Raw genomic sequence first — 56,743 nt, 5'->3', positions numbered from 1 at the left:
ATCTGCTGGGTGAGTTCCAGCACGAAGTTGGCGGTTTTCGGGTCCAGTGCGGCAGTGTGCTCATCCAGCAGCAGTATGCTGGAGGGCGTCAGGCTGGCCATCAGCAGGCTGACGGCCTGGCGCTGGCCGCCCGAAAGCAGGCCCATTTTGTCACCCAGGCGGTTTTCCAGGCCCAGTTTCAGCGTGGCAAGGCTTTCCCGGAACTGCCCGAGATACTGCTTTTTCACCGCACTGGTCAGACCTCGGCTTTGGCCACGTTTGATGGCCAGTGCCAGGTTTTCTTCAATGGACAGGTTTTCGCAGGTGCCGGCCAGGGGGTCCTGGAACACCCGGGCAACCCGCGCCGCCCGTTTATGGGTGGGCAGCCGGGTAACGTCCAGGTTGTCGACGATAATCTGGCCGCTGTCCACCATGACTTCGCCGGCGAGGGCGTTCAGGAAGGTGGATTTTCCGGCGCCGTTGCTGCCGATGACCGTCACGAATTCGCCCTGGTTTACCGTCAGGCTCATGCCCCGAAGGGCCGGGTTTTCCAGCGGGGTGCCTTTGCCAAAGGTAAGCCGCAGATCGGTTGCGCTGATCATAGTGCCTCCTCAGGCCTTTTTGCTGGTGAAACGACTGGCGATCTTGGTGCGAACGCCAGGCAGTACGATGGCCAGGGTAACCAGAACCGCGGTAATCAGATTCAGATCCTGTGCCTGCAGGCCGAGGACATCGGCATTCAGGGCAAAGGCAATGGCCAGTCGGTAGATGATGGCGCCCACCACACACGCCAACAGGGCGCGTACCACGGTGGAGGGGGTGATAACGGCTTCACCGCCAATCAGTGAGGCGAGGCCGATCACGATTACGCCTACACCCATGGTGACGTCTGCTGCGCCCTGGCTCTGGGCAAACAGAGCACCGGCCAGACCCACCAGACCGTTGGACAGAGCAACCCCCAGTATGATCATGCCGCCGGTCGCAATGCCCTGGGCGCGAGCCATGCGGGCGTTGGCGCCAGTGGCGCGCATGGCCAGGCCAGTCTCGGATTTCATGAAACGCCACAACAGAATCAGGGACACAATAGCGACCAGGGTAAACAGCAACACCGGCACCTGATGGAAAGCCAGGCCCAGGTCGTACCAGGGAGTCAGTACCGTTTCTTCTGTGAGCAAGGCCACGTTCGGCCGGCCCATGATGCGCAGGTTCACGGAGTAGAGCGCGATCATGGTAAGGATGGAGGCCAGCAGGTTCAGAATGTTGAGTTTGACATTCAGGATGGCGGTTACGGCACCGGCGGCCATGCCGGCCAGTACCGCACAGCCAGTTGCCAGCCAGGGATTCCAGCCTTCAATAATCAACATGGCGGCAACGGCGGCGCCCAGGGGGAAGCTGCCATCCACCGTCAGGTCGGGGAAGTCGAGAACACGGAAAGAGAGATAGATACCAAAGGCAACCAGGCCGTAGATCAGGCCGGTTTCGAGAGCACCGTAGAATGCGATTTCACTGAGCATGGGTAGTTTTTCACCGTGAAAGAAAACGGGCGGGCCCTTTTGGGGTCCGCCCGTGTTGGTCAGGCGTTACTTGTCGTTTTTGACGACTTTGACGGCTTCCTGGATGAGGTCTTCGGGCAGAGTGACGCCCATGCGTTCGGCGGCCTCGGGGTTCACGTACAGATCCAGTTCTTCCATGGTTTCAACCGGCATGTCGGCTGTGCCGGCACCTTCCAGTACGCGTGCGACCATGGCGCCGGTCTGGCGGCCGTGGTTGTAATAGTTGAAGCCCAAAGCGGCTACCGCGCCACGCTCAACGGTGGCGGTGTCGGCAGCAAAAACCGGGATCTTGGCCCGTTCGCCAACGGAAATAACCGCTTCGGCGGCACTGATCACGGTGTTATCGGTGGTCAGGTAGATGGCGTCGGCCTTGCCTACCAGGGAGCGGGCTGCGCCCAGCACTTCCGAAGTCTTGGTGGCCGCACCTTTAACCAGCTCCAGACCGCGGGCCTGCAGGCGTTCTTCCAGCAGTTCAATCAGCGCGGCGGCGTTGGCTTCGCCAGGGTTGTAAACGGTGCCGATGCGCTTGGCGTCGGGCATTGCACGCTGCAGCATGTCCAGGTGCTTCTCGATGGGCAGCATATCGCTTACCCCGGTGATGTTGGCACCAGGGGCTTCCCAGCTTTGTACCAGTTTGGCGGCAACCGGATCAGTCACGGCAGAGAAGACCACGGGCACGTTACGGGCTGCAGCGGCAACGGTTTGTGCGGACGGTGTGGCAATGGCCACGATTACATCCGGGTTTTCACCCACAAACTTGCGGGCAATCTGAGAGGCAATGGCTGAGTTGCCCTGGGCACTTTCGTGCATCAGGCGCAGGTTTTCGCCTTCGCGATAGCCGCGCTCGGCCAGTTCGTCCTTAACGCCCTCATGTACGGCATCCAGTGCCGGGTGTTCAACAATCTGTGTGATGGCAACAACACGGGGGTCGTCCGCTTGAACCAGGCTTGCTGCGGCAAGCAGCGAGGCGCCGATCAGCGTGCGCAGGGATTTCTTGGCCATATGCCCATCTCCGAGTCAGTTACTGTTTTTTCCCGTGAAACCGGGGGCAAAAATTCAAGGTGCGCAAGTTTAACACAGCCATGCGGCAATCGGTGTAGGGGAAGGCGCAGTTTGTTGCGACGAGCGTTTGAGTGGTTGCAGATGCAAATTATTTTGCACGGATCACGTTTTGACGGGCTCTGGTGTGTTGAAATAGGCTACTAAAGTCTAATAATACGAGAACGCGAAAAAGCGAATCCGAAACTATAACGACAAATCAGGAAGGTCCATGGACACAACGAAAAAGCTCCCCCTGGATATGGTCTACCACTGGGAGGCCACCAGCCCTAATTCCCTTTATATGACGCAGCCCATTGGCGACGGTAAGGTGGTTGAGTACACCTGGGGCCGTGCCGTGGATGAGGCACGCCGGATGGCGGCGTACCTGAAATCCCTGAACCTGCCGGAGAAAAGCCGGATTGGTCTGATTTCCAAGAACTGCGCCCAGTGGGTGATGACAGACTGGGCCATCTGGATGGCCGGGCACATTTCCGTGCCGCTGTATCCCACCCTGAACGCCGATACCGTGAACTACATCCTCAACCACGCCGAGTGCGACGTGTTGTTCGTGGGTAAACTGGATGACTGGGACAGTATGAAATCCGGTGTGCCGGAATCGGTTCGCTGCATTTCCTATCCGCTGAGCCCGCCCAACGATTTCGAGACCTGGGACGACATTGTTGCCAAGTACCCGCCACTGGAAGGCAAAACCAGGCGTGATCCGGAAGAGTTGGCCACCATCGTGTACACCTCTGGCAGTACCGGTCGCCCGAAAGGCGTTATGCTCAGCTTCAATAACATGGCGTTCGCCGCTGCTGGCGGTATCGAGACTCTGGGCGTAGGGCCAGGTGAGCGCATGTTGTCCTACCTGCCGCTGGCTCATGTATTTGAGCGCACCTTTGTGGAGCTGGGCTCTTTGTATTCCGGCTTCCAGCTTTATTTTGCAGAGTCTCTGGACACCTTCGTTCAGGATCTTCAGCGGGCACGGCCAACGCTCTTCCTCTCGGTTCCGCGCCTGTGGGTGAAGTTCCAGCATGGTGTTTTGCAGAAAGTGCCCAAGCCGAAGCTGGATCGCCTGCTGAAGATTCCGGTAGTGAGCAAGCTGATCAAGAAGAAGGTGCTGAAAGGCCTGGGCCTGGACAAGGTGAAGCTGGCCGGTTCCGGTTCCGCACCGTTGTCCAACGATGTATTGGACTGGTACCGCAATCTCGGCCTGGAACTGCTGGAAGGTTATGGCATGTCCGAGAACTTTGCATACTCTCACATGAACAAACCGGGCCGTACCCGCACCGGTTATGTCGGCGAAGCCCTGCCGGGCGTTGAAGTGAAGATCAGCGAGCAGGGCGAGGTGCTGGTGAAGAGCCCCGCCACCATGATGGGTTATTACAAGGACGAGGAGAAAACCGCTGAAGCCTTCACCGAGGACGGCTTCCTGCGTACCGGTGACAAGGGCGAGATTGACGAGATGGGCCGTCTCAAGCTGACCGGCCGCATCAAGGAGATCTTCAAGACCAGCAAGGGCAAGTACATTGCGCCGGCGCCGATCGAGAACCGTCTGATGTCTCACGATGCCATCGAAATGGTGTGTGTGTCGGGTGCCAACCAGACCCAGCCCCACGCGTTGGTGGTTCTGGGTGAGGAGATTCGCCCGAAAGCTGCTGACGAGAGCTTCCGCAAGGAGTTGGAAGAAAGCTTCAAGCAGCTGATTCAGGACGTAAACAAAACTGTAGATCCCCACGAACAGTTGGCTTTCATTACGGTGGTCAGCGATGAGTGGTCCATCGAGAACAGCTTCCTGACGCCGACGCTCAAGCTTAAGCGTAACGTGGTGGAAGACGCCTATCAGGCGAAAGTGGACAGCTGGTACGCCAAGAAGCAGCCGGTTATCTGGCAGTAAAGGCGACGGCTTACACGGTAAGGACAAGAAGGCCCGGCAAACTGCCGGGCCTTCTTGTTTCTGGCGTTCCGATATTTCTGGCCGTCAGGCCATGGTTCTGGAATTGGAGATGGACCGGTTCATCAGAATGATGGGGATGATACCGGCGACCACAATGATCAGGGCGGGAAGGGCGCTGTGATAGAGCTGTTCGTCTGAGGCAAACTGGTACACGTAGGTGGCCAGGGTCTCGTAATTAAAGGGCCGAAGAATCAGGGTGGCCGGCAGTTCCTTCATGCAGTCGACAAACACTACCAGGGCGGCGGTGACCAGGGTTCCACGCAGCATCGGCAGGTGTACGTTGATCAGGGTTTTGCCCGGAGTGTGGCCCAGGGAGCGGGAGGCCATGTCCATGCTGGGGGTGATTTTCTGGAGGGCGCTCTCCACACTGCCGGCAGACACCGCCAGAAAACGCACGGTGTAGGCAAAAATCAGGGCAAAGGCCGTTCCACTCAGCAGCAGGCCGGTGCTCACGCCAAGATAATCCCGCATCAGGGAATCCAGCCAGTTATCGAAGCCGGCCAGTGGCACGATGACGCCCACGGCCAGCACTGCGCCGGGCATGGCGTAACCGAGACTGGATAGGCGCATCAGGATCTGCATGCCACGGGTGTTGTGCAGACGGCGGCTATAGGCCAGCGTAACGCCGATGATCAGGGTGGTGAGCGCTGCCGCGCTGGACAGGAACAGGCTGTTAAAAGTGTTCTGAATAAAATCCGGGTTCCAGCTGACATCAAAGTATTCCCAGGCGTAATAGCCCAGGGTGGCTCCGGGGATTATGAAGCCAAATATCAGTGGCACGGCGCAGACGACGACACAGATCATCTGGCGCGGGAAAGACATGGTGAAGCGATGAATCGGGTCACGGTTGTCGCGGGCCGCGTATTGTTGCTGGCGGCGCCGTGAATAACGTTCCAGGGTTACCAGGATCACCACGAAAATGAGCATGGTGGTCGCGATCTGGGCCGCGCCGCCCAGATTACCCAGGTTCATCCAGGTATCGAACAGGCCGCGGGTGAGGGTTTGCACGGCAAAGAAATCGACGGTGCCGAAATCGTTCAGGGTTTCCATCAGCACCAGGGACAGGCCCACGGCAATGGCTGGCCGGGCAATGGGCAGAACCACCCGAAAGAAAGTGCTCAGTGCGGAATGACCCAGGCTGCGGCTGACGGCAAACAGTGAGGGTGATTGTTCAAGAAAGGCAGCTCGCCCCAGCAGGTACACATAGGGGTAGAGTACCAGGCCGATCATCAGGATGGCGCCTTCCAGGCTGCGGATTTCCGGAAACCAGTAATCGCTGGCGTTCTGCCAGCCAAACCACTCACGCAGGCCTCGCTGCACGGGACCGGCGTAATCCAGCAGGCTGGTGTAGACATAGGCAATCACGTAGGCCGGTACGGCAAAAGGCAGCAGCAGAGCCCATTCAAAGAATTTCCGGCCCGGGAACTCGCACATGGTCACGGCCCAGGCGGTGGCCAGTCCGATCAACAGGGTTAGTGCGCCCACACCGATCATCAACTTGATGGTGGTGGTCAGGTAGCGGGGCAGGGTGGTTTCAATCAGATGAGGCCAGATGTTCTCGTCCGGGAACAGGGCCAGGAAGATCACCGACAGTACTGGAAGCGCGACAATAGCGGTGGTAAGGACGGCGCTGATCAGCCACCGTTTTGAGGTGCGTTTTGCCAGTAGCGGTTGCGAGAGCCCCGGGTTTGCACTGGAAACGACCTCGGTCATGGTGATCCTGTTAGCGTAGTGGTGATGAGAAGTGTTGCGATTTTAGATAGTGCGTTGCTTCCCTGCAATGACTGCGGTCATGTTTGTGGCCAACAAAAAAGGGTGCCCTGGACAGGACACCCTTCGGTTTACCGGTTGGTGTGAGGCTGATCAGCCGTCATAGTCAACGCGGTCAACCAGCTTCACAGCCGCTTCGCGGTTGTTGGCGATTTCCTGCAGTGACAGATCGTCCGGGTTGATCTCACCCCACTCGGCTACCAGGCCAGAAGGCTTCACTTCCGGGTTCGCCGGGTACTCGGTGTTGGCTTCCGCGTAGATGCGCTGGGCTTCCGGTGAGGACAGGAATTCCATCAGCTTGATGGCATTGTCCTTGTTCGGCGCGCTCTTGGTGAGGGAAATGCCACTGATGTTTACGTGAGTGCCACGACCTTCGGCATTCGGGAATACCAGGTTAACCTGTTCGGCGATCGGGCGCTGGTTTTCGTCCATCAGCATGTTGCCGTAGTAGTAGCTGTTGCCAATGGAAATGTCGCAGACGCCTTCAGCGATGGCTTTGATCTGGTCGCGATCGCCACCCTGGGGTTTGCGTGCCAGGTTTTCTTTGACGCCTTGCAGCCACTCTTCGGTCTTCTCTTCACCGTGGTGGGCGATCATGGAGGAGATCAGGGCGATGTTGTACGGGTGCTTGCCGCTGCGGGTACAGATGCGGCCTTCCCACTTGTCATCAGCCAGTTGCTCGTATGTGGTGATCTCACCCTCTTCAACGCGATCTTTGGATGCGAAGATCAGGCGGCCACGAGTGGTCAGGGCGTACCACTTACCTTCCGGGTGGCGCAGGTTCTCCGGAATGTTCTCCTGCAGCGTGTCGGTCTCAACGCCGGCAACGAGGTCTTTCTCAACCAGTTCGTTGATGCGTGAAATGTCGACCGTCATCACCACGTCTGCCGGGCTGTTGCGGCCTTCACGCTCAAGGCGCTCGGCCAGACCCTGCTTGGCAAAGACAACGTTCGCTTCAATGCCGGTTTCTTCGGTGAAGGCGTTGAGCAGCGGTTCCAGCAGGTAAGCCTGACGGTAGGAGTAGATGTTGACCTCGCCGTCGGCAGAGGCAGACAGCGGCATGGCGGCCAGAGCGATGGCGGCAGTTGCGGCAAGTTTCATTCGCATAGTGGTGATCCTTTCTGTCGCGTTGCTAAAAGGTGAACGTTCGCCTGTAATCGAATGTGACAGGCAGTTAAAAACGACAACTATTCTCATTGCTAACCGCGAATGAGTCAATAACCCTTCGGGGATATTTTTCAGAAAATAGTGTTATGCTTCAGAACACTATAAGAAGGCAGCAAATGGCAGGGTTTCCGAGCATGGTCGGTAGTGATCGCAGAGAGCATAGCCGCACGGCAATGAGTGCAAAAGTGAAGTTGGTCCATGAACAGTTGGGAGAATTCGTCTTCTCTACCCGTGACATCTCAGACGGCGGCGTTTTCATCGTTGTGGGTGAACAGGTCTTCGAGCCCTCCTTGGGCGATTGCGTAAGCGTTCAGGTGCAGGGGCTTCCTGCGCCGGCCCCCATTCTGGATATGGTGGTGGTGCGTCGCACGGTTGACGGGTTCGGGTTGCAGTTTGCCGATACTGCCGAATAGTTGGCGGAAGAGAATTTCATGATGGAGATAATGGGCTCAGTTAAAAGGAAAGGTTTTGCCTGATGAGTTCACCTGCGTATTTCAGATTGATGGTCTCGGTGTTTGTTGTGCCGATGGCAATGCTATCAGGATGCGCCAGCTACTATACCCACTATGCCATGTTCCCCGCGGAGAATTCCGCGGGTGAAACCCGGCAGGTGCGGGTGAACTGGCAAAGCGCGGAGTATCCAGAGTGGTGGCCGGGCCGTAATCAGGCCACCACCATGAAACTGGAAACCCAGTGTAGTGAACGGGTCTGGCGTATTGCCGACAGCAGTCATGACAGTGCTGGTGATTGTGGTGATGGCATTCGTGCTTGTGGAGACCCCTCGCTGGATGTCTTGGCGGCAACAGGTTCGCCAGCCACAGGGCAGTCTTCCTGTCTCACGGTAAAAACGCCGCAGGGAGGAGGCCGGGTGGCCGATGTCGGCAGCCGCTTTGAGCTTCTGGTTTCCTGCCACCCTGCGAGGGCAACCCTGATGAAGGGTGGCGAAGAGGTGAATGTTGATTACATTCGTCCGTCTGCAGTCGCCTATACGGTTTATGCCAGGAAGGTGCCCCGGGGCTCTTTGAATGCGCGTCTGCCGGATTTTGACGAGACTCAGTGCCTGGAAGATTGAAGTCTGTCTGCTTTTTCCTGTGAGCTTGGTCACAGTGATACATTTCGTTGCCGAGTGAAAATCTGAGTTACGACTTGTTGCGCTTTGGTGACGGTTCGCTACCAAATAGTAATGGTGTCTTGCCGTTAACGTGGCAAACTGGGAACTGTCAAAGAATCCCTGTTCCTGAGGTGTCTAGTGGGCGTTCGTCAGAAAAAAATTGCGGCACATGATCTTGAGATCGGCATGTTCGTGTCTGATCTTGATCGCCCCTGGCATCAAACACCGTTTCCCATCCAGGGCTTTTACCTCCGTTCCGAAAACGATCTGAAAGCCGTTGTCTCCCACTGTAAGTGGGTGATGGTCGATGTGGCGGAAACCCGCGAGGAAATCACCCTCGGGCCAGACAAGGTTCGCCCTTTTGCCCGACGTTCCAACGCCCGGTCCGGTGGTCGTGAGCAATTGCAGCTGGCGCCACTTAGTATTCGCGAACCGGTTGCCTACAAGAACGAAGTGCCTCTCCGAAAAGAGCTCAAAGTATCCCGCAAACTTCTCAGTGATGCGGAACTGGCGCTAAGCCGGATGTTCGAGACCATCCAGGATGACCAGATGCCGGATTTGCGCCCGGCTGCGGAGGTCACCCGCCGCATGGTAGAGAGCGTCGTTCGCCAGCCGAACGCGCTTTTGTGGTTGAGCCGCACCCGCCAGTATGATGATTTTGTGTATCGGCATGCCCTGAATACCGCAGTATGGGCCCTGGTGTGTGGCCGGCAGCTAGGATTGAACGAAGGGCTCCTGAACCATCTGGGAGTGGGGTGTCTTTTGTCGCAGGTGGGTAAGACCGCATTGCCTAAAGAGATGCTGGCCCGAGAGCACCGTCTATCCACTGAAGAATACGCGGCTTATCGCACCTATGTCGAACGTGGTTGTCAGATGCTGGAAGGCGCGGGTCTCTCCAGAGCCGTTATGAGCGTGGTTCAGGGGCACCGCGAGCGGCACAATGGTTCCGGCTTTCCACAGGGAATTCGTGGCGACCGTATCCCGCTGCTGGCAAAAGTTGCAGGTATTGCAGAATTCTTCGAGTCTTTGATTGCGCCCAGGGATGATCAGGATCCCATGACACCGGCAAAAGCGGTATCGCTGTTGTACGATATGCGCAACATCGAATTTCAGGAAGATCTTGTTGAGGCTTTTATCCAGGGTGTGGGCGTGTATCCGACCGGTACTCTGGTGGAGCTTTCTGATGGCCAGCGTGGCATTGTGGTATCCCATTCACCGGGAAGGAGGCTGTGGCCCAGCGTGATGGTCATGCAGGACGCCGAGCATCGGCCGCTGAAATCCGCAAAGATTGTTGATCTGGCCCGGCACAATGAGTCCCGAGGCGCCTCGGAGTTACTGACCGTGCGCGAGTGTTTGCCCCATGGCACCGAGGGCCTGGACCCGGCTGGCTACGATGTAACAGGTGCCGAGTCCCGTTGGTCCCTGGGTAAACTGATTAATCGATAAGTATGCGTATCTGCTTGCGCACCCAGCGATAGGTGCCCTCCGGCCGGAAGTTCACCAGAATTTCTGATTCACCGCCTGTGGGGCCGTCGACCACGTACTCCACTTCTGCCTCTTGCCAGCTTTCGGCGTTAACATAAACGTCGGTTGGGCGTGTGCTTTGGGCTTGCAGCTGGGCCAGTTGAGCGTCCCCCCTGATCTTTTTGACTTTCACGGACTTGATGCTGGTGTCGCCGGCGGCGTGTGTGGCGTCTTCCGGTGACAGGTAGTACTGCCTTGATAACTTCCGGGTTATAGCGGCGAGCTCTCTGCGAAGGTAATTGCGGGCCTGTTCGTTGTCGAATTCATCCATGTTGCGCACGGACTGGAGAATTCGTTCCCGGAGCGCCTCCAGATCTTCCTTGTAGTCGATATCAGGATCCAGCTCACCATCTACAGGGCGGTCATCGGCGTTGTCGATTTCCTCCTGGGTTGGCGGCTCACCGCACAGTGGGTCGTCTTTCGGGTGGAAGCAGATCTCCGCCAGGATCTGGTTGGCCGGCGAATTCTCGGCGGTAAACTCGCCGATGCTGACATTGAAATCTATGGTGTTCGGCAGGTTAGGATCATCAAGCGCCTGGTTGAGCTGGTTGATGACTCGCTCGCGGATGTCGATGCCCTCGTCGTCGTCTACGTTCTCGGTCCAGTTCAGGGCCAGAAGGAAGCGGGACAGGTTCATCAGTGTGTTGTTCTCAAACAATAGCTGTTCACGGACCTGGTGGCTGTTCAGTCCTTCATCGTCAACGGCCGGGGTTTGCAGGGCCGCGCGGGTGTCTTCCTGAAATTCCAGGAAGGTCACGTATTCCCTTGCCGGAATCCCCTCTGCGATAGGGAGATTGCCTACTTTGACCGAGATTGTCTCGCCGGGGTAATAGCGGAACTCGCCACGGGTGTTGGTCTTTCCGGACTGACTGGCAGTCTGGTAGGTCAGCCCACCAACGCCCTGGAAATGAATTTGCCCGGTGCGGGTATCGTCGGATCCGGAGCTGCTGCCACTATCGAAGCAGCCGGTCAGGGCGATGGCTGCAGAGAGTGGCAGAATAAAGCGGGTGAGGTGAACGAGTTTCATGGCGTTTCGTACAATCCCTTCGCGTTGACCTGGAGCATCCGGTGGCCGGTGTCCGATTTGTAAGTTGTTGTAACTGCATTATAGGGATGGCACTTCGGCTATATCGGGAATCCTGTCGCAGTTTGAGGGTTTGGGACACCTGGCTTTAATTGGCTTCGTCCCTTGAATTTTCGGGCGTTGACTCAATCAAATAGCTCTCTATCTTTTTAGCTCCTCTGGAGCCAGGTTTCTGAACAACGGTGGGGTATATGACCTACGCACTGGACATTGAAGGGCTGACCAAGAACTACAGCGATGGTTTTCAGGCCCTCAAAGGCATTGATCTGCACGTTCGGGAAGGCGATTTTTTCGCCTTGCTGGGCCCAAACGGGGCCGGCAAGTCGACCACTCTTGGGATTGTTTCCTCTCTGGTAAACAAGTCGGGCGGCAAGGTCAGGGTGTTCGGCCATGATATCGATACAGACCTCTCAAGCGCCAAACTCTCCTTGGGTGTGGTTCCACAGGAATTCAATTTTAACCAGTTCGAGAAGGTGGAAGATATCGTCACCACGCAGGCTGGTTATTACGGCATACCCCTGAAAACCGCACGGGTGTCTGCGGAAAAGTATCTGAAGAAGCTCGGGCTCTGGGACAAGCGCAACACACCGGCCAGGATGTTGTCCGGTGGTATGAAACGCCGCCTGATGATCGCCCGGGCACTGGTACATGAGCCCAGATTGCTGATTCTTGATGAGCCGACGGCCGGTGTGGATATCGAATTGCGTCGCTCCATGTGGCAATTCCTGGAGGAGATGAATCGTCAGGGGACTACCATCATTCTGACCACCCACTATCTGGAGGAGGCGGAAGCCCTGTGCCGCAATATTGCCATTATTGATCATGGGGAAATCATCCGGCACACCAGCAAGCGGGAACTGCTGCAACAGCTCAGTGTAGAAACCTTTGTACTGGATACCGAGCAGCCGTTAGAGAAAGCCCCTGAACTGACTGCATTCAAAGCCAGCCTGGATGACGATGGTGCGCTTGAAGTGGAAGTTGCCAAGGGACAGGGTTTGAACGCTCTGTTTATCGAACTGGAGAACCTGGGTATTCGTGTGCTGAGCATGCGAACCAAGGCCAACCGGCTGGAAGAGCTGTTCGTTCGCATGGTTGAGGAGAACGCCCGGGAGGCAGAGAAAGCCAGCGAGGTGACAGCATGACACCGCAAGCACTGTGGACAGCCTTTACAACCATCGTTACCCGCGAGGTTCGGCGCTTTACCCGGATCTGGCCGCAGACGCTGTTGCCGCCGGCCGTCACGATGACGCTGTATTTTATTATTTTTGGCAACCTGATTGGTTCCCGCATCGGTGAAATGGGCGGCTACGACTATATGCAGTTCATTGTGCCGGGCCTGATCATGATGGCGGTGATCACCAATTCCTACTCCAATGTGGTGTCGTCGTTTTTCTCTATGAAGTTCCAGCGCAGTATTGAGGAATTGCTCGTGTCGCCGGTGCCGAACTGGACCATCCTGGCGGGCTATGTGGCTGGTGGTATGGCCCGGGGTCTGAGTATCGGCCTGATCGTCACCTTGCTGTCGCTGGCATTCACTCAGTTAAGTATCCATAACCTGCTGATGGTGGTTATCACGGTGATTCTCACATCGGCATTGTTCTCTCTGGGTGGCTTCATCAACGCCATGCTGGCGACCAAGTTTGATGACATTTCCATTGTCCCGACCTTTGTGCTTACTCCGCTAACGTACCTTGGGGGTGTGTTCTACAGCATCGACATGCTGCCGTCGTTCTGGCAGGGCGTGTCCATGGCGAATCCGATCCTGTATATGGTTAACGGTTTTCGCTTCGGCATACTGGGTGTTTCGGACGTTAATCCGTTCGTGTCTCTTGGTATGATTCTGGTTTTCATCGTCTTGCTGGCGGCGGTAGCCTTGCGCATGCTTGCCCGTGGCAAGGGCATTCGACACTGATTCTATTCCGGAACTGATATGGCTCTTGATAACGCGCCACTGGGCAAGTCCAGTGAATACCCTGATCAGTATGATCCGTCTCTGCTGTTCCCGGTGGCCCGGGAAGAAAACCGCCGGCGAATCGGCCTGGACGATGGTCGCTGGCCCTGGTTTGGCGAGGACATGTGGCAGGCGTGGGAAATCTCCTGGCTGAAGCCCGGCGGTGTACCGGCCGTGGCCTGGGGAGAAATCCGGTTTCCTGCGGCATCGCCTGCCATTATTGAGAGCAAATCCCTGAAGTTGTATCTGAACTCTCTGAATCAGGCGGTGTTCTCGTCTCCGGATCAAGTGGCCGAGACCATTACCCAGGATCTTTCGAGTGCCTGTGGTGCGGCGGTGGATGTGACGCTTCTGAGTGTGGATGACTCAGCGCCTGCAATCGGCCGGCCCGAAGGATACGAGTTGATCGATGATGAAACGCTAGAGCAGGTGGCCTACGACTATGCGCCTGAGTCGCTGACAACCAGCGAGCCGGTGGTCAGTGAAGGCTTGTGTTCACATCTTCTGAAAAGCAACTGTCCAGTGACCGGCCAACCCGACTGGGCCACGGTACTGATTCGCTATTCCGGGAGGAAGATTGATCGGGCAGGGTTGCTGCGCTATATCGTGAGCTTCCGTCAGAAACAGGATTTTCACGAACATTGTGTTGAAACCATCTTTACTGACTTGATGGCGAGGTGTCAGCCGGAATCCTTGATGGTGTGCGCCCGTTACACCCGGCGTGGTGGCCTGGATATCAACCCCTGGCGCAGCACATGTGCTGAAGATGGTCCGGGGCCGCGGCTGGTTAGGCAGTAGCAGGCTCGGCTATTCGGTATCGTCTTCCTGACGCAGTCGGTCGGCTGCGTCTTCGAGGGCGCTGAGTATGGCTTTGCGCTCCCGTTCGGTGACCTTATCGGAATCCAGGTACATGGCAAAGCCGCTGTGTTCGTGTTCCAGGAAGCTACGGTGAGGCCCCATGTCGCGCCGGAAATCCACCACCTCGTAGATGGGCACCGGCTTGCCAAAGCCTTTTACGGTAATCTCGCCCTTGTCCCGGCACATAATGCGGTCTTTGATCAGCGAGAAGGTCTCATACGACACCAGAATCTCGCCTGGTTCCGCCAGGGACTCCAGTCGGCTGGCGAGGTTCACTTCCTTGCCGATAATGGTGTAATCCATCCGGTTTTCGGCGCCGAAGTTACCAACCGTGGTGTAGCCGGTACTGATGCCCATGCGGATTTCCAGGGGCGTCTTGATGCCCTGGCTGCGCCATTTCTGGCGCATGATCTTCATGTGTTTGCGCATCTCGATGGCCATGGACACACACGAGAACGCATCTTCTTTCTGGCCGCGACTGGTCGGATCGCCAAAGAACACCATGATGGAATCGCCGACAAACTTGTCGATGGTGCCGCCGTATTTCAGGGCGACCTCTGACATTTCGTTGAAGTAGTGATTCAGAAGCTCGGTAAGGGCTTCCGGCTCCATCTCCTCCGACAGTTCAGTAAAGCCTTTTATGTCTGAGAAAAACACTGCCAGTTTCTTGCGCTGGGTTTCAAGCCGAACATCCCGTTCCCCGGTAAAGATGGACTGCCAGACCTGAGGCGACAGGTATTTCGAGAGCTTGTGGGACAGGGCGATGGACTGTTCCCGCTGGTTCTGAATCTGGGTCTTTGCCAGCAGCAGGGCCCGGGCCTGCTGGTGTGAGTAATAGGCGGTAACGCAGATGTACGTGCCTGTGGCCAAAATGGCGACGATGCTGGTGAGCAGCGGGGCTTCCAGATCGGCGGCGGTGCCGGTTGCCGCCACTGTGGCGGCCATGGCGGCAGACATGAGCGCTGTGCCGAACAACCATTGCCTGACGCCGCCCACGATCAGACAGCTGAACATCAGCATCAGGACAACCGATACCGATGGAATGGCGATCAATCCGATCAAGCCAATAAAGCTGCCTCCGATTATGCAGTCGAGGAACAGCATTTTTTGCCGAATCCGGGCTGAACGTCGCAGGAAGGTTCGCCGTGTAAGCACGTGCGCGAGATGTGGCCAGATCAGAGCGCCAGCCACCATCCAGAGAAGCAATTGGGGAAACACATCCTGAAGGACACCCGTGACAATAATGGCGGCAGTGGCGGTGTAGGCCAGTATCCGACCGTTGTAATCGGGCATCGGTGGAATCGCCACCGTGTGGTCGTAGATGTCGCCTTGCCCCAGCTTGCCGGTATTGCCGGTTACGCTGCGTAATTCAGCGGGTGCGCTCATCATTTTCAGAACCGGATCCTTCCGATAAGTATGTCGCTCATTGTATGCTGCCGATTCTTTATAATTGTTGGTTTGAACTACGACTAAAGATTAACAGCATTACGTAGAACTCACAATTCATCGGGGCCGCTTCCGGCCCAACCGAAAATCATGCAACCAATCAACAGCGAGACTGTATGAGTTCGATAACCCGTTTTATTCTGGATCGTGCTTCGGAGCCCCGTTTGCAGGCACCGGCACCACCGGTGTCAGTGGTTGATCAGGCCTTCCGGTGCGCGGCCCGGGCCCCGGATCATGCGTTGTTGAGGCCCTGGCGTTATCTCGTGGTAGAGGGGGAAGGCCTGGCAGCTCTGGGCGACCTGTTTGCTGAATGCTGCCCGCCGGAGGCTTCTGACAAAGAGCGTGAGAAAGCCCGGAATGCTCCTGGTCGTGCACCCATGATTATTGTCGGTATTGCGTCGCCCCGTCATCATCCGAAGGTGCCGGAGGTGGAGCAGGTAATGTCGGCAGCGGCCGGTATGAGTTTTATCTCCCTGGCGCTGAATGATGCCGGCTACGGCGCCATGTGGCGAACCGGGCCTGTGGCTTATCATCCGTCGCTGCATGACGGTCTTGGGCTGCTGCCGGGCGAGTCCATTGTCGGTTTCCTCTATACCGGTACCGTTGCCAGTGAGAAACCATCGGTGCCCCGGCCCGATACCAAAGAGTATGTCTCAAGGTGGGCCGCGCCAGGGCGCACTTCCCCCTGGCAAGTCTGAGCCTCGATCAGCGGCAAGTCCGCCTGGGGAAACCCGTTGCCGCCCTCGTTGCGTTTAACCGGAATTTGCCGCTCATTTATTAGACAGCCCTCTTCGAAGCCCGCATTACAGCGGGCTTTTTCAATTCTGGCACTCTGCTTGCTTTAATCACTTCAGAACGCAAAACCGGCAAGTTCACAGGTTCAGCCTGGTCGGTGCAAAGATCTGGAGGCAGTAATGGCTATTACATTCGACAAAGCGCTTGGTATTCATGAGCACGCGCTGCAGGCGCGGGTCAAGCGGGCCGAAGTGCTGGCGAACAACCTGGCAAATGCCGACACCCCGGGCTACAAGGCCCGCGATGTGGATTTCCAGGCGATGATGCAGAAGGCGCAGGATTCCATGGCGGGCTTTGGTATGACCACGACCCACAGTGGCCATATGGACACCTCCAGCCCTGGCGCTGACGGCGAGCTGCTGTACCGTACCCCGCACCAGCCATCAATTGATGGCAATACCGTGGATGCGCAGGCCGAGCAGACCCGTTTCATGCGCAACGCCATGGATTACCAGGCCAGCTTCCAGTTCCTGAGTAGTCGGTTTTCCGGCCTGACCAAGGCGCTGAAGGGCGAATAAGCCGCAGTCCGTACGAGATTGAAGGAGATTGTCATGTCACTGGGTAACATTTTCGACATCGCCGGTTCCGGCATGACCGCACAGTCACTGCGGCTCAACACCACCGCCTCTAACATTGCCAACGCAGAAACCGCCAGTTCGAGCACGGATACAACGTACCGTGCCCGCAAACCGGTGTTTGCCGCTATTCAGCAGGCCATGCTGAACCCTGATCAGCAGGGATTTGGTATGGGTTCCGAAGAGGGGCCCGGGGCAGGTGTTCGCGTTGAGGGGATTGTCGAGAGCGATGCAGAACTGCAGATGCGCTATGAGCCGAATCACCCCGCCGCGAACGAGGAAGGGTACGTGTATTACCCCAACGTGAACGTGGTTGAGGAAATGGCGGACATGATGTCGTCGTCCCGCAGTTTTCAGATGAATGTGGATGTCATGAACACCGCCAAATCCATGATGCAGCGAATTCTGACACTGGGTCAGCAGTAACAAGTGAGGATTAAGCCATGAGTGCAGTGAATTCCGCAGCCGCCTCAGACGTGCTGAGCCAGTACCAGCTGAACCAGGAGGGCAAGACCCCTGGTGGCAACGAGCTGGGTAAAGACGCGTTTATGGAGCTGATGCTGGCGCAACTCAAGAATCAGAACCCGCTGGAGCCGCAGGACAACGGCGATTTTATCGCCCAGCTGGCCCAGTTCAGTTCTCTGGAAGAAATGCAGAATCTGTCTGGCAGTGTCGATGATGTGGTTGGTCAGTTCCGCTCCAGCCAGGCCTTGCAGGCCTCAGCGATGGTGGGCAAAACCGTGCTGGCACCCTCCAGTGTGGGCATTCTGGGTAGCGAAGGCGAGATAACTGGCACCATTCAGGTGCCGGCTTCCACGGGTGGGCTGCGACTGTCGGTCATGAATCAAAGCGGTGAGTTAGTTCGCCAGATTGATATGGGTAGCAGCCAGGCTGGTGTGGTGTCGTTCCAGTGGGATGGGCAGGACGGCAACGGCAATCCTTTGCCGCCCGGACCCTACTCGATTGTGGCGCAGGGCTCCTATCCCTCTGGATCGGAGCAACTGGCGACCATGGTGAGCGCCAATGTCGACAGTGTGTCGCTGGGGCAGGGTGGGTCCATTACTCTGAATCTGGCCGGAATGGGTTCCATTCCGCTGTCTGAAGTTAAACAAATCAACTGATCCGGTGTCAGACCAGGAGGTATAAGTCATGGCATTTAACACAGGTTTGAGCGGTCTGCGCGCCGCTTCGGTGGATCTGGATGTCACCGGTAACAACATCGCCAACGCCAGTACCGTCGGCTTCAAAAGCAGCAAGGTACAGTTCGGTGATTTGTACGCCAGTGGTTTCCTGAGTGCCGGTACCAATCCGATTGGCGACGGCGTGCGGGTGCAGGACGTAAAGCAGTCATTCGGTCAGGGCAATATCAGCTTCACCGATAACGGCCTGGATATGGCTATCAGTGGTGATGGCTTCTTTATTCTGAATAATGGCGGTGAAATCCGTTATTCCCGGGCTGGCCAGTTCGGGATTGATAAAGAAGGCTATGTTGTCAATAACCAGAATATGAGGGTGCAGGGTTATACCGCTGATGATGATGGCAACCTGTCTGGCATCCGTGGTGACCTTCAGATTGAAACCGACAACCTGGCGCCTCGTCGCACAACGAATCTCCAGACCGATCTGAATCTGGATTCCCGAGAGACTGTGCTTGAGCGTCGCATCCGGGATTTTGATCCGATCGCGCTTGCAGATCTTCAAGGTTCCGGCTTTACCTTCGGCTACTCCGACGGCACCAGTGATTACACGGTACCGCAGATTGATGCCACGGCTTCTGCCAGTGATGCCGCCATTGCCATTAATGCTGCGCCGGGAGTAACGGCCACTGCCAGAACCGCAGCTTCCCTGACCGGTTTGACCGATAGCGATGTGAGCGGCGCCACCAATTTCCGGCTTGAAATCCGGATAGACGGATCTGCACCGATCCCGCTGAATCTGGAAAATGTATCGTCCCTGGAAGATGTGGCGAAAGCCATTAACGACACCAGCGACAATGCGATCTCGGCCTCGGTTGTCGATGATGACGAAGACCCTTCAACCCCCGATGTTTTGCGAATCATCCACAGCGGTGGACAGCCGCTGGAGGTAGCCTACGGCGATGCTCCCACAGGTACTCCGCTCACCAACAACCAGCAATATGACGGTGAGGTGTTCGTTACCACCGATCGCAATGTTGAGCAGGTGACCACTGATTCAGGTAGCAACGCGTTTGAAGTCGCCTTCAATGCGACACCGTTTACCGTAACCAACGAATTCAATCCCATCGACCAGCGTACATACAACCACGCAACGTCGACCACCATTTTTGACAGCCTGGGTAATTCCCACGAATTGACACAGTTCTATGTAAAAGAGCCATCTCCGGGTAACGGGGTGGGTCAGAGCCAGTGGTCTATCTATCTCCAGATTGACGGTGAACTGGTGGGTGGTACCGACCAGACGCCATACACTGCCTTGTTTGATCAGGATGGCCAGCTGGAATCCATCAACGGTGATCCGAACGGTGAGTTGATTATTACTGACTGGGTGCCAAAGGATCCAAGCGGTGACCCGAACGGTGCTGACGGTCCACCGGCAAATCCCGGTGATGTGGTCAGCCCGATTCCTGAGCCGGCCACCAGTTCTGCGTTCGTTGTCAATCTGGCCAATACCACCCAATATGGTGCGGCATTTGGTGTTAACGATCAGCAGCAGAACGGCTACACCACCGGCCGTCTGTCAGGCCTCGATGTGTCCGATCAGGGCGTGATCTTCGCCCGCTATACCAATGGTCAGTCCAAGTCTCTGGGTCAGGTGGCGCTGGCTGCCTTCAATAACACCGACGGCCTTTCTCCGGTGGGTGACACCACATGGGTGGAAACCTTTGAATCCGGCCAGCCGGTGATTGGTGCTCCGGATACCGGCACGCTTGGTTCCATCAAGGCCAGCTCCGTAGAGGACTCCAATGTGGATCTTTCGGCAGAGCTGGTGAACCTGATCATTGCCCAGCGCAACTACCAGGCCAACGCCAAAACCATTGAAACCTCCGATGCGGTCACCCAGACCATCATCAACCTCCGATAATTTCGCGCCCTAGCGAACATGGCATGACTCCTGCAGGAAGACTGGAAACAGTCAAAATTCCGGCAGGAGTTTGCCCATGGACAAAGCCCTCTATATTGGAATGTCTGGCGCCAAGCAGAACATGCTGGCCCAGCGTGCCCATGCCAACAACCTGGCTAACGTCAATACCACCGGGTTCAAGAAGGATTTTGCCCAGGCGCGCAGTATGCCTGTGTTCGGTGAGCACCATCCCACCCGCGCCTACGCCATGACCGAGCGGCCCGGCACTGATCTCTCGCCCGGCGCTTTAATGGAGACCGGCCGCAAGCTGGATGTGGCGGTAGACGGCGGTGGCTGGCTCGCCGTTCAAAACAATCTGGGCGAAGAGGTATTCACCCGTACCGGTAGCTTACAGGTCGACGTGAACGGGCTTGTGCGGCTGGCGAGTGGTGAGCTGGTTCTGGGTAACGGTGGGCCGGTGGCTCTTCCTCCTTTTGACAATCTTCAGGTTGGCTCGGACGGCACCATCTCCATTGTGCCGGTAGGTGGGCCGCCGGATCAGTTGGTGGAAGTTGACCGACTGAAGCTTGTTAACCCACCGGCAGATGCACTTGAGAAAGGTCTGGATGGGTTCATTCGACGCAAGCCGGATCAGGCTCTGGATGGTCCAGAGCCACCGGATGCAGCCATGCGTGTCGCCACTGGTTTTCTCGAAAGTTCAAACGTGAATGCGGTGGAGGAAATGATCTCCAACCTGCAGTTGTCTCGCCAATACGAGATGCAGGTAAAGGTGATGTCGACCGCCAATGAAAATTCCGAGGCTACGGCACGACTGTTGCAGAACCTCTGATAACGATGATCAAACGCCATCGGTTGGCGGAGAGCGGCAAAAGATCGCCGCATCGGCCACCGGCAGGCAAGGAGCAAAACAATGCATCCAGCACTTTGGGTCAGTAAAACCGGGTTGAGCGCGCAGGACACTAACATGTCCACCATTTCCAACAACCTGGCCAATGTGAATACCACCGGCTTCAAGCGGGATAGGGCGGTGTTCCAGGATCTGCTGTATCAGATAAACCGTCAGCCCGGCGGGCAGAGCACTGAGAACACGCAGTTGCCCTCTGGCCTGCAGCTGGGGACCGGGGTCCGGATTGTTGGCACTGCCAAGCAATTCAGCCAGGGCAACCTGCAGATAACTGAACAGCCTCTGGATATGGCGGTGAATGGTCGGGGATTCTTTCAGATTCAGATGCCGGACGGACAGATCGCCTATACCCGGGATGGCCAGTTTCAACTGAACTCTGATGGCGATGTGGTCACACCGGATGGTTTTCCGCTTCAGCCGAATATCAATGTGCCGGAGAACGCCACCAATATCACCATTGGCAAAGATGGGACGGTCACCGCTATTACCGATGACCAGGCTGCGCCCGTCAATCTCGGGCAGATCACCCTGGTGGACTTCATCAACCCGCAGGGCTTGCAGGCCATCGGGAACAATCTGTTCAAGCAGACCAATGCCAGTGGTGATCCGGCTGAAGGTGAAGCCGGACTTGCAGGTCTCGGGTCCATTGAACAGGGCACCATTGAATCCTCCAACGTAGAGGTGGTGGAAGAACTGGTGAACATGATTACGACCCAGCGTGCCTATGAAATGAACTCCAAGGTGGTTTCGACCACAGACCAGATGCTTCAGTTCATCACCAACAATATCGGTTAAGCCATGAAACGCATTCAACGCAGTTTACACACTGAACGGCTGGCCACCCTGGCACTGGTGGGTGTGCTGATTGTGCTGCAGGGATGCACCGCCATGTCTCGCCCCCGGGCTATGCCGGACGATCCGGCCTACGCTCCAGTTCGTGCTCAATCAATGATGCAGCGCGACCCGGATTCCGGGGCAATTTACCAGGTGTCCAGGAATTACAATCTGTACGGCGATACCAAGGCACTAAACGTGGGTGACGTGCTCACGGTATTGCTGCAGGAATCCACCAGCGCCAGCAAGAACGCTGAAACCTCCATTACCAAGGATCAGGAACTGAGCATTCCTGAACCGAGCATCTTTGGAAAGACAAATATCGGCCTGAACGCTTCTGCCAATTTTGAGCGGGACTTTGAAGGCTCCGCCGAAGCAGACCAGAGCAACAGCCTGGCTGGCAGTATTACCGTAACAGTCACCGAGGTTCTGCCTAATGGTGTGCTTCGTGTCCGCGGCGAGAAGTGGTTGTCTCTCACCAATGGGGATGAATACATCCGGTTGACCGGTCTGGTTCGGCCACAGGATATCCAGCCGGATAATACCGTCGCCTCCAATCGTGTTGCAGATGCCCGGTTTGCCTACGGCGGTACCGGTGATTTTGACCAGGCCAACCAGATGGGCTGGCTGGCTCGCTTCTTTAACAGTGAGTGGTGGCCGCTATGATCCGCAAACTGATTGCTGTTTTTGCCCTTACGGCCCTGTGTGTGGCGCCGGTGATGGCTGACCGCCTGAAAGACCTGGCCAAGGTGAAAGGTGTGCGCAATAACCAGTTGATTGGTTATGGCCTGGTGGTCGGTCTTGACGGTACCGGCGACAAAGCGCCGTTTACCAACCAGACCTTCCGCAACATGATGAACCAGTTCGGAATAACCTTGCCGGATGGTGTGAACCCGAAACTGGCCAATGTGGCGGCCGTAACCGTAAGCGCGACTTTGCCGGCCTTTGCCAAGGCCGGGCAGGAGCTGGACATCACGGTTTCATCCATCGGAAATGCCGATAGCCTGCGTGGTGGAACCTTGTTGATGACACCGTTGAAAGGCGCAGACGGTCAGGTTTATGCCATGGCGCAGGGCAGCCTGGTGGTGGGCGGTTTTGGCGCCCAGGGCCAGGATGGTTCCCGGATTACCGTGAACGTACCCAGCGTCGGCAGAATTCCCAACGGCGCTACCATTGAGCGAGAGGTGGAATCGCCGTTCAACCGGGGCGATACCATCACCTTCAATCTGCTGCGTTCCGACTTTACCACGGCCCGCCGTGTGGTTGAGGCGATTAATGGTCGTCTGGGCCCGGACATGGCTTATGCACACGATGCCACTTCTATATCGGTGCGGGCACCCAGGGACCCATCACAGAGAGTCAGTTTTCTGTCCATTCTGGAGAACATTGAGGTCGATCCGGCTCAGGAAGCCGCAAGAGTGGTGATCAATAGCCGCACCGGTACCATCGTGGTCGGCCAGAATGTAAAAGTAAGCCCGGCTGCCATTACCCATGGCAACCTGACCGTGACTATTCAGGAAAACCCCGAGGTGGTGCAGCCCAATCCTCTGGCTCAGGGTGATACAGCCGTTCAGCAGAATACCCAGATCGCTGTGACGGAAGACCCGGCACGGATGTTCCAGTTCGGCCCGGCAACCACGCTTAACGAAATTGTTCAGGCTGTAAACCAGGTAGGGGCGGCGCCAGGCGATGTGATGGCGGTGCTTGAAGCACTCAAACAGGCTGGCGCGCTTCGTGCCGAATTGATTGTGATCTAGGTATCGCCATGCAGGATCCAAGATTACAGCAAGCCCAGGTCTACACCGATTTCAGTGGTCTGAATGCGCTGAAGACCCAGGCTCGAACTGACAAGCAGGCTGCACTGGAGCAGGTTGCGAAGCAGTTCGAGAGCCTGTTCCTGTCAGAGATGCTCAAATCCATGCGCAAGGCAGGTGAGGTATTTGCCGAGGGAAACTACCTGAACAGCAATGAAAGCCAGATGTACCGGGATATGTTCGACAGCCAGATCAGCTTGAGTATGGCCGGTGGTACCGGTACCGGGCTGGCGGAAGCGCTGGTCCGGCAACTGAGTCAACAGATTCCGGGGCTCGATGAGGATGGAGAGAAACTGGCGGGTCACAAGGGTGCCATTACCGACTACGACCGCAGTATGCCGGCGATTTCCAGAGAGTTGCCGGAGCGAATGGCAGAGGTGGCGGATGTAGCTGCGAAGGTAAAAGCAGAGCCAGCGCAGAAACCCGGCAAGCTGCCGGAGGTATTTGAGTCGCCAGAGCATTTTGTTGAGCAGCTGATGCCGTTCGCAGAGCAGATCGGAAAGGAGACCGGCATTGATCCGCGCCTGATGATTGCCCAGGCGGCGCTCGAAACCGGTTGGGGCAAACACATGATCAAAGGCGATGGTTCGCAGCCGAGTTTCAACCTGTTTGGCATCAAGGCAGACAGTCGTTGGAGCGGTGACGCTGTGAGCATTACCACTACCGAATTCCGGGGTGGCGTGGCGATGAAGGAACGGGCAGATTTCCGGGCCTATCCGGACTATGAAGCCAGCTTCCGGGACTACGTTGACTTCCTGCAAAACAATCCCCGTTACCGCGATGTTCTGTCATCGGCAGATCAGCCAGAAGTATTTGCCGAGAAACTGCAGGAAGCGGGTTATGCAACCGATCCGGAATACGGAGCCAAGATCCGTCGGATCATGAATCGTGATTCTCTGATGACACTGTCTATGGGCAGTGGCAGAGTAAAGGAGTAACAGATCATGGCGGGCTTGATCGGTATTGGTCTGAGTGGGGTATTGGGGCACCAGGCGGCGCTCAACACCACTGCAAATAACATAACCAACGCAAACACTCCGGGTTACAGTCGCCAGGAGGTCCAGTTCGAGACCCAGGAAGGGCGGCGTACAGGTGCAGGGACCATCGGCAGTGGCGTATCCGTCGCTAATATCCGCCGGCTGGCAGATGCCTATCTGAGTCAGCAGTTACGTGAGGACAGCACACTGTTTGGCGAGCAGAATGCTTTCAACGCCGAACTCACGCGGCTGGATAACCTGTTAGGCGGCGAAGACACCGGTTTGAACAAAGCTCTGAACAACTTTTTCTCGGCTATGCAGAATGCCGCGGAAGACCCTACGTCGTTACCACAACGCCAGCTGGTGCTGAGCGAAGCCCAGCAACTGGTGAATCGCTTTCAGGGCTTGAACCAGGAGTTCATCCAGCAGCGCGAATCGGTAAAAACCCAGATGCAGCAGGGCGTGAAAGATGCCAATACTCTGCTGAAGAGTATCGCTGAACTGAACCTGGCTATTTCTGAATCTCCGGGCCTGGCCCAGGGCAAGGAGCCCCTGGAGCTGATGGATAAGCGGGACGAGAAGTTGCGCCAGTTGTCTGAGCTGGTGAGCATTCGGGTAACGGAAGTTGAAGGCAGCCAGGTGAATGTGTCCCTGTCTAACGGTCTGGCTTTGGTTACCGGCGCCAATGCCGCAGAATTTGCGACCCGAAGCAGTGCGGAAGATCCCACGCGGCTGGAATTTACGCTCTCCAGTGGTGGGCGCACCCTGCTGGTGGATGAACAGATTCAGGGCGGAAAACTGGGTGGCTTGCGTGCCTTTGATGAAATGGCCCTGAAGCCCGCCTTCGATGAGCTCGGCCGGCTGGCGATTGCCATCTCCTCGGCCATAAACCATCAGCATGAGATCGGGATGGACCTCGAAGGCGATCTCGGCGGTAACTTCTTCAGCGATGTGAACAGCCTCGCCGTACAACGCAGCCGGGTGGTGCCGAACGGCAATAACGACCGCACCACCACCGGCCAACTGGCCGTTGAGATTACCGACAGTTCCCAGTTGCCGGCGGGTACCTGGGAGCTGCAGTTCAGTGGTGATGGGCGCAGCTACGAGTTGATCGATACCATCTCGGGCGACACGGTCAAACAGGGCCGGCTTCCAGACCCGGTGCAGTCTGAAATCAACATGCCGGGCTTTAACATTCGTGTTGAAGGTGGCGAATTCAATGCAGGTGACAAGTACCTGATTCAGCCCAGTCGCAATGCTGCCGAAAACATGCAATTGAACATTCGGCGGGAGGAGGATCTTGCTTTTGCCAGCCCCGTTCGTGCGAGTTCCGATGATGGCAATCTGGGCACCGGCACGATCAACCAGGGCAACATGCTTAATGTCCGTAATCCCAATACCGGTGCTTTGCTGGATGACTTCCAGAATTCCGGTCAGTTTGCAGATGGTCCGATTACCGTAACCTTCAGTAATGATGGTGCGGGCAATATTACCTATGACGTTGCCAACGATAGCGGCGTACTGTTTACCAGTGCCGCGGTGGACAACGATGGGGATGGAACACCGGATGTCTATGATCCCCAGAAGATCAATCAGATTTTCAGTACTCGTCCGGAAGACGAATCCAATGGTCAGTATCGGGGTTTCGTTTTCGAGATAACCGGTGAGCCCGCAGACGGTGATGTATTCACCATCGACTTCAACCGCAACGGCGTTTCTGATAACCGGAACGCCGAGCTGATGGCGGCCCTTGGTACCAAGAATACCCTTAATGGCGGTTCCCAGAACTTTACTGAGGGCTATGCCGGCCTGGTCGAGGATATCGGGGTGAAAACCCGCCAGAGCCAGTTGGATAAAGATGCCGGCGCAACGCTGCTGGAGCAGTCCACCAATCAGCGAGAATCGGTCTCGGGCGTCAATCTGGACGAAGAGGCTGGCAAGCTGATTCAGTACCAGGCTGCGTACAACGCATCGGCCCAGGTTATGTCTGTGGCGCAGGATCTTTTTAACACATTGCTGCAGAGCTTCCGTTAAGGCGAGGTGATGTCACATGATCAGAATATCATCACAACAGATTTTCTCCGGCGGCATTAATCGTCTGCAGGACATCAACAGCAACCTGATTGATACGCAGCAGCAGCTATCGACCGGTAAGAAAGTGAACAAACCGTCGGATGATCCGGTGGCGGCCGCTCGCATTCTGAAGCTTGACCAGGAGCTTCAGCGTTCGGAAACCTATGGTCGGAATGCCAATCTTGCCGATAACCGGCTGAAGCAGGAAGAAAGCACCCTGGCCAGCGCCGTGGACATTATCCAGAGGGTGAGGGAGCTGACAGTTCAGGCCGGTAATGGTTCTCTGTCTGCCAATGATCGGCAGTCCATCTCTGCCGAACTCAAGGAGCGTCTGGGTCAGCTCGCCAATATTGCCAATACCCGGGATGCGTCAGGAGAGTATATCTTCAGTGGCTTCCAGGGCAGCACTCCCGCCTTTGCCCAGAATGACGATGGCAAATGGGTTTACCAGGGAGACGAAGGGCAGCGGGTTCTGGAAATTGATGACGGTGTGACCGTTCCCATCAGCGATCACGGTAAAGGCATCTTCGTAGACGTAGCCAAAGGGGTTTTCGCTAAAGGATCAACCTCTGTGGATGGATATATATCCGATCTCGAGTTTGTTGCACCCAAGGATATGGCAGACGCTTTCAGCCCCAGGGTGCCTGACGATTTTGATATCGCCGTCACCGCCAATGGAGCGGGCGACCTGGAAATATCAGCCTCCTATACCCGAGGTGGAACCACCTATCCTTTGGCCGTTGAGCCAGTGGGCGCCCTGGTTGGTGACGAGTTTCAGGTTGCAGGGGTGAAATTAACAATCAACGATGCGCAGGATGGCGATACGTTTACATTGGGCGTGAACGATAAACAGTCTGTATTCGGCACCATCGAGAACCTGATTGCCGGCCTGGACGGAATTTCCAAAACAACGCCCAAGAGCAGTGCCGAGTACGATGCGCTGATCGCTGAAACCCTGGTCAATCTCGATAACGCCCAGGAGTCGATCATTCTGAAGCAAACCGAGCTTGGTGGCCGGCTCAACGCAGTGGAGTCCACCACCGCGTTTCTTGAGGATTCGGAACTCTACACCAAAGAGATTCGTTCCCAGCTACAGGATGTCGACTACGCCGAGGCCATCAGCAACCTCAGTTTCCAGAGCTTCGTATTGCAGGCCGCTCAGCAGTCGTTTGCGCAGGTTTCTCAGCTGTCCCTGTTCGATCGACTCTAATTCACTGTGCCGGCGGGTGATTTTTGCCTGCCGGCTGGTTGCTTTCGGGCTCTGGCTCAGTATAATCCCTCCCACTCTCCGATGGCGGCGTGGTGAAATTGGTAGACACGACGGATTCAAAATCCGTTGGGGTAAAACCCGTGGCGGTTCGAGTCCGCCCGCCGCTACCACTTATAGGCCGCAACCTGCGGCATCGTGAATAGCCCGGCCCATGAACGTCTCCGATTTTCATTTTGATCTGCCGGACGAGCTTATCGCCCGTTATCCGCTTAAAGAACGCAGTGCCTCACGCCTGCTCAGTCTTGACGGCCTTTCCGGCCAGACCACTCATCTGAAGTTTACTGACCTTCCGGACCTGCTCCAGCCCGGGGACCTACTGGTATTCAACAATACCCGTGTTATTCCGGCCCGACTGTTTGGCCAGAAGGAAACCGGTGGCAAAGTGGAAATACTGGTTGAGCGTTTACTGGGTGAAAAGGAATTGCTCGCCCATACCCGTTCTTCCAAATCTCCCAAGGAAGGCCAGCGACTATTGCTGGAAGATGGAGCCGCACTGCGAATGCTGGCGCGGAAAGATGCGCTCTTTCATTTCGTCTATGAAGGCGATGAGGCGTTTCTGGATGTGCTGGAGCGTATCGGTCACATGCCTTTGCCGCCTTATATGGAGCGGGAAGATGAGCAGTCGGATCGTGAGCGCTATCAGACCGTATATGCCAAGGAGGCGGGCGCCGTGGCCGCACCCACTGCCGGGCTACATTTTGATGATGTCGTGCTTTCTGCCCTGAAAGCGAAGGGCATTGAGTTTGCATACGTTACGTTGCATGTTGGCGCTGGCACCTTTCAGCCGGTACGGGTCGACAAGATCGAAGATCATGTCATGCACAGTGAAATCGCCCATGTGCCGGAAGAGACGGTAAAGGCCGTTAATGAAGCCCGCGCTCGGGGTGGCCGGGTCGTTGCCGTGGGTACCACTTCCGTCCGCTCCCTGGAGTCGGCCAGCCGGGCAGGGCGTTTGCAGGAGTTCCGGGGCGACACGGATATATTCATCTACCCTGGCTACCGTTTCCAGACCGTGGACGCCATGATCACTAATTTCCATTTGCCGGAGTCCACACTGATCATGCTGGTCAGCGCGTTTGCAGGCTATAACAACATCATGTCAGCCTATCGCGAGGCGGTGGAGCAAAAGTACCGGTTTTTCAGCTACGGCGACGCCATGTTTCTTACCGCGCAGGAGCCCAGCCGGGGCATGATGCTGGGAACGGATTCCGCCGAGCCACATCAAACCGAATCCCGTGGAGAATCACAGTGAGTGAATCCTGTTTTATGTCCTTCGAGAAACTCGGAGAAGATGGCAAGGCCCGTCGTGGCCGACTGACCTTTCCCCGAGGTGTGGTGGAGACTCCGGCATTCATGCCGGTTGGCACCTATGGCACTGTTAAGGGAATGCTGCCCCGGGACATCGAGGAAATCGGTGCACATATTATTCTGGGCAATACATTTCACCTGATGTTGCGCCCCGGCACAGAGGTGGTGAAAGCCCACGGCGATCTGCACGACTTCACCCAGTGGCAGGGGCCAATTCTGACGGATTCCGGCGGTTTCCAGGTTTTCAGCCTGGGCGAGATGCGCAAGATTACCGAGCAGGGTGTGACTTTCCGGTCTCCGGTTGATGGCTCCAAAGTCGAGCTGTCACCGGAAATCGCGATTCAGGTTCAGCGTGATCTGGGCTCTGACATCGTGATGATTTTCGACGAATGCACGCCGTACCCGGCAACGGAAAAGCAGGCGAAAGAGTCCATGGAGCTCTCGCTGCGCTGGGCCGAGCGCAGTAAGAGGGCCCATGAGGGCAATCCGGCGGCGCTGTTTGGCATCGTGCAGGGCGGCATGTATGAGTCGCTCCGGGATCAGTCCCTGGAGGGCCTGGAAAAGATTGGTTTCGATGGCTATGCCATTGGCGGCCTGTCGGTGGGCGAGCCGAAAGAAGACATGATCCGGATCCTGGATCATCTGCCGCCAAAGATGCCGGAAGACAAGCCACGCTACCTGATGGGCGTTGGTCGCCCTGAGGATATCGTTGAGGCGGTGCGCCGCGGTGTCGATATGTTCGACTGTGTGATGCCAACCCGTAATGCACGCAATGGCTATCTGTTTACCTCCACCGGTATTGTCAAAATCCGCAATGCCAAAAACCGTCACGACACCGGACCGCTGGACGAGCGTTGTGACTGCTATACCTGTAAGCATTTTTCCAAGAGCTACCTGCATCATCTTGATAAGTGCGGAGAAATGCTCGGTTCGCAGCTCAATACCATTCATAACCTGAGGTTCTATCAGAACCTGATGAGTGGATTGCGTGGGGCCATTGAAGCAGGTACATTGTCGGACTTTGTAAGCGAATTCTATGCCTTACGGGGCGAAACCGTTCCGCCTCTGGGCGATTCCTGAACAAATTTTGCTTTAAATCTGTCAATAAACGGAGAACCTGAATGAAATCAGTCAAATTGCTCATCGCTGGCCTGCTGTCTCTGATGCCTGCTCTGGCCTCGGCTCAGGAAGCGGGTGCCCAGGGAATGAGCGTTATGGGTCAGATCATCTTCTTCGCCGGCTTCATCCTGATTTTCTATTTCCTGATCTGGCGTCCGCAGTCCAAGCGTGCAAAAGAGCACAAGGCGCTGATGTCCGGCCTTAACAAGGGTGATGAAGTGGTTACCTCTGGTGGCGTCGCTGGCAAGATTACCAAAGTAACCGACGACTTCATTGTTCTGGAAGTTGCAGATAACGTTGAAATGAAGGTTCAGAAAGTTGCCGTTGCTGCGGCTCTGCCGAAAGGCACTCTCAAGGACATCTGAGCTGGTTTCCAGGCGCATCCAAGATGCGCCTGTTCATTTTCTGACTGGCTGAAACACCAAGACCGGCACGTCTGCCGGCTCGAAGGATTCTCATGCTGAACAAGTATCCTCTCTGGAAAAACCTGGTCATCGTGTTTGCACTGGTGATTGGTTTTATCTACGCCTTACCGAACTTTTTCCCTGACGATTACGCTATCCAGATCACCGGCGCCCGTGGCAGCACTGAAGTTGAGCAGCGAGTGCTTGATCGCGCCCTTGCCAAGCTTGAGCAGGAAGGTATCGAAGTAAAATCAAGCCTGTTGGAAGAGCGTGACGCGCTGATCCGCCTCACCAGCTCCGATGACCAGCTGCGGGCACGCCCCGCTGTTCAGGCGGCTCTTGGCAACGAATACCTGGTGGCCCTGAATATGGCGCCGTCAACGCCAGGCTGGCTGCGTAGCCTTGGAGCAGGCCCAATGAAACTGGGGCTGGATTTACGTGGTGGTGTTCACTTCCTGTTGGAGGTGGATATGGAAACGGCTTTGAATCAGCGTCTGGAAGCGTTGTCTGGTCAGATCAAGCGAGAGCTGAGGGAAGAGCGCATCCGCTACCGCGGTGGCGACATTGAGGATCAGGCCCGTATTGTACTGAGCTTCCGTGACGAAGCTGCACGTAGCGAGGCGTTTGAGCTGGTTCGCGATCAGTACAACGAATTCCTGTTGGATGAGACAACAGAAGGTGAAGAGTTTCTGCTGACGCTGACGTTGTCCGAAGCGGAAGTTCGGAACATCCAGGAATACGCTCTTGAACAGAACCTGACCACCATCCGCAACCGGGTGAATGAACTGGGCGTGGCCGAGCCGCTGGTTCAGCGTCAGGGGGCAGACCGCATTATTGTAGAACTGCCAGGTGTGCAGGATACCGCTCAGGCCAAGCGTGTACTTGGCGCGACGGCTAACCTGGAATTCCGGATGGAAGCTCGGCAGGATGCGCCTTCCGCCGAGACCGAACAGTTTCCTTTCCGGGATAATCCACAGCGTACCGCTCGTCTTGAGCGGGATGTGATTGCCACTGGTAACAACGTTGCCAATGCCCAGCAGGCGTTCGATGAGAATGGCCAGCCGCAGGTCAATATCACCATGGACTCCGTTGGTGGTGACCTGATGAATCGGGCGACACGCAATAGCATCGGCCGCCGTATGGCAGTGTTGTTCATTGAATACCGCACCGAAACCGAGACCCGGGAAGTTAACGGAGAAATCGTTGAAACTGAAAACCGGGTCGTGGAAAAAGGCATTATCAGCCTGGCGACAGTGCAGTCAGCGCTGGGGAGCAGTTTCCGGATTACTGGTCTGGATTCCATCCCCGAAGCGGCTGAGCTCGCACTGCTGCTGAGGGCCGGTGCTCTGGCTGCGCCCATGTACTTTGTGCAGGAGCGCACCATCGGGCCAAGCCTGGGGCAGAAGAATATCGATGCCGGGATGATGTCGGTGATGCTCGGCTTCGGGCTGGTGTTGCTTTACATGCTGGTGTTCTACCGCGGCTTCGGATTGGTGGCCAATGTTGCGCTGACGCTTAACCTGATGTTGCTGGTTGCATGCATGTCAATCCTATCTGCCACGCTGACGTTGCCGGGTATCGCGGGTATCGTTCTTACGGTGGGTATGGCCGTTGATGCGAACGTTCTGATCTTTGAACGTATCAAGGAAGAGCTGAAGGCGGGGGTGCCGCCACAAAGCGCCATTAATGCCGGTTATGGTCGCGCCTTTGTGTCGATTTTCGATGCCAATATCACAACCCTTCTGGTTGCCGTCATTCTGTTTGCCATGGGCTCCGGACCGGTGAAGGGCTTCGCAGTTACCCTGTGTATCGGTATTCTCACTTCCATGTTCTCGGGCCTGATGGTGAGCCGCGGCATAGTGAATCTGGTTTATGGCGGTCGCAGGGTCGAGAAATTGTCCATCGGGGGGAAGCTTGAAAATGCCTGATATGGAAAAGCAGCCGTTTGATTTCATGGGCTTGCGGAAGATAGCTTCCGTACTTTCTATTGTTTTGGTGGTGGCCTCCATTGCGCTGTTGGGGGTGCGTGGCCTGAATCTGGGTATGGACTTTACCGGGGGAACCTCGGTGGAGCTCGAATACGCTGAAGCTCCTAGCCTGGACGGAATCAGAAACACCCTTACCGAGGCGGGGTACGAGCAGTTTGCGGTTCAGAATTTCGGAGCCGATACCACGGTACTGATCCGGATGGCAGAGGCCGGGAATGACGAACTGGCGCTGGAAGTGGCCGGCGTGCTGGCGGCGGACGGAGCTGACCTTGAGTTGGTCAGCTCTGAATTTGTCGGTTCTCAGGTGGGCGAAGAGCTCAAAGAAGACAGTGGACTGGGGCTGCTGATCGCCCTCGCGGTGGTACTGATCTATGTGGGTATGCGCTTCCAGTTCAAGTTTGGTATCGCCTCGGTGATTCCTCTGGCGCACGACGTCATCATTGTTCTGGGGGTGTTCGCGCTGTTTCAGTGGACCTTCGACCTGACGGTGCTGGCGGCGTTGCTGGCGGTTATCGGGTATTCCCTGAACGATACCATCGTTGTTGCTGACCGGATTCGGGAGAACTTCCGGAAAATGCGCGTAGGTGAGGCCTGGGACATTATCAACCAGTCGATCCACGAGACCATTACCCGAACCATTAATACTTCTGGTACCACGCTGGTTGTATTGCTGGCGCTGTATTTCCTGGGTGGCGAAGCGATCAATAACTTTGCGCTTGCCCTGATTATCGGTGTTGTTGTCGGTACCTATTCGTCCATCTACGTGTCCGCGAATATGTTGATGGTGATGGGCGTGACCCGCGAAGATCTGATGGTTCCCGCGAAAGAGGGTACCGGTGAGGAAGAAGAGGAGCAGCCGCCGGAGTGGTTGAACCGGATGTAAGCTCCGGGTCTTTTCCAGGCCACAAAAAAACCGCCATCCGTGAGGAGTGGCGGTTTTTTTGCGGTTCGGCTTTTCTTAACGCGGCAGTCGACCCCGGAAGGGGTGCAGCGTTTTGAGCAGTTCCCGGAACAGCTTTGGATTGGCGACGACCAGTTGTCTGGCGGCTCCAACCGCGGGGTTGCCGGAGAAGTCGCCGGTCAGGGCGCCAGACTCCATGGCCAGTGTTACGCCCAGATCAAAATCTGCTGCCTGTGGTCGGAAGATCACGGCCGCATCCAGCAGGCCAGCAGACACTCGCGCGATATCCAGTGTGACGCAGCCCGAGGTGCGGAACATGGCGGTGTCGCGAGCCAGGCCGGCTGCCATCTCGCCCCAGATCATCGGGTCATCGCCCTGGCGGGCCTGGTCGAGGAGGTTGGTGGCCAGTGCTGCCTTGGCGGGCACTTTTACTTCGGATGTGCGCACGCGGCGGCTGTTCAGGACAGCGCCGTGGCCTCGGCTGGCGGAGTACTCTTCGCCGGTAATCGGGTTAACCAGCAGCAGGTTTTCGGTGCGATTGTTCTTTTTCTGGGCCAGGGCAAGAACAAATTCGGGAATGCCTCGCACAAAATTGTCGCGGCCGAGAACCGGGAATATGTGCCAGCTTTTTTCGTGGTTGCCGGCGTCGGACTCGCCCAGAGGCGCGATCACATGATCCTTGTAGGCCTTTTCCAGTTGTTCGGTGAAGTTGTCGTAAATGGACTGCTCCACTCGCTCCAGTTGCCGGTGGCGTTCGGACTCATCCTTACCGTTAGGCTCCTGGCGCTCGAAATGGGCTTTCAGGTAGTCAGATCCCTGGCGGGCAACGCGCAGGGCCATTTTAATTGCTGGTTGCATCTGAGTGTTCATTATCCGGGTGTGTGAAGGCCGGCCATGATAGCAAAAACTGCCCCGCCTTGTACGTTTTTTGGCTTAGCAAAAGCACGGATACCACGGGGTTGCGGCATTTCCGGAGAGCGGGTTGGCCGGTAATTCTGGTATCATGCCGCTCTTTTATCACTTTTCTTGAAGTAACAGGCCCGATGACCATGAACAAGCCCTCGCTGCCGGTGGAAAGCACTGATACCTACCATGATCAGGTTCGCATCGTCCTGGTGGAAACTACCCACTCGGGCAATATTGGCGCCGTCGCCCGCGCCATGAAAAACATGGGGCTTGGAAATCTCTGGCTGGTTAACCCAAAGTCGTTTCCGGATGAAGCCTCTTATGCCCGGGCTTCATCGGCGTCGGATGTGCTGGATCGGGCTCAGGTGGTTTCCAGTCTTGACGAGGCGTTGTCAGACTGTGTCCTGGTGATGGGTACCAGCGCACGCGGGCGGAAGGTTCCCTGGCCCGTTATTTCCCCGCCCCAGGCTGCCGTCACCGCGGCGGAAAACAGTGCTCGTGGTCCTGTCGCCCTGGTGTTTGGGCGTGAGAGCAATGGGTTGTCCAATGAAGAGCTTCAGCGCTGCCATTATCACATCCATATCCCCTCGAACCCGGACTACAGCTCACTGAATCTGGCAATGGCGGTGCAGGTGGTTTGTTATGAGTTGCGGATGCATTATCTTCGTGGGCTTGAAGAGGTGGAAAGCAGTCCCTACCTTGAGTCCATGGTCGAACCCGGGGACCGCGGATGGGATGTGCCGCCCGCAACGGTGAATGATGTTGAAGGATTTTTCGGTCATCTCGAGCAGGTATTGCAGGATGTGGCTTTTCATCGCCGGGAGAATCCCAGGCAGTTGATGACACGGTTGCGCCGGTTGTTTCAGCGGGCAAAGCTGGACCAGATGGAAATCAATATTCTCCGGGGTATTTTGACATCGGTTCAGAAGGCCACCGGTGCCCGCGAAGGGTTGGGCAGGAACACGACAGCGGCTGGTGCCGTGGATGAGGGGCAGGAATAACGTCATGTTTGAGCGTTTACGGGAAGATGTAAAAAGCGTATTTCACCGGGATCCGGCGGCGAGGAACACCTTTGAGGTGTTGACCAACTACCCGGGATTGCACGCGCTGTTGTTTCATCGCTTCTCCCACTGGCTGTGGAGCATGGGGCTGAAGTGGCTTGCGCGGACGATTTCTACGCTGGCGAGATGGTTTACCGGTATCGAGATTCATCCTGGCGCAACCATTGGTCGCCGCTTCTTTATTGATCATGGCATGGGTGTGGTGATTGGTGAAACCACGGTGATTGGAGACGATGTCACGCTATACCAGGGTGTGACGCTTGGCGGCACCAGCTGGAACAAGGGCAAGCGGCATCCAACGATCGGTAATGGTGTGGTAGTGGGTGCCGGCGCAAAGATTCTCGGGCCATTTGAGGTGGGTGAGGGTGCGAAGATCGGCTCCAACTCTGTGGTGACCAAGGCGGTTCCGCCTGGGGCAACCGTGGTAGGCATACCGGGCAGGGTCATCGTCAAACGCAAAGGTGAAGACGACGTGCGCCGCAAGGAGATGGAGGAGCGTATGGGCTTCGACGCCTACGGCGTAACCGAGGAAATGCCGGACCCGGTCGCTAGATCGGTCAGGGCATTGCTGGACCACATGCATGCGGTGGATGATCGGATTGAGAATATGTGCAAGGCGCTTCGCAAGGTGAACGCCGAGTATCAGAATGGCGAGCTGCCTCCCTTGCATGATGAGGATTTCGACTGCGTTCGCGATGAGTCTGATGAGCGGGAGCGTGGCTGAATACTTGACTGTTTTAGTTGGTCAATTCATACTCGCTCCAGTGAATCGAGATTCAATCCCATCATTGGGGCTGAGGTTATGAAACTGACCACGAAAGGCCGCTATGCCGTTACGGCAATGCTGGATCTTGCGCTGCATGCAGGGCAGGGGCCGGTGAGTCTGGCGGATATTTCAGCCCGACAGGAAATTTCCCTTTCTTACCTGGAGCAGCTGTTCTCTCGACTGCGCAGGCAGAAATTGGTGGTAAGTGTGCGTGGCCCCGGTGGCGGTTATCGCCTGAGCCGCTCCGCAGATGAGGTTTTCGTGGCCGAAGTGGTCGACGCTGTGAGTGAGTCCCTTGATACTACGCGTTGCGGTAACAAAGGTGACTGCCAGAACGGCGAGAAATGCCTTACCCACCATCTCTGGTCTGATCTCAGTGACCAGATTCATCAATTCCTGAGTGAAATCAGTCTCGGGGATCTGATGCGCAAACACGAAATCCGGCAAGTGGCTGATCGTCAGAACCGCAAGCAGTCTGATGAAAGTGCCGACGCTATCAATACCCAAAGACTGACTGACCAGGCCACGGCCTGATAACCCGACCTCTTTTGCCTATGAAAAAGCCCGTCTATCTGGACTATGCGGCGACGACGCCCGTTGATCCCGCCGTTGCTGAAGACATGATGAAGTACCTGACCCTGGATGGGGTGTTTGGCAATCCGGCTTCCCGTTCTCATGGTTATGGCTGGCAGGCCGAAGCCGCCGTTGAAAATGCTCGTCGACAGGTGGCGGATCTGATCCACGCAGACCCCCGGGAGATTGTCTGGACTTCCGGAGCCACGGAATCTGACAATCTTGCCATCAAGGGTGTGGCGGAGCTACGCGATAATCCCCATATCGTGACATCCCGCATTGAGCACAAGGCTGTCATTGATACCTGCAAGTGGCTGGAGCAGCAGGGCATTGAGGTTACCTGGCTGGAGCCGGAAGTCGATGGCAGGGCCTCCGTTGAGGCCGTCGAATCCGCGCTTCGGGATAACACCGCCCTGGTCAGCCTGATGATGGTCAACAATGAGCTTGGTTCGCTGACCGACATCCGTGCAATCGGCAAGTGCTTGAGAAAACGTGGCGTGCTGTTTCATGTTGATGCCGCCCAGGCCGCCGGCAAGCTGCCAGTGGATGTTGCGGATCTTGAGGTGGATTTGCTCTCTCTTTCGGCTCACAAGGTTTATGGCCCGAAAGGCGTAGGGGCGCTGTATGTCCGGCGAGCGCCGGAGGTTCGCATTGCAGCACAGATGCATGGCGGTGGACATGAGCGCGGCATGCGATCGGGCACACTGGCGACGCATCAGATCGTGGGCATGGGGCGGGCCTTCGAGCTGGCACGTACCGGGCTTGATGCCGAAATAAGTAAACTGGAACAGATGCGCGCGGCGTTCCTGGACGGGCTTGAGGGGCTTGACGGAGTTCACTTTAATGGCAGTCGGGAACATCGTGTGCCGGGTATTGTCAATCTGTCGTTTGAGGGTGTTGAAGCCGAGTCGTTGATGCTCGGCCTTCGCAACCTTGCGGTGTCCTCGGGCTCCGCCTGCGCTTCAGCAACGGTCGAGCCTTCTTATGTATTGCGAGGAATAGGCGTCAGCGATGAGCTGGCTCACCGGGCGCTCAGGTTTTCCTTTGGCAGGTTCACCACCGAAGAGGAGGTTGCATTTGCCTGTTCCCAGATTATTGAAGTTGTGGAGCGACTTCGCTCGGTGCGGTAGGCAGTTGCACCCTGACTGCGTATAATCCCACCTCTGAATTTTCAACCCTGAACTAACTGGAGAAATACCATGGCAAACGAGCGCACGCTCTCCATTATCAAGCCCGACGCAGTCGCCAAGAACGTGATCGGCGAAATCTACAGCCGTTTCGAGAAGGCGGACCTGAAAATCGTTGCTGCCAAGATGATGCACCTTACTCAGGAGCAGGCTGAGGGCTTTTACGCCGAGCACAAAGAGCGCCCGTTCTTTAATGATCTGGTTGCATTCATGACCTCTGGCCCGGTTGTGGTTCAGGTGCTGGAAGGCGAGGGTGCTATCCTGAAGAATCGTGAGCTGATGGGTGCTACCAACCCTAAAGAAGCGGAAGCTGGCACCATTCGTGCGGATTTTGCTTCCTCCATCGACGCCAACGCTGTCCATGGTTCTGACTCTGCTGCCTCCGCTGAGCGTGAAGTGGCTTATTTCTTCAACGACAACGAAATCTGCCCGCGCGGCTGAGGTTGTTGTTTCAGGGGTGCCCGGCAGGGTGCCCCTGAATTGGTTATCTGATCGAGGTTATGTGATGACGGGCGCCGCCGAAAAAGTCAATCTTCTGGGAATGCCCAAGGCAAAACTGGAGGCGTTTTTTGAAACCCTGGGGGAAAAGCGTTTCCGTGCCCAGCAGGTTCTCCAGTGGATGCATCAGCGCGGTGTTGATGACTTCGATCAAATGACCAATATGAGCAAGTCGCTGCGCGAACAGCTCAAGGAAGTTGCCGAGATTCGTGGCCCCGAGGTCGTCTATGATGAGACATCAAAAGACGGTACCCGGAAATGGGTCATGCGCATGGATAACGGCAACAGCGTTGAAACCGTCCTGATTCCGGATGGCGAGCGTGGAACTCTGTGCGTGTCGTCGCAAATCGGTTGCAGCCTCGACTGTACCTTCTGCTCTACTGGCAAGCGTGGTTTTAACCGTAATCTGACGGCCGCCGAGATCATTGGTCAGGTATGGGTTGCACGACGGGCGTTCATGCCGTTCGATCCCAATGACCGACCTATCACCAACGTGGTGATGATGGGGATGGGCGAGCCCCTGCTTAATTTTGAGAACGTGGTCGATGCCATGAATCTCATGATGGAAGATCTCGCTTACGGCATCTCAAAGCGTCGGGTAACGCTCAGTACATCCGGAGTGGTGCCCGCACTGGATCGTCTCGGCGAAGTTACCGATGTTTCACTGGCCATCTCACTCCATGCACCTAATGATGAATTGAGAAACCAGTTGGTTCCCCTGAACAAGAAATACCCGATTGCGGAACTGTTGGCCGCGACCCGGCGCTACCTTTCACGACTGCCGGACAAGCGCAAAGCCACGATTGAGTACACGGTGATTGAAGGAGTGAATGATCAACCGGAACACGCCCGGGAGCTGGTGGTGTTGTTAAAAGGGTTGCCCTGCAAGATCAACCTGATTCCGTTCAATCCGTTTCCGGAAAGTGATTTCCGCCGGCCAAGCATGAACGCAACCCGGAGGTTCCAGACCGTGCTCAACGAGGCCGGTTATGTCACGACGATCCGCACCACCCGCGGAGACGATATCGATGCCGCATGCGGTCAGTTGGTAGGGCGGGTCGAAGACCGGACGCGCAGAAGCCAGCGTTATATCGCAGTACAACAGGTCAACCCCTGATAACCGTCGGGTGAGACAACAGGAGAAGGTGTTTGTTGATGGCAAAGGACGTTACCGTGAAACTCGTTTCCGCTGTGGTTCTGGTTATCGGGGTCATGTTATCGGGCTGTGTCACCACCACCGATAGCCGGTTCAGCCGTGAAGCCGACCGACAGAAAGCCCTCAACAATTATGTTCAACTGGCGACTGCCTACATTGGTCAGGGGAATCTGGATCGTGCCCGTGACCACCTGGAGCGGGCGTTAGAAATCGACAGCCGAAGCGCACCGGCACTTGCTGCCCGGGGCCTGGTGTTGAGCGCCGAGGGTGAGGAAAATCTGGCGGAAAAAAGTTTCCGGGATGCCATAGCCTCGGATGGAGACTATACCCGCGGAAGAGTGTATTACGGTGCTTTCCTGTATAGCCTCAAACGGTTTGAGGAGGCCCGGGACCAGTTCCGGACTGCCTCGCGTGATACGGAGTATAAAGACCGGGGAGCCGTTTTTTATAACCTCGGGCTGACAGAAGAACGGCTTGGTTCGCTGGAATCGGCCGAAGCCGCCTATCGGCGTGCTGTGGAGCTCACGCGGGGCGAGGCCCGCACCCTGTTGTCCCTCTCTCGGGTGCTGGTTGAGCAGGGTGACTTTTCTCAGGCCTCTCGATACTACAGCCGTCTTCAGACCATGATACAGCGCAACACCCGGTTGACGCATTCACCGGAGAGTCTGTATACCGGTATCCGGATTGCCCGGCATTTCCAGGACAGGGATCAGGAAGCCAGCCTGGCACTATTGCTCAGAAACGAGTATCCGGAATCTGTCGAATATCAACAATATAAGGTACTGATTGCCAATGACCGGTGAGGAGCAGTCACAGTCAGCTTCCGAGGCCTCGGTTGGCCAGCAGCTAAGGCGCGCCCGGGAAAAGCTCGGGCTCAGCGTTTCAGACATTGCAGATCAGCAACACCTGCGCCCTTCGGTAATCCAGTCCATCGAGGAAGGTGATTACAGCAAGGTTGATACCGAGTTGTTTCTCAAAGGGTATGTTCGAACTTATGCCCGCCAGGTGCAACTGAATGCAGACGCCCTGATTGCAGCGCTCGACTCGGAACTTGAGCCCCTGCGTCAGCAGCGGGAGCAGGAACACCAGTCCAATCCTCTGGTTGATATCGAGCGCAAGAAAAAACGCAAGCGGCAGATTGCCAAACTGGTTGTGTTGCTGGCATTCCTCGGGGTAGTTGGCTTTCTGGCGTATAGCTATCTCGTAAAACCGATGTCGGAGCCGGTTCAAAGTAATGCCGACGGTATCTCGGAGTCTCTGGAAGCACAGAGTGGCGAGGCCGTTAGCGATGCCAGTCCTGAACCGGAAGATGCGCCCTCCGTTATCGAAGAGGCTGAACAGCCGGCCGAACCGGAACAGATGGATTCAGGCACCAGTTCAGTCGGAAACGTTGAAACAGAGAATGGCGCTGTGACGGATACTGAAGCTCTGAGCGAACCGACCGAGAGTGGAAGCCTCGGCCAGGAAGAGTTGCTGTCAGAGCAGCCTTCGGTGGAACAGCCGCCTGTTGTTGCGCAATCCCCGGATCCCGCTCTGACTGAGTCTGAAGTGATGGAGGCCCCGGTTGAAACCGTGAGGTTGGCCATGACGTTCAGTGACGACTGCTGGATTCAGGTCACAGATGGTGCGGGCAATCGACTGGCCAGTGCGTTACGCCGAGAGGGCGATGCCCTGGACGTGAGCGGACAGCCACCGCTCAGAGTTGTGGTGGGCGCCATGAGCGCGGTGGAGTCCCTGGAATTCCAGGGCGAACCGATGGATCTTGGTAATTTTCGCGTCGTAAACAATCGGTCAGAGTTTACGCTCGAGCCCTGAGCAGAATTTTCTTCCCAAAGATTTCTGGTTGAATCCCATGAAACAAGAGTCTCCGATCAAAAGACGTAAATCCCGTCAGATCATGGTAGGTAATGTTCCCGTTGGCGGCGATGCGCCCATTGCGGTGCAGAGCATGACCAATACCAATACCTGCGATGTAGACGCAACAGTCACACAGATCAAGGCTATCCAGGAGGCCGGAGCTGATATCGTACGGGTGTCGGTTCCGTCCATGGAGGCGGCTGAGGCCTTTGGCAAGATTCGCCAGCAGGTCTCGTTACCGTTGGTGGCCGATATCCATTTTGACTACAAGATAGCGCTCCGAGTTGCAGAGCTTGGTGTGGACTGCCTGCGCATCAATCCCGGTAACATTGGCCGGGACGATCGGGTCAGTGCGGTAATCAGTGCTGCCCGGGACCGCAACATTCCGATCAGGATCGGCGTAAACGCGGGTTCACTGGAAAAAGCGCTTCAACGCAAATACGGCGAGCCCACGCCGGAAGCGCTGGTAGAGTCGGCCATGCGTCATATCGACATCCTGGACAAACACGATTTTCAGGACTTCAAGGTCAGCCTGAAAGCGTCGGAAGTGTTCATGACCGTCGCGGCCTACCGCCTTATCGCCTCCCAGATTGAGCAACCGCTGCACCTTGGTATCACTGAGGCCGGTGGATTCCGTTCCGGCACGGTCAAGTCCTCCATTGGCCTGGGCATGCTGTTGATGGATGGCATTGGGGACACCATTCGGGTTTCCCTTGCCGCCGATCCGGTTCAGGAAATCAAAGTCGGCTTCGACATTCTCAAAAGTCTTCGGTTACGCAGCCGCGGCATTAACTTTATAGCCTGCCCAAGCTGTTCCCGTCAGAACTTTGATGTTATCCAGACCATGAATGATCTGGAAGCCCGGCTTGAGGATGTGAACACCTCTATGGATGTGGCCATTATTGGCTGTATTGTTAATGGTCCCGGTGAGGCAAAGGTAGCGGATATCGGTCTGACCGGTGGCACACCGAAAAACCTGTTTTATATGGCCGGAAAGCCAAACCAGAAGCTGGACAACGCAACGCTGGTGGACGACCTTGAACGCCTGATTCGCGAGGAAGTGTCACGGCGCGAGGACCAGGACAGCGCAGTCATCGCCAAGTCCTCAGACTGATCAGAACCGATTTCAGAAAACTATCAGGATATTATTTTGGCAAAGATTCAGGCAATCCGGGGGATGAACGATATTCTCCCGGACCAGACACCGGTCTGGCAGTACGTTGAGTCCACCGTTCGACGGGTTCTCGGGCAGTACGGCTATCAGGAAATCCGTATGCCAGTGGTCGAACATACCGAGTTGTTCAAACGATCGATCGGTGAAGTCACTGACATCGTCGAAAAAGAGATGTATACCTTTGAAGACCGCAACGGCGATAGCCTTACTCTGCGGCCCGAAGGTACGGCCGGGTGCGTGCGTGCAGCGGAAGAGCATGGGCTGCTCTTTAATCAGACCCGGCGGCTTTGGTACACCGGTCCGATGTTCCGGCATGAGCGGCCACAGAAAGGCCGTTACCGCCAGTTTCATCAGATTGGTGTGGAATGCTTCGGTATGGCCGGCCCTGACATTGATGCCGAGCTGTTGATCCTGACGGCGCGCCTGTGGAGCGCCCTGGGGTTGTCCGACCATGCCAGACTCGAGATCAATTCCATCGGTACCAGCGACTCCCGGAAAGTCTACCGTCAGGCCCTGGTTGCCTATCTGGAGCAATATCAGGATAAGCTTGACGATGACAGCAAACGCCGGTTAACCACGAATCCTTTGCGAATACTGGACAGCAAGGATCCGGCCACGCGGGAGATTTTGCAGGGCGCACCGAGCCTGGACGACTATCTGGATGATGAATCGCGCCAGCATTTTGAACAACTGAAAGCGATGCTGGATGCGGCGGGCGTTGCCTACACGGTAAACCCGGCCCTGGTACGGGGACTGGACTATTACGGCAAAACCGTGTTCGAGTGGATTACCGACAGCCTGGGTGCCCAGGGCACGATCTGTGCCGGTGGCCGTTACGATGGTCTGGTGGAGCAACTTGGAGGCAAACCCACCGTAGCGGTGGGCTTCGCCATGGGGCTGGAGCGACTGATTCTGCTACTGGAAACCCTGGAACTGGTCCCCGAACATGTGAACAATCAAGCCGACGTTTACGTTACAGCCATGGGCGACCAGGCGGTAGGCCCGGCGATGGCGTTGGCAGAAACGCTACGAAATGAATTGCCGGGCCGGATTGTTGTCTCGCACTGCGGTGGCGGCAGCTTCAAGAGTCAGATGAAAAAGGCAGACCGCAGTGGCGCACGCTTTGCGGTGATTCTGGGTGAAAACGAAGTCGCTCAGGCAACGGCGGGGCTCAAGCCGTTACGTGACGATCAGCCCCAGCAGGAAATCGCTCAGGCAGACCTGGCAGCTGTGCTTGCCGGTTTGTTGTAAGCAGAGTCTATATAAACAGGCAGTTTTAACGAATAACAGGAGTTTTCATGGCGGAGTTGCGCACCGAAGAAGAACAGGTCCAGGCAATCAAGGACTGGTGGAAAAATAACGGAAGCTCGCTGCTCATCGGTATTGGTGCGGCTCTGGCCATCGTCTTTGGATGGCAGGCCTGGCAGAACCATCAGGCGCAACAACGCGCCGAAGCCGCTAATCAGTTTGCCAACCTGCTGAACGCGTTCTCCTCTGCAGATGATGAGTCGGCCGACACTGTGGGTTTTGTGGCGGAGACACTGCGAGACGAACACGGCGACAGCGCCTATGCCATCTACGGCAATCTGGTTCTGGCACGGCAGCAGATGGTTGAAGGTGAGGATCCCGCGGCCGCTGTTGAATCACTGAACTGGGCGCTGGAGAAATCAGCGGGTCATCCGGCTCTGGAGCTGGTGATTCGTAACCGTCTTGCCCGAGCCCAGTTTGCCGCTGGCGAACACGATGCCGCGCTTGCCACTCTGGACAATGCAGTAGACGCCGATGCCTTTGCGGCCATCTTCTCCGAGCTGAGAGGCGATGTTCTGTTGGCCAAGGGCGACCGGGAAGGTGCGCGTGAGGCGTACCTGGCGGCACGTGAGCAGAGCCAGCAGGGTCGTAGCGGTGTTCTTGAACTGAAGCTGTCAGACCTCGGTGTCGGGGAGGACGCTTGATGTTCGTTGGGCGCGCGCTCAAGGTCGGGGTTGGCTCCGTTTTTTGTGGTCTATTGGTCGGAATCTCCGGGTGCAGTAGTACAGACACTTTTGAGCAACCTGCTCCGGTGCCTGAAATCAGCGAAACCGTTGAACTGGATACGGTATGGAGCATGTCTGTTGGCGATGGTCATGACGATCAGCTGCTTCAGATCGCGCCTCTTTACGCCGGCGACGTGATTTACGCCGCTTCCGCTGACGGGATTGTTGCGACAGTCAGGCCGGCGGATGGTGAGGTTATCTGGCAGAAAGACTACGATGAACAGTTTTTCGCCGGACCGGGCGCTGATGCCCGGCATCTTTACATGGTCACCCGGGATGCGGAACTGGTGGCCGTGTCCTCGGAAGACGGTGCCGAGACCTGGCGGGTACCCCTGCCCACCGAGGTTCTGGCTGCGCCTCAATCCAACGGTAACCTCGTGGTGGTACAAACCACCGATGGCCGTGTGATTGCCCACGACGCAGCGACCGGAGAACGCCGCTGGCAATACGAGGCTCAAGTACCGGTGCTGACCGTGCGAACCGCAGCTGCACCGTTGGTGGGCGGCGACATTGTGATCTCCTCGTTTGCCAACGGTCGTGTCATTGCACTCACCGCCTCGGACGGGCAGCCAGTGTGGCAGTATGAGGTCGGTCAGCCCCAGGGTCGTACCGAACTGGAACGCCTGGTGGATATCGGCGGCCAGCCGCTGGTTCTGGATTCGGCCATTATGGTCGTCGGTTATCAGGGTAAGCTGGCGCTGGTGGATATTCGTTCCGGGCAGGAAATCTGGAGCCGTCGGGCATCAAGCTTCTACTCGCCCGCGATTGGTAACGGCAATATCTTTCTGTCCTCCGCCAATGGCGATATCGTAGCGCTCCGTGGCAGCGACCGGCGAGAGCTTTGGGTTCAGGACAGCCTGTCCTGGCGCCAACTGACCCGACCGGCTGTTTCCGGTGATTACCTCGTGGTAGGCGACTTTGAAGGCTACCTGCACGTGCTGTCGACCTCCGATGGCAGTCTGCAGGGCCAGCGTGAGTTTGATAGTGACGGTATCCGCGTACCAGTTCAGGTGATCGAAGATGGTAACCTGCTGGTTTATGGAAATGGCGGAAAGATGGCCCTCCTGAGAATTGAACAGGACGACTGAGTACGCCCCGACAAGTTTATGCCCGGCCCAGGCTTTAGCCTGTGTGCCGGGTTTCTGGTTTCTTGAATAGCAGATCAATATGACCCCAGTTATCGCCCTTGTAGGCCGCCCCAACGTTGGTAAGTCAACGTTGTTTAACCAGATGACCCGCTCCAGGGATGCTCTCGTAGCGGACTTCCCCGGGCTGACCCGGGACCGAAAATACGGTGAGGGCAACTACGAAGGCCAGAAGTTCATCGTTATCGATACGGGCGGTCTTACCGGTGACGAAGCCGGTATTGACGCCGAAATGGCTCGCCAGTCAATGCAGGCGGTAGAAGAAGCAGACATTGTCCTGTTTCTTGTGGACGGTCGGGCAGGACTGACCGCCGGCGATGAAATGATCGCGGATTATCTGCGCAAATCGGGCAAACAGGCTCATCTGGTGGTTAACAAGACCGATGGCCAGGATCCGGACGTGGCGGCAGCGGACTTCTACAGTCTGGGGTTCGAGTCCACGTTTCTGATTGCGGCGGCCCATAACCGCGGCATCCTGTCTTTGCTGGAAGCGCTGCTGCCGGAACCGGAAAATCCGGAAGACCAGGACCGGGCGGATCGTTACCCGGGTATCCGGATTGGTGTGGTGGGGCGGCCGAATGTGGGCAAGTCTACCCTGGTTAACCGCATGCTCGGTGAAGATCGGGTGGTGGTGTACGACATGCCGGGTACTACTCGCGACAGCGTTTACATTCCCTATGAGCGCCAGGGCCATGAGTATACCTTGATTGACACTGCCGGGGTTCGTCGCCGAAAAAATGTTCGCGAGGCGGTGGAGAAGTTCTCCATTATCAAGACACTGCAGGCGATTGATGATGCCCATGTCGTGATTCTGGTAATCGATGCCCGGGAGGGGCTGGTAGACCAGGATCTGCACCTGATCGGGTTTGTACTGGATGCGGGCCGCTCACTGGTGATCGCCATCAACAAATGGGATGGCATGGATCCGGAAGACCGTGACCGGGTAAAAGAGCAGGTGGCCAGGCGCCTGGATTTCCTGGATTACGCGGACAAGTATTATATCTCGGCACTGCACGGCACGGGCGTGGGAACCATGTATGAGTCGGTCCAGGCCTGCTATGAATCCGCGATGTCAAAGTGGCCAACCAACCGGTTGACTGCAATCCTCCAGGATGCCGTTGCTCAACACCAGCCGCCGATGGTTCATGGTCGCCGCATCAAGCTGCGATACGCTCACCAGGGCGGCTCCAATCCGCCGGTTGTGGTGGTGCATGGTAATCAGGTGGATTCACTGCCCGGTGCTTACAAGCGTTACCTTGAAAACACCTTCAGAAAGGTGCTGAAAGTCGTGGGCGCGCCGATACGGTTTGAATTCAAGTCAGGAGAAAACCCCTTCGCAACCAAGGTCGACCGTCTGACGCCTCGGCAAAAGGTCAAGAAAGACAACGACCTGAAGAAAGGCCGTCGGATCAAGAAGACCCGGCAGAAAAGCGTTAAACGCTGATCTGCCGGGGCTAGCCCCTGCCAGGAGCCCTGATCAGGCGGCTCCTGCATCCGCGACCTGTTTTGCCTGTACGGCCGTCAGGGCAATGGTGAAGACAATATCTTCCACCAGGGCCCCGCGGGACAGGTCGTTTACCGGTTTTCGCAAGCCCTGGAGCATGGGCCCCACGCTGACGACATTGGCACTGCGCTGCACCGCCTTGTAGGTGGTGTTGCCCGTGTTCAGGTCCGGGAACACAAACACGGTAGCCTTGCCAGCCACCTTGCTGCCCGGGGCTTTGGATTTTGCCACGCTCTCAATCGCCGCAGCATCGTATTGCAGCGGTCCGTCAATGAGCAGATCCGGGCGCCGTTCCCGGGCAATGCGGGTGGCTTCGCGAACTTTGTCGACATCCTCACCGCTGCCGGACTCACCGGTACTGTAGCTGATCATCGCGACCACAGGTTCAATACCAAAGGCTTCAGCAGATTCGGCACTCTGTATGGCAATATCGGCCAGTTCCTCGGCATTCGGGTCTGGGTTGATGGCGCAGTCGCCATATACCAGCACCTGTTGCGGTAACAACATGAAGAATACCGATGACACCACCTTGGCGTTGTCATGGGTCTTGATCAGCTGGAGGGCAGGGCGCACGGTGTTGGCCGTGGTATGAATAGCGCCGGAGACCAGTCCGTCGGCTTCGTCCATGGCCACCATCATGGTACCCAGAACGACGTTATCCTCCAGCATGGCTTCGGCCATATCCGGTGTCAGGCCCTTGTGTTTCCTCAGCTCCACCATGGGCGCCACATAACGCTCGCGCACCGATTGCGGGTCTATGATTTCCAGGTCATTTGGCAGTTCCACGCCCTGGGAGGCGGCGACTGAGCGAATCTCGTGTGGATCACCGATCAGCGCGCAATGAGCCAGGTTACGTTGATGGCAGATAATGGCTGCCTGAATGGTTCTGGGTTCACTGCCTTCTGGCAAGACGATCCGCTTGGCTGCAGCCCGGGCTCTTTCCGATAGCTGATAACGGAATGCCGGAGGCGAGAGCCGACGTTGGCGCTGAACTTTCAGATGCTCCTGCAGCCACTGGGTATTGATTCGCCGGGCCACGGATTCCATGGCTTCTTCAATACGCTCAGGGTCGTCAATGGGAATGGCTGAAGACAGATTTGCCAACAGGTGGGCGCTCTCGTAGGTATTGGTTTCCGAGCTCAGCACTGGCAAGCCGGTGTCCAGTGCCTGTCGACACAACTCTATAACCCGTTCGTCCGGCATCAGGCCGCCTGTCAGCATCAGTCCGGCAAGCGGGACACCATTGAGAGCGGCAACGGCCGTGGCCACTACGATATCCTCGCGATCACCAGGGGTGACCATCAGGGTGCCTGGCTTGAGGGTGTCGGTCATGTTGCGGATGGATCTGGCGCACACTGATACCCGCTGCACCCGCCGTGAGTGCATTTGCCCTTCGTGCAGTACCGGAACACCAAGCTCTCGCGCTACATCAGAGACCCGGGGTGCCAGCAGTTGGGGTTGCCAGGGAATCTGTGCCAGCAACTGAAAGCGGCCGTTGGCGAACACTTTGCAGGAGGCGTGATAGTCGGTTTCGATGGTTTCATTGGCCGGGGGATGGTCCAGTGCCATGCCAGATTTCTGCGGTTCCCCTACTTTGTTGAGAATCACCGCAATCACGTCCGGATCCGACGGCGCGGCAAACAGGCGTGAGGAGAAATCCAGCTCGTCATCAAGCTCGCTGGCAGTGCAACTCTTCGGAGTACTTACCAGAATTACCTCGGAACCGAGATTGCGGGCGACTTCCACGTTGAGTCGCGCGATATAGGCTTCCGTTCTGTCCGGCACCAATCCTTCAATGATGACCACATCCGCTTCATTGGCGACTTTCTGGTATTCACCGACCACGTTCTCCATCAGCAGGTCGGCTTTGCCATGGTTCAACAGCTGCTGGGCTTTTTTCAACGGAATCGGGTCGGGTGGTTCCAGGTGGCTGCGGGCACGCACAAAGGCCACCGAAGAATCCTTGCCGTCGTTATGAAGTGCTTCGCCTCTGTGTACGGACTGACTGAATGGCTTGTAAAAGCCGACGCTCACTCCTTCCCGTTCCAGGGCACGCAGAAGACCAAGGCATACGGATGTCAGGCCGGAGTCAAGAGAGGTTGGGGCTATGAAAAGACTTTTTGCCATGATTGTTCCAGGTTTCATTCTTCGGAGTGTTCGGTGTCGGCAGCGGCCAGGCGGGCGGCTTCTCGGGCAATCACCAGTTCTTCATTTGTGGGAATGACCAGCGCCGGATAACGCGAGTCCGGGGAACTGATGCGGCCATCACTCCAGCGGCCGTGATGCTCGTTGAGGTCCGGATCCAGCTCAATCCCAAGCAGGTGCAGATGTCGGGTTGTGTCCTGGCGAATGCGGGCACTGTTTTCACCGATGCCGCCAGTGAAGACCAGAGCGTCGAGTTTTGTCAGGGACGCGGTCATCGCTCCAATATACCGCGCCAGGCGGAAGCAGAATACGTCAATTGCCAGCTGTGAGGGGTCGTGGCCATGGTCAGCCAGCTCACACAAGGTTCGCATGTCGTTGGTCTGGCCTGAGAGTCCCTGTAATCCGCTTTCTTTATTCAGCATCTCGTGGACGTCACCGGCACTCATACCCCGACTTGCCAGGTAGTCGAACAGCCCGGGATCGACATCCCCGCTGCGGGTGCCCATCACGAGTCCCTCAAGCGGAGTCAGACCCATGCTGGTATCGACGCTGAGCCCATTCTGGATCGCTGTAATGCTACAACCGTTACCCAGGTGGGCAGAGATAATTGAGGTGGTGGCCGGTGTCTTGTCCAGCAGACGAGCGGCCTCGTGTGCCATGAAATAATGACTGGTGCCGTGGAAGCCGTAACGACGCACTCCCCAGTCGCTGTAGCACCGTTCCGGTAGTGCGTATCGGTAAGCGCGCTCGGGCAGGGTCTGATGGTAAGCGGTATCGAACACCGCGACCTGTGGAACGTTCGGGAACAGCGCCTGCATGGCGCGAATGCCCGCGAGGTTTACCGGGTTATGCAGGGGGGCCAGCGCGGCGCATGCTTCAATGGCGGATACCGTTTGATCGTCAATTAACGAAGCTTCACGGAAGGTTTCGCCTCCATGCACCACTCGATGGCCAACAGCCATGGGTTCGCCCGTCATCAGAGCCCGGTCTTTAAATGCGTTGACGAGCGCCGCCAGCGCCTGGCTGTGGCTGGCACCGGAAGGTAAGTGAACCGGTGTTTCATCGCCATTGATGCGTGCAAAGGCATCGGATTGATTAAGTCTTTCCGCCAGGGCAGAGGTGATTTTCTGGTGGTCGTGATCAAACAGCGCGAGTTTCAGTGATGAACTGCCGCAGTTTACGACCAGGATTGAGTCGTCCATGGTTGTGCCGTATTGATTACTTTAGATTGGCCCGCTCATTGGTTTCGAGCCAGTGAATGAAGTCCTGCTCGGGCAGGGGGCGACTATAGAAGTAACCCTGGGAGTAGTCGCAATGCTCCGCTTTCAGGAAGTGAGTCTGGTCTTCTTCCTCAACCCCTTCGGCAACCACTTTCAGGCCTAGGCTGTGGGCCATGTTGATGATCGCGCGGACAAGGGAAGCATCTTCGTTTTCTTTCAGGACATCCTGAACAAATGACTTGTCGATTTTCAGGGTATCGAACGGATAGCTTTTCAGATAGCTGAGTGCCGAATAGCCAGTGCCGAAATCGTCGACCGACAAGCGGATTCCAACTTTGTCGAGTTGTTTGAGGATATCAGCGGTTTCGATGGAGTTGTCCAGAATCAGCCGTTCCGTGATTTCCAGTTCCAGCAGTTCCGGCCGTAAATTGCTGTCGTTCAGCGCGCGCATGATGGCGTCGGTAAACCCGGGGTCCCGGAACTGGCGTGGTGATACGTTGACGGCAATGCTGATCTCACGCCCGGTCATCGCCTGCCAGCAGTACGCGGCTTGACAGGCTTCCTTGATTACCCATTCGCCGATCGGAATGATCAGGCCGGTTTCCTCGGCCAGCGGAATAAAGCGATCTGGCATCACCATGCCCATGGCCGGATTGTTCCAGCGAAGCAGGGCTTCAGCCGCCACCAGGCCACCACTGGCGGTGTCGACAATGGGCTGGAAATAGATCTCGAATTCACCCAGCTCCAGGGCCTTGCGCATGTGAGATTCCATTTGCAGACGCTCGTGAGAAACCTCGCTCATCTCCGGAGTAAAACGGGCATAGGCGCTCTTGCCTTTGTGTTTCGCCTCGTACATGGCCGCATCGGCGTGCTGGAGCAGGATTCCGCTGTTATCCGAGTCGTCCGGGAAGGTGGCGATGCCAATACTGGTGGTGACAAACACTTCCTGGCCGCTGAGCATGAACGGCGGTGCGAAGGTTTTCAGAATACGTTCGGCAACCTGGGAAGAGGCGTCCGGCCCGTTCAGCCCCGGCAGCACCACAAGGAACTCATCACCACCCAGCCGCGCAACGGTACTGGTGCCGCGCAGGCAGCTGGAGATCCGGCGTGCGGCTTCAATCAGCAGGGTGTCACCGGCGTCGTGGCCGAGGGTATCGTTGATGTGCTTGAAGTTGTCCAGGTCCAGGAACATCACCCCAACCTTGGACTCATCACGCCTTGCCTGGGCCAGCGCCAGTTTCAGGCGGTCCAGGGCAAGCATACGATTGGGTAGCCCGGTCAGGATGTCATAATTCGCTTGCCGCAACAGCTGTTGCTCGTAACGTTTGCGGATGCTGATGTCTTCCCCGAGTATCAGGTAACCGGTGGTTTCACCGTTATTGTCCTTGATAGGGGTGACCACAAGCTGTTCCCAGTAGCGCTCGCCATTTTTCCGTGTGCTGTTGACTTCGCCTTGCCAAACGCCCACGCGCTGTACCTGAAGCCTGATGGATTTCCAGAGCTGTCTGGCTTCGTGGGAATCCACACCAGGGTCAATGAGTGAGGAGGGATGCTTGCCGATGATTTCAGACGGGCTGTTCCCCGTCAGCTGGCTGAATTTCCGGTTCGCATATTCAATGCGCCATTGCCGGTCACAGATCAGAACCGAAGACGGGCTCTGGTCGATGGCTTTGGAGAATTTACGAATTTCGGCTTCATCCCGTTCCCGCCTTGCCACGTCATCGGTAAGGCGTTCGCGCATCTGGTTAATGGCTTCCGTCACCATACCCAGTTCATCACGCTGGTAAGCCGGCGTATCAGGCCTATCCAGTTCCAGCGGGCGCGCAAGATTCCGCAATGACAGATCGCGGGTGTAGTCAGCCATGTCAGCCAGGTGGCGGGTGACCAGGTGGCGGAAGATCCATAGAATCAGAATGGAAACAAAGAAAACGATCAGGAACTGGGTGCCAAGAATGAACCCCACCCGGCGCCGCAGCTCATCGTACACTCGCTGCAGGCTGGCGGTTATGGTGAGTTCGCCCAGCTGGAACTCGGCATCGTCACGATAGATCAGCTCAAAACTGTGGGTGAGGGTATCGGCTTCTCTTGGGAGCTCTCCCATGACCAGCTCCGAGTCAGGTTCAATCCGGAGCCGAAGGTGTTCGATATCGGGCAGACTAAGGATACCGTCCATTTGGGTTTGCAGGTGCTTTTGATCCAGCGCCCACAGGCTCTGGGCAAGACTGGAACGATAACCGGATTCGATAACCTGCATCCGCTGTTCAATCTTGGACAGATCCTCCCGGTAGTCTGAGTAGATCTGGATGCCGGATGCGAGCAGTGTAAAAGCAGAGCTGAACAGAAGGATCCATGCCACCAGCCGGAAAGATAAAGGAGAGGCTGCACGAAAACGTTTCAAACGCGTCGCAATGTCTGGCATGTCTTTGATTTTTCGACCATCCAAGGAAGTATCGGACATAGCAATTACAGAAGCGATCCCTGACTTTGTTACCTGTATTCCCTTGCCTACGACTATAGCAGCAGTTTATGGCAAATGCGCTGCAAACTCAGGATAAATCGAGAGAAATGGGGCAGGGCGTCTCACTTTGGCAATTATTGCAATGACGAAATGAGCTTGATGCAGATCAATACGGGGCAGGCGGTGCCGGCGTAACCTGAGCTTAATCAAGTTTTACAGGTACAGGAGACATAGCCATGTATATGGACGCAGTTGTAATCGCCGGAATCGCCACAGTATTGCTGATGATTGGCTTCTTCGTCGGAGTTGGCATCTTCGTCATGAAGGATCAGAAGAGCCATGCTGCTAAAGGAGGAAAGCACCACCAAGGTGGTCATGGCAGCTGACGAACAGACAGCTTTGAAATTGGCGTCCCCTAGGGGGTTCGAACCCCTGTTGCCGCCGTGAAAGGGCGGAGTCCTAGGCCACTAGACGAAGGGGACGCAACGTTTTCAAAAGCTTGCCTCGTCGAGGTGGCGCGTATATTAAGTAAGGTGCCCTGGGCTGTCAACGCTTTTTCTTAAAAAAGTTAAGTTCCCACACTTTCCCTTAACGCGGCTTCCAGTTCCGCAAACCGGAATTCAAAACCCTCACGTTTTAGCCGTTCCGGTATCGCCTTCTGACCGGTCAGTAACAGCCCGGCCATTTCCCCCAGCATCAGTTTCAGCGCAGGCGCTGGAGCCGGTATAACGGCTGGGCGGTGTAGAACCTGTGCAAGCGTTCTCGTAAATTCCGCATTGGTGACCGGGTTCGGGCTGACCATATTGTAGGGGCCGCTTGCCGTTGGCGTATCCAGCATCCAGAGCAGGCCGGAAACCACGTCGTCCCTGTGAACCCAGGGCATGTATTGCCGTCCGGAGCCCAGCTTTCCGCCAAGCCCGAGCTTGAAGGGCAGGATCATGCGTTGCAGAAAACCGCCGTTACGGCCGGCCACCACGCCGGTGCGGGACAGGCAAACGCGCACGCCATCAGTTTCAAGCTTCAGTGCCTCCTGTTCCCAGTCCCGGCACAGTTGGTGTGTAAACTCATCATGGGGTTCTGTGTCTTCGGTAACCAGGTGATCCCCCTGGTTGCCATAAAAGCCGACGGCAGAGCCGGATACCAGAACCTCCGGCATGTTGCTCCAGGTTCTGACCACTCCGACCAGGGTGCGGGTAAGATCAATGCGGCTGGCACGCAGTTGTTCCTTGCGGGCATGGCTCCACCGTTTGTCGGCAATGCCTTCCCCTGCCAGGTTGATAACTGCATCGAAGCCCGGGTGTGCGCGCAACTTTTCCAGATCATCCGTGACTTCTACCCGGCCGCAGATGGAGCGCACGGCATCCGGCTTCTGACGGCTGAGAACTGTTAGCCCATAACCGCGTTCAATCAACTCTCGGCATAGTATGTGGCCGATAAACCCTGTGGCACCGGTAACCAATATACGTTTGTCCATGGGTTCCCTCCTGCGATCGGAATCCGTCGTTGGTTCTTTGTCAGTGTTCAGAGCGCTCCAGTTCCTCCTTAACCACATCACGGATGGCCAGTCCAAGCCTCGGATTTTTCCCGATTGGTTCAGCCAGGCGGATAGTAACGCCGTGTTCCGCCTCCAGCTTTTCGATCATGGCTGGCACATCTTTTCGCAAGTGGCGGCCCGCAGCGAGAAATAACGGGACGACCGTGAATTGCTCTACGCCTTGCCCTTTGGCCCGGTTCACAATGGTATCCAGCGAGGGTTCTGCCAGTTCCATATAGGCAATGGCTGCGTTCTCGATTGACTCTACGGTCGGTTCGGCCAGTTTCTCGAAGGTTTCGCACCAGCGTGCGTCGCTGCTGCCGTGGGCCAGTAGAATAATCTGGTGTGGTTGGGTCATAACATCTCCGATCTGGTCGTTTGTCTTGATACGACCGTAAACTTGACGACAGTGGGCCGTTTAAAGTGATCCTGACAATCAATGTATCAGGGAGTTGTCAGATGTTCGATTGGAAAGAGCTTCTGGATTTCTGGTTCGGTCAATTAGATGAAAACGGTATTCCTGATCGCGATCATCGTAACCGTTGGTTTCGCAGTGACCGTGCCTTCGATCAGGAAATCCGGCGCCGGTTTCTGTCTCTGGTGCTGTTTGCCTCGGAGCAAGGGTTAGATCACTGGCGTAAAGCCGCCGGAGGCTCGCTTGCTGAGATTCTTCTGCTGGACCAGTTCACCCGTAATATTTTTCGCGGAGGCGCCATGGCCTTTGACAATGACCGGCTGGCCAGGCAGTTGTGCCGTGGCGCAATGCAGCGAGGACAGGATCTGGATCTGCCCCCGGTGCAACGCGCCTTTCTTTATATGCCGCTGCAACACTCCGAGAAGCTGGCTGATCAGGATCTTTCAGTAGAGTGCTATCAGCAGTTGTCTGCCACCACAGATGGCGTTCTGGGAGACTTTCTTGGCAGCTTTCTGCAATCGGCTCGCGATCACCGGGATATTATTGCCCGGTTTGGCCGGTTTCCCCATCGCAACAAGGCCCTGAAGCGCGCCTCCTCGGCGGACGAACTGGCTTATCTTGAAGGTGGGCCACGCTTTGGCCAGTAGAGCTGGCCAGTTTGATGATCGGTTCAACGAATTGGATGTCGATAACGGGCACACTCATTCACACGCAATAACAAGAAAATCAACGGAGTGAGAACAGGATGTCATCTTCCAACCCGGCGATGTGCGACGGCCCGGGCGCCAATAAACCTATGCACAATGATAACAAGGCCCCAGGGCGGGGTGGCAGAACCACTCGTGCCAAAAGTGAAATCCGGCGTCATGCTATTCTCAAGGCAACCATCCGGGTAGCGGCGAAGGACGGTATCAAAGGTATCAAGCATCGTTCCGTCGCCAGGGAAGCGGGGGTTCCCCTGGCCGCAACCACCTATTATTTCCGGGACATCAACGAGTTGATCAGCGATGCCTTCATGCTGTACGCGAAGGAGGCCGGTGCGGAACTGAAAGCCTTCCATGACACCCTGAATCTGGTACTTGATGGTGTGCCTGAGGTGCAATTGCGCCGCGGCGCTGAGTTTCGTCCGGAGCTGTGTCAGCGCCTGACCGACTTTGCCCGGGCCTGGATGCAGGAGCAGTTTACGCGCCGGAGGGAGCAGGTACTGGCAGAGCAGGTGTTTGTGATGGAGGCGCTCAGGGACGACCGTCTGGCCAGGGTCGCTCGTCGTTATCGGCAGTCCTGGATTGATGGTCTTGAGCAGCTCCTGGTGCGACTGGATTCGCCGTGCCCTCGTCAGGACGGTACCCTGATCGTCAATGTAGTGCTGGGTATGAGCTACGATCTGCTGCTGGAAGTGCCCGGCACCGAGGCTGAGGTATTGAGTGCATCCGTGGCCAGAATTGTGCAGTTGGCCCTTGGGGTGGAACCGGAGGACCTGCGAGCACCATGATTATCAGCGGCTGTTAAATTTTTTCACGAAAGTGTTGACGGCCCCCGAGTTATCAGTAGAATACGCAGCCGTTGTCAGGCAACGCCCGACAGCAATCAGCGGGAATAGCTCAGTTGGTAGAGCACAACCTTGCCAAGGTTGGGGTCGCGAGTT

At 56.5% G+C, this 56,743-nt stretch carries 53 protein-coding genes and 2 tRNA genes (1 of these 55 cut by a window edge); 41 read left to right on the top strand and 14 right to left on the bottom strand.

The window, feature by feature from the left end:
• From ARC85_RS12460 to ARC85_RS12450, 3 genes are all read right to left on the bottom strand, one after another.
• Nucleotides 1-581, bottom strand: the 5' portion of a protein-coding gene (locus tag ARC85_RS12460; RefSeq protein ID WP_011784596.1) for an ABC transporter ATP-binding protein. Its footprint begins 214 nt before the window's first position; 581 of the gene's 795 nt are visible here — the first part of the coding sequence; its start codon is at nucleotides 579-581; its stop codon lies off the left edge, out of view.
• Between the two features lie 9 nt (nucleotides 582-590).
• Nucleotides 591-1,493, bottom strand: coding sequence for an ABC transporter permease (locus tag ARC85_RS12455; RefSeq protein WP_014421769.1), 903 nt, complete (start codon nucleotides 1,491-1,493; stop codon nucleotides 591-593).
• A gap of 66 nt (nucleotides 1,494-1,559) precedes the next feature.
• Entirely contained in the window at nucleotides 1,560-2,534 is a 975-nt protein-coding gene (locus ARC85_RS12450; RefSeq protein WP_014421768.1) for an ABC transporter substrate-binding protein, read from the bottom strand.
• A gap of 268 nt (nucleotides 2,535-2,802) precedes the next feature.
• Between ARC85_RS12450 and ARC85_RS12445 the strand changes: the two genes are divergently transcribed.
• Nucleotides 2,803-4,470: an AMP-binding protein gene (locus tag ARC85_RS12445; protein WP_286714948.1), complete on the top strand. Its 1,668-nt coding sequence runs from the start codon at nucleotides 2,803-2,805 to the stop codon at nucleotides 4,468-4,470.
• Nucleotides 4,471-4,554: 84 nt separating this feature from the next.
• Here the strand turns inward: ARC85_RS12445 and ARC85_RS12440 are convergent, their stop codons facing one another.
• Complete coding sequence (locus tag ARC85_RS12440; RefSeq protein ID WP_121206343.1) at nucleotides 4,555-6,243, bottom strand: ABC transporter permease; 1,689 nt, start codon at nucleotides 6,241-6,243, stop codon at nucleotides 4,555-4,557.
• Nucleotides 6,244-6,393: 150 nt separating this feature from the next.
• On the bottom strand, nucleotides 6,394-7,407 hold the full coding sequence (locus ARC85_RS12435) for a Fe(3+) ABC transporter substrate-binding protein (RefSeq protein WP_014421765.1): 1,014 nt from the start codon (nucleotides 7,405-7,407) through the stop codon (nucleotides 6,394-6,396).
• Nucleotides 7,408-7,601: 194 nt separating this feature from the next.
• On the opposite strand from ARC85_RS12435, the gene ARC85_RS12430 reads away from it, so the two are divergent.
• The 3 genes from ARC85_RS12430 to ARC85_RS12420 all read left to right on the top strand — a co-directional run bounded on the left by ARC85_RS12430 (nucleotide 7,602) and on the right by ARC85_RS12420 (nucleotide 10,024).
• Nucleotides 7,602-7,880 (top strand): PilZ domain-containing protein, encoded by a 279-nt coding sequence (locus tag ARC85_RS12430; protein ID WP_183579413.1) that lies wholly within the window; start codon nucleotides 7,602-7,604, stop codon nucleotides 7,878-7,880.
• A gap of 62 nt (nucleotides 7,881-7,942) precedes the next feature.
• Nucleotides 7,943-8,539 (top strand): hypothetical protein, encoded by a 597-nt coding sequence (locus ARC85_RS12425; RefSeq protein WP_023008186.1) that lies wholly within the window; start codon nucleotides 7,943-7,945, stop codon nucleotides 8,537-8,539.
• A 177-nt stretch (nucleotides 8,540-8,716) separates the two neighbouring features.
• Complete coding sequence (locus tag ARC85_RS12420) at nucleotides 8,717-10,024, top strand: HD-GYP domain-containing protein (RefSeq protein ID WP_183577890.1); 1,308 nt, start codon at nucleotides 8,717-8,719, stop codon at nucleotides 10,022-10,024.
• Here the strand turns inward: ARC85_RS12420 and ARC85_RS12415 are convergent.
• Nucleotides 10,014-11,129 (bottom strand): hypothetical protein, encoded by a 1,116-nt coding sequence (locus tag ARC85_RS12415; RefSeq protein WP_023008188.1) that lies wholly within the window; start codon nucleotides 11,127-11,129, stop codon nucleotides 10,014-10,016. The two genes, ARC85_RS12420 and ARC85_RS12415, sit on opposite strands and share 11 nt — an antisense overlap.
• Nucleotides 11,130-11,377: 248 nt before the next feature.
• On the opposite strand from ARC85_RS12415, the gene ARC85_RS12410 reads away from it, so the two are divergent.
• From ARC85_RS12410 to queF, 3 genes are read left to right on the top strand one after another with little or no spacing between them, the layout of a single operon-like run.
• On the top strand, nucleotides 11,378-12,328 hold the full coding sequence (locus tag ARC85_RS12410) for an ABC transporter ATP-binding protein (protein ID WP_014421760.1): 951 nt from the start codon (nucleotides 11,378-11,380) through the stop codon (nucleotides 12,326-12,328).
• A complete protein-coding gene (locus ARC85_RS12405; protein ID WP_011784607.1) occupies nucleotides 12,325-13,098 on the top strand; it encodes an ABC transporter permease in 774 nt (257 codons plus the stop codon). The genes ARC85_RS12410 and ARC85_RS12405 overlap by 4 nt, the downstream gene beginning before the upstream one ends.
• An 18-nt stretch (nucleotides 13,099-13,116) precedes the next feature.
• Nucleotides 13,117-13,935 carry an NADPH-dependent 7-cyano-7-deazaguanine reductase QueF gene (queF, locus tag ARC85_RS12400; protein ID WP_014421759.1) on the top strand — a complete coding sequence of 273 codons (819 nt, stop codon included), beginning with the start codon at nucleotides 13,117-13,119 and terminating at the stop codon, nucleotides 13,933-13,935.
• Between the two features lie 9 nt (nucleotides 13,936-13,944).
• On the opposite strand, the gene ARC85_RS12395 is transcribed toward queF, so the two are convergent.
• Nucleotides 13,945-15,384 carry an adenylate/guanylate cyclase domain-containing protein gene (locus ARC85_RS12395; RefSeq protein WP_011784609.1) on the bottom strand — a complete coding sequence of 480 codons (1,440 nt, stop codon included), beginning with the start codon at nucleotides 15,382-15,384 and terminating at the stop codon, nucleotides 13,945-13,947.
• Nucleotides 15,385-15,557: 173 nt separating this feature from the next.
• On the opposite strand from ARC85_RS12395, the gene ARC85_RS12390 reads away from it, so the two are divergent.
• The 18 genes from ARC85_RS12390 to secF all read left to right on the top strand — a co-directional run bounded on the left by ARC85_RS12390 (nucleotide 15,558) and on the right by secF (nucleotide 33,448).
• Complete coding sequence (locus tag ARC85_RS12390; protein ID WP_011784610.1) at nucleotides 15,558-16,139, top strand: nitroreductase family protein; 582 nt, start codon at nucleotides 15,558-15,560, stop codon at nucleotides 16,137-16,139.
• A 216-nt stretch (nucleotides 16,140-16,355) separates the two neighbouring features.
• Nucleotides 16,356-16,754, top strand: coding sequence for a flagellar basal body rod protein FlgB (gene flgB / locus ARC85_RS12385; RefSeq protein WP_183577896.1), 399 nt, complete (start codon nucleotides 16,356-16,358; stop codon nucleotides 16,752-16,754).
• A 33-nt stretch (nucleotides 16,755-16,787) separates the two neighbouring features.
• Nucleotides 16,788-17,237, top strand: a complete 450-nt coding sequence (flgC, locus tag ARC85_RS12380; protein ID WP_011784612.1) for a flagellar basal body rod protein FlgC — start codon at nucleotides 16,788-16,790, stop codon at nucleotides 17,235-17,237.
• A gap of 17 nt (nucleotides 17,238-17,254) precedes the next feature.
• Nucleotides 17,255-17,932, top strand: coding sequence for a flagellar hook assembly protein FlgD (locus ARC85_RS12375; RefSeq protein ID WP_011784613.1), 678 nt, complete (start codon nucleotides 17,255-17,257; stop codon nucleotides 17,930-17,932).
• Nucleotides 17,933-17,960: 28 nt separating this feature from the next.
• Nucleotides 17,961-19,874: a flagellar hook protein FlgE gene (locus ARC85_RS12370; protein ID WP_183577899.1), complete on the top strand. Its 1,914-nt coding sequence runs from the start codon at nucleotides 17,961-17,963 to the stop codon at nucleotides 19,872-19,874.
• A 76-nt stretch (nucleotides 19,875-19,950) separates the two neighbouring features.
• Nucleotides 19,951-20,703, top strand: a complete 753-nt coding sequence (locus ARC85_RS12365) for a flagellar basal body rod protein FlgF (RefSeq protein WP_023008193.1) — start codon at nucleotides 19,951-19,953, stop codon at nucleotides 20,701-20,703.
• Between the two features lie 81 nt (nucleotides 20,704-20,784).
• A complete protein-coding gene (flgG, locus tag ARC85_RS12360; protein ID WP_023008194.1) occupies nucleotides 20,785-21,573 on the top strand; it encodes a flagellar basal-body rod protein FlgG in 789 nt (262 codons plus the stop codon).
• A 3-nt stretch (nucleotides 21,574-21,576) separates the two neighbouring features.
• Nucleotides 21,577-22,278 (top strand): flagellar basal body L-ring protein FlgH, encoded by a 702-nt coding sequence (gene flgH, locus ARC85_RS12355; RefSeq protein ID WP_113879653.1) that lies wholly within the window; start codon nucleotides 21,577-21,579, stop codon nucleotides 22,276-22,278.
• Complete coding sequence (locus tag ARC85_RS12350) at nucleotides 22,275-23,369, top strand: flagellar basal body P-ring protein FlgI (protein ID WP_153741115.1); 1,095 nt, start codon at nucleotides 22,275-22,277, stop codon at nucleotides 23,367-23,369. Before flgH ends, ARC85_RS12350 begins: the two co-directional genes overlap by 4 nt.
• An 8-nt stretch (nucleotides 23,370-23,377) precedes the next feature.
• Nucleotides 23,378-24,364: a flagellar assembly peptidoglycan hydrolase FlgJ gene (gene flgJ, locus ARC85_RS12345; RefSeq protein WP_114434909.1), complete on the top strand. Its 987-nt coding sequence runs from the start codon at nucleotides 23,378-23,380 to the stop codon at nucleotides 24,362-24,364.
• A 6-nt stretch (nucleotides 24,365-24,370) separates the two neighbouring features.
• Complete coding sequence (flgK, locus tag ARC85_RS12340; RefSeq protein ID WP_183577907.1) at nucleotides 24,371-26,437, top strand: flagellar hook-associated protein FlgK; 2,067 nt, start codon at nucleotides 24,371-24,373, stop codon at nucleotides 26,435-26,437.
• 16 nt (nucleotides 26,438-26,453) lie between these two features.
• Entirely contained in the window at nucleotides 26,454-27,686 is a 1,233-nt protein-coding gene (flgL, locus tag ARC85_RS12335) for a flagellar hook-associated protein FlgL (RefSeq protein WP_183577910.1), read from the top strand.
• Nucleotides 27,687-27,769: 83 nt separating this feature from the next.
• Nucleotides 27,770-27,856 (top strand) — tRNA-Leu (locus tag ARC85_RS12330).
• Nucleotides 27,857-27,897: 41 nt separating this feature from the next.
• Nucleotides 27,898-28,998, top strand: coding sequence for a tRNA preQ1(34) S-adenosylmethionine ribosyltransferase-isomerase QueA (queA, locus tag ARC85_RS12325; protein WP_011784622.1), 1,101 nt, complete (start codon nucleotides 27,898-27,900; stop codon nucleotides 28,996-28,998).
• Between the two features lie 14 nt (nucleotides 28,999-29,012).
• Nucleotides 29,013-30,134, top strand: a complete 1,122-nt coding sequence (gene tgt / locus ARC85_RS12320; RefSeq protein WP_014421745.1) for a tRNA guanosine(34) transglycosylase Tgt — start codon at nucleotides 29,013-29,015, stop codon at nucleotides 30,132-30,134.
• Between the two features lie 41 nt (nucleotides 30,135-30,175).
• Complete coding sequence (yajC, locus tag ARC85_RS12315) at nucleotides 30,176-30,538, top strand: preprotein translocase subunit YajC (RefSeq protein WP_011784624.1); 363 nt, start codon at nucleotides 30,176-30,178, stop codon at nucleotides 30,536-30,538.
• A 92-nt stretch (nucleotides 30,539-30,630) separates the two neighbouring features.
• A complete protein-coding gene (gene secD / locus ARC85_RS12310; protein ID WP_014421744.1) occupies nucleotides 30,631-32,505 on the top strand; it encodes a protein translocase subunit SecD in 1,875 nt (624 codons plus the stop codon).
• Nucleotides 32,498-33,448 (top strand): protein translocase subunit SecF, encoded by a 951-nt coding sequence (secF, locus tag ARC85_RS12305; RefSeq protein WP_041654775.1) that lies wholly within the window; start codon nucleotides 32,498-32,500, stop codon nucleotides 33,446-33,448. Before secD ends, secF begins: the two co-directional genes overlap by 8 nt.
• A gap of 75 nt (nucleotides 33,449-33,523) precedes the next feature.
• On the opposite strand, the gene ARC85_RS12300 is transcribed toward secF, so the two are convergent.
• Nucleotides 33,524-34,324 carry an inositol monophosphatase family protein gene (locus ARC85_RS12300; RefSeq protein WP_278350894.1) on the bottom strand — a complete coding sequence of 267 codons (801 nt, stop codon included), beginning with the start codon at nucleotides 34,322-34,324 and terminating at the stop codon, nucleotides 33,524-33,526.
• Between the two features lie 191 nt (nucleotides 34,325-34,515).
• On the opposite strand from ARC85_RS12300, the gene trmJ reads away from it, so the two are divergent.
• The 13 genes from trmJ to der all read left to right on the top strand — a co-directional run bounded on the left by trmJ (nucleotide 34,516) and on the right by der (nucleotide 47,266).
• A complete protein-coding gene (gene trmJ, locus ARC85_RS12295) occupies nucleotides 34,516-35,373 on the top strand; it encodes a tRNA (cytosine(32)/uridine(32)-2'-O)-methyltransferase TrmJ (protein ID WP_121207013.1) in 858 nt (285 codons plus the stop codon).
• Between the two features lie 4 nt (nucleotides 35,374-35,377).
• Nucleotides 35,378-36,157: a serine O-acetyltransferase gene (gene cysE / locus ARC85_RS12290; RefSeq protein ID WP_014421741.1), complete on the top strand. Its 780-nt coding sequence runs from the start codon at nucleotides 35,378-35,380 to the stop codon at nucleotides 36,155-36,157.
• 78 nt (nucleotides 36,158-36,235) lie between these two features.
• A complete protein-coding gene (gene iscR, locus ARC85_RS12285) occupies nucleotides 36,236-36,733 on the top strand; it encodes a Fe-S cluster assembly transcriptional regulator IscR (RefSeq protein WP_011784630.1) in 498 nt (165 codons plus the stop codon).
• 20 nt (nucleotides 36,734-36,753) lie between these two features.
• Nucleotides 36,754-37,902, top strand: a complete 1,149-nt coding sequence (locus ARC85_RS12280) for an IscS subfamily cysteine desulfurase (protein WP_286714946.1) — start codon at nucleotides 36,754-36,756, stop codon at nucleotides 37,900-37,902.
• A gap of 69 nt (nucleotides 37,903-37,971) precedes the next feature.
• Complete coding sequence (gene ndk / locus ARC85_RS12275) at nucleotides 37,972-38,400, top strand: nucleoside-diphosphate kinase (protein WP_011784632.1); 429 nt, start codon at nucleotides 37,972-37,974, stop codon at nucleotides 38,398-38,400.
• 64 nt (nucleotides 38,401-38,464) lie between these two features.
• Nucleotides 38,465-39,574, top strand: coding sequence for a dual-specificity RNA methyltransferase RlmN (gene rlmN / locus ARC85_RS12270; RefSeq protein ID WP_011784633.1), 1,110 nt, complete (start codon nucleotides 38,465-38,467; stop codon nucleotides 39,572-39,574).
• 38 nt (nucleotides 39,575-39,612) lie between these two features.
• Entirely contained in the window at nucleotides 39,613-40,416 is an 804-nt protein-coding gene (pilW, locus tag ARC85_RS12265) for a type IV pilus biogenesis/stability protein PilW (RefSeq protein WP_022992491.1), read from the top strand.
• Nucleotides 40,406-41,428: a RodZ domain-containing protein gene (locus ARC85_RS12260; RefSeq protein WP_286714945.1), complete on the top strand. Its 1,023-nt coding sequence runs from the start codon at nucleotides 40,406-40,408 to the stop codon at nucleotides 41,426-41,428. Before pilW ends, ARC85_RS12260 begins: the two co-directional genes overlap by 11 nt.
• A gap of 37 nt (nucleotides 41,429-41,465) precedes the next feature.
• Complete coding sequence (ispG, locus tag ARC85_RS12255; RefSeq protein ID WP_011784636.1) at nucleotides 41,466-42,584, top strand: flavodoxin-dependent (E)-4-hydroxy-3-methylbut-2-enyl-diphosphate synthase; 1,119 nt, start codon at nucleotides 41,466-41,468, stop codon at nucleotides 42,582-42,584.
• Between the two features lie 33 nt (nucleotides 42,585-42,617).
• Complete coding sequence (gene hisS / locus ARC85_RS12250; protein ID WP_286714964.1) at nucleotides 42,618-43,895, top strand: histidine--tRNA ligase; 1,278 nt, start codon at nucleotides 42,618-42,620, stop codon at nucleotides 43,893-43,895.
• Between the two features lie 47 nt (nucleotides 43,896-43,942).
• Nucleotides 43,943-44,596 (top strand): YfgM family protein, encoded by a 654-nt coding sequence (locus ARC85_RS12245; protein WP_023011058.1) that lies wholly within the window; start codon nucleotides 43,943-43,945, stop codon nucleotides 44,594-44,596.
• Nucleotides 44,596-45,765, top strand: a complete 1,170-nt coding sequence (gene bamB / locus ARC85_RS12240) for an outer membrane protein assembly factor BamB (RefSeq protein WP_278802472.1) — start codon at nucleotides 44,596-44,598, stop codon at nucleotides 45,763-45,765. The genes ARC85_RS12245 and bamB overlap by 1 nt, the downstream gene beginning before the upstream one ends.
• Before the next feature lie 79 nt (nucleotides 45,766-45,844).
• The gene (der, locus tag ARC85_RS12235; protein WP_011784640.1) at nucleotides 45,845-47,266 is read left to right on the top strand and encodes a ribosome biogenesis GTPase Der; all 1,422 of its coding nucleotides are present in this window, start codon (nucleotides 45,845-45,847) and stop codon (nucleotides 47,264-47,266) included.
• A 33-nt stretch (nucleotides 47,267-47,299) separates the two neighbouring features.
• On the opposite strand, the gene pta is transcribed toward der, so the two are convergent.
• From pta to ARC85_RS12220, 3 genes are read right to left on the bottom strand one after another with little or no spacing between them, the layout of a single operon-like run.
• Nucleotides 47,300-49,453 (bottom strand): phosphate acetyltransferase, encoded by a 2,154-nt coding sequence (gene pta / locus ARC85_RS12230; RefSeq protein WP_286714944.1) that lies wholly within the window; start codon nucleotides 49,451-49,453, stop codon nucleotides 47,300-47,302.
• A gap of 14 nt (nucleotides 49,454-49,467) precedes the next feature.
• On the bottom strand, nucleotides 49,468-50,673 hold the full coding sequence (locus tag ARC85_RS12225) for an acetate/propionate family kinase (protein WP_113879663.1): 1,206 nt from the start codon (nucleotides 50,671-50,673) through the stop codon (nucleotides 49,468-49,470).
• Nucleotides 50,674-50,689: 16 nt separating this feature from the next.
• Nucleotides 50,690-53,149 carry a bifunctional diguanylate cyclase/phosphodiesterase gene (locus ARC85_RS12220; RefSeq protein WP_286714943.1) on the bottom strand — a complete coding sequence of 820 codons (2,460 nt, stop codon included), beginning with the start codon at nucleotides 53,147-53,149 and terminating at the stop codon, nucleotides 50,690-50,692.
• A 236-nt stretch (nucleotides 53,150-53,385) separates the two neighbouring features.
• Here ARC85_RS12220 and ccoM point away from each other — a divergent pair, with 236 nt between their 5' ends.
• Nucleotides 53,386-53,535, top strand: coding sequence for a cytochrome c oxidase subunit CcoM (gene ccoM / locus ARC85_RS19710; RefSeq protein WP_022992482.1), 150 nt, complete (start codon nucleotides 53,386-53,388; stop codon nucleotides 53,533-53,535).
• Nucleotides 53,536-53,555: 20 nt separating this feature from the next.
• On the opposite strand, the gene ARC85_RS12210 is transcribed toward ccoM, so the two are convergent.
• The 3 genes from ARC85_RS12210 to ARC85_RS12200 all read right to left on the bottom strand — a co-directional run bounded on the left by ARC85_RS12210 (nucleotide 53,556) and on the right by ARC85_RS12200 (nucleotide 55,041).
• Nucleotides 53,556-53,631, bottom strand: a tRNA-Glu gene (locus ARC85_RS12210).
• A gap of 86 nt (nucleotides 53,632-53,717) precedes the next feature.
• Complete coding sequence (locus tag ARC85_RS12205; RefSeq protein ID WP_206852231.1) at nucleotides 53,718-54,623, bottom strand: TIGR01777 family oxidoreductase; 906 nt, start codon at nucleotides 54,621-54,623, stop codon at nucleotides 53,718-53,720.
• A 40-nt stretch (nucleotides 54,624-54,663) separates the two neighbouring features.
• Nucleotides 54,664-55,041 (bottom strand): sirohydrochlorin chelatase, encoded by a 378-nt coding sequence (locus tag ARC85_RS12200; RefSeq protein WP_022992480.1) that lies wholly within the window; start codon nucleotides 55,039-55,041, stop codon nucleotides 54,664-54,666.
• A 101-nt stretch (nucleotides 55,042-55,142) separates the two neighbouring features.
• On the opposite strand from ARC85_RS12200, the gene ARC85_RS12195 reads away from it, so the two are divergent.
• On the top strand, nucleotides 55,143-55,745 hold the full coding sequence (locus ARC85_RS12195) for a DUF924 family protein (RefSeq protein WP_022992479.1): 603 nt from the start codon (nucleotides 55,143-55,145) through the stop codon (nucleotides 55,743-55,745).
• Nucleotides 55,746-55,843: 98 nt separating this feature from the next.
• Nucleotides 55,844-56,590: a TetR/AcrR family transcriptional regulator gene (locus ARC85_RS12190; protein WP_286714942.1), complete on the top strand. Its 747-nt coding sequence runs from the start codon at nucleotides 55,844-55,846 to the stop codon at nucleotides 56,588-56,590.
• The last annotated feature ends 153 nt before the right edge of the window (nucleotides 56,591-56,743 follow it).

This window comes from Marinobacter sp. tcs-11, assembly GCF_002049515.1.
Classification (GTDB): domain Bacteria; phylum Pseudomonadota; class Gammaproteobacteria; order Pseudomonadales; family Oleiphilaceae; genus Marinobacter; species Marinobacter nauticus.
This window is presented reverse-complemented; position numbering and strand designations above follow the sequence as displayed.

Coding starts and splice junctions, on each gene's coding strand:
- ARC85_RS12445 (WP_286714948.1), top strand. CDS start 2,803: ATGGACACAACGAAAAAGCTCCCCCTGGATATGGTCTACCACTGGGAG.
- ARC85_RS12430 (WP_183579413.1), top strand. CDS start 7,602: ATGGTCGGTAGTGATCGCAGAGAGCATAGCCGCACGGCAATGAGTGCA.
- ARC85_RS12455 (WP_014421769.1), bottom strand. CDS start 1,493: ATGCTCAGTGAAATCGCATTCTACGGTGCTCTCGAAACCGGCCTGATC.
- tgt (WP_014421745.1), top strand. CDS start 29,013: ATGTCCTTCGAGAAACTCGGAGAAGATGGCAAGGCCCGTCGTGGCCGA.
- ARC85_RS12350 (WP_153741115.1), top strand. CDS start 22,275: ATGATCCGCAAACTGATTGCTGTTTTTGCCCTTACGGCCCTGTGTGTG.
- pilW (WP_022992491.1), top strand. CDS start 39,613: ATGGCAAAGGACGTTACCGTGAAACTCGTTTCCGCTGTGGTTCTGGTT.
- ARC85_RS12300 (WP_278350894.1), bottom strand. CDS start 34,324: ATGCAACCAGCAATTAAAATGGCCCTGCGCGTTGCCCGCCAGGGATCT.
- der (WP_011784640.1), top strand. CDS start 45,845: ATGACCCCAGTTATCGCCCTTGTAGGCCGCCCCAACGTTGGTAAGTCA.
- ARC85_RS12395 (WP_011784609.1), bottom strand. CDS start 15,384: ATGATGAGCGCACCCGCTGAATTACGCAGCGTAACCGGCAATACCGGC.
- iscR (WP_011784630.1), top strand. CDS start 36,236: ATGAAACTGACCACGAAAGGCCGCTATGCCGTTACGGCAATGCTGGAT.
- flgK (WP_183577907.1), top strand. CDS start 24,371: ATGGCGGGCTTGATCGGTATTGGTCTGAGTGGGGTATTGGGGCACCAG.
- ndk (WP_011784632.1), top strand. CDS start 37,972: ATGGCAAACGAGCGCACGCTCTCCATTATCAAGCCCGACGCAGTCGCC.
- queA (WP_011784622.1), top strand. CDS start 27,898: ATGAACGTCTCCGATTTTCATTTTGATCTGCCGGACGAGCTTATCGCC.
- ccoM (WP_022992482.1), top strand. CDS start 53,386: ATGTATATGGACGCAGTTGTAATCGCCGGAATCGCCACAGTATTGCTG.
- ARC85_RS12415 (WP_023008188.1), bottom strand. CDS start 11,129: ATGAAACTCGTTCACCTCACCCGCTTTATTCTGCCACTCTCTGCAGCC.
- bamB (WP_278802472.1), top strand. CDS start 44,596: ATGTTCGTTGGGCGCGCGCTCAAGGTCGGGGTTGGCTCCGTTTTTTGT.
- pta (WP_286714944.1), bottom strand. CDS start 49,453: ATGGCAAAAAGTCTTTTCATAGCCCCAACCTCTCTTGACTCCGGCCTG.
- flgL (WP_183577910.1), top strand. CDS start 26,454: ATGATCAGAATATCATCACAACAGATTTTCTCCGGCGGCATTAATCGT.
- rlmN (WP_011784633.1), top strand. CDS start 38,465: ATGACGGGCGCCGCCGAAAAAGTCAATCTTCTGGGAATGCCCAAGGCA.
- flgC (WP_011784612.1), top strand. CDS start 16,788: ATGTCACTGGGTAACATTTTCGACATCGCCGGTTCCGGCATGACCGCA.
- queF (WP_014421759.1), top strand. CDS start 13,117: ATGGCTCTTGATAACGCGCCACTGGGCAAGTCCAGTGAATACCCTGAT.
- ARC85_RS12390 (WP_011784610.1), top strand. CDS start 15,558: ATGAGTTCGATAACCCGTTTTATTCTGGATCGTGCTTCGGAGCCCCGT.
- cysE (WP_014421741.1), top strand. CDS start 35,378: ATGTTTGAGCGTTTACGGGAAGATGTAAAAAGCGTATTTCACCGGGAT.
- yajC (WP_011784624.1), top strand. CDS start 30,176: ATGAAATCAGTCAAATTGCTCATCGCTGGCCTGCTGTCTCTGATGCCT.
- ARC85_RS12405 (WP_011784607.1), top strand. CDS start 12,325: ATGACACCGCAAGCACTGTGGACAGCCTTTACAACCATCGTTACCCGC.
- ARC85_RS12425 (WP_023008186.1), top strand. CDS start 7,943: ATGAGTTCACCTGCGTATTTCAGATTGATGGTCTCGGTGTTTGTTGTG.
- ispG (WP_011784636.1), top strand. CDS start 41,466: ATGAAACAAGAGTCTCCGATCAAAAGACGTAAATCCCGTCAGATCATG.
- ARC85_RS12435 (WP_014421765.1), bottom strand. CDS start 7,407: ATGCGAATGAAACTTGCCGCAACTGCCGCCATCGCTCTGGCCGCCATG.
- flgH (WP_113879653.1), top strand. CDS start 21,577: ATGAAACGCATTCAACGCAGTTTACACACTGAACGGCTGGCCACCCTG.
- secF (WP_041654775.1), top strand. CDS start 32,498: ATGCCTGATATGGAAAAGCAGCCGTTTGATTTCATGGGCTTGCGGAAG.
- ARC85_RS12450 (WP_014421768.1), bottom strand. CDS start 2,534: ATGGCCAAGAAATCCCTGCGCACGCTGATCGGCGCCTCGCTGCTTGCC.
- flgJ (WP_114434909.1), top strand. CDS start 23,378: ATGCAGGATCCAAGATTACAGCAAGCCCAGGTCTACACCGATTTCAGT.
- ARC85_RS12440 (WP_121206343.1), bottom strand. CDS start 6,243: ATGACCGAGGTCGTTTCCAGTGCAAACCCGGGGCTCTCGCAACCGCTA.
- secD (WP_014421744.1), top strand. CDS start 30,631: ATGCTGAACAAGTATCCTCTCTGGAAAAACCTGGTCATCGTGTTTGCA.
- ARC85_RS12190 (WP_286714942.1), top strand. CDS start 55,844: ATGTCATCTTCCAACCCGGCGATGTGCGACGGCCCGGGCGCCAATAAA.
- trmJ (WP_121207013.1), top strand. CDS start 34,516: ATGAACAAGCCCTCGCTGCCGGTGGAAAGCACTGATACCTACCATGAT.
- ARC85_RS12365 (WP_023008193.1), top strand. CDS start 19,951: ATGGACAAAGCCCTCTATATTGGAATGTCTGGCGCCAAGCAGAACATG.
- ARC85_RS12220 (WP_286714943.1), bottom strand. CDS start 53,149: ATGTCCGATACTTCCTTGGATGGTCGAAAAATCAAAGACATGCCAGAC.
- ARC85_RS12245 (WP_023011058.1), top strand. CDS start 43,943: ATGGCGGAGTTGCGCACCGAAGAAGAACAGGTCCAGGCAATCAAGGAC.
- ARC85_RS12205 (WP_206852231.1), bottom strand. CDS start 54,623: ATGGACAAACGTATATTGGTTACCGGTGCCACAGGGTTTATCGGCCAC.
- flgB (WP_183577896.1), top strand. CDS start 16,356: ATGGCTATTACATTCGACAAAGCGCTTGGTATTCATGAGCACGCGCTG.
- ARC85_RS12260 (WP_286714945.1), top strand. CDS start 40,406: ATGACCGGTGAGGAGCAGTCACAGTCAGCTTCCGAGGCCTCGGTTGGC.
- ARC85_RS12410 (WP_014421760.1), top strand. CDS start 11,378: ATGACCTACGCACTGGACATTGAAGGGCTGACCAAGAACTACAGCGAT.
- ARC85_RS12195 (WP_022992479.1), top strand. CDS start 55,143: ATGTTCGATTGGAAAGAGCTTCTGGATTTCTGGTTCGGTCAATTAGAT.
- flgG (WP_023008194.1), top strand. CDS start 20,785: ATGCATCCAGCACTTTGGGTCAGTAAAACCGGGTTGAGCGCGCAGGAC.
- ARC85_RS12280 (WP_286714946.1), top strand. CDS start 36,754: ATGAAAAAGCCCGTCTATCTGGACTATGCGGCGACGACGCCCGTTGAT.
- ARC85_RS12370 (WP_183577899.1), top strand. CDS start 17,961: ATGGCATTTAACACAGGTTTGAGCGGTCTGCGCGCCGCTTCGGTGGAT.
- ARC85_RS12225 (WP_113879663.1), bottom strand. CDS start 50,673: ATGGACGACTCAATCCTGGTCGTAAACTGCGGCAGTTCATCACTGAAA.
- ARC85_RS12200 (WP_022992480.1), bottom strand. CDS start 55,041: ATGACCCAACCACACCAGATTATTCTACTGGCCCACGGCAGCAGCGAC.
- ARC85_RS12375 (WP_011784613.1), top strand. CDS start 17,255: ATGAGTGCAGTGAATTCCGCAGCCGCCTCAGACGTGCTGAGCCAGTAC.